Here is a 57,671-nt window from a genome sequence, read left to right as displayed (position 1 = left end):
TGTAATATGTCCAACCTTCACACCTTGAACATCCGTTATACAGTTCTTTTTCCCAACAGGGAATCTTCCTATTGTCATACCCCGTTGTCTAATTTTTTTAGGCTCCACGTTTTCTATCCCCTTATTTTAGAAACTTCTTTCCATTTATGAATAAAAGATTCCTCGCAAAAGTCTTGTTTTTCCCCATATAATCGCAGAACATCTTTTATTTCTTCAGCTAAATATTTTTCATTTCTATTGTTCGCAAGTGAGGGATATCCAGACCCCCTTTGTAAATAGTCGGAGCTGCCGACTAGGTACCATCTTTCCTCTTCTAATAATTCCCCATTTACATAGATTGCATGAATATTCTTCCCATCATGTTCTATTTGAAGTCCCGAAACATGCAACCTACCTACAAATCTCCCTCTAAATCCTGGACCTCTTCCATCTGCCAAGCATATTTGCGCATCTAATGACTGCTCCAGTGCTTCCTTTAAATGCTTACCTTGAATCTCAAAGGAAGTTGGATTTAATGGAGAAGGACATATCTCAATTAGCTTTTTTTGTGTCATTTCATGAAATATTCCCGCATTACAAATACCGCTATTGATAAGACCAATTTCTGATCCCAACATATCCTTCAAACCTTCAGCTATTAAATTGGAAATTGGGTTTTCCTCCACAACGTCATGCCATAAAGGATTTTCTACTGTATACAAAGGTTTACTTAATGCTTCTATAGCTCTTTCTTTATTTAACCTTAGAATAGATTCTATTTGTTCATTCCCTTTTATATCCGCTGTAGAAATAGTCTCTGAATGGACAAGATGTACTTTACCACCCTGTATTTCAAACTCCATAATACCTACATGCTCCCCATAATTACCTGCGCTATTCATAATTGTTTTATCAATAATCTTTGCTTGCTCAAATAATTTGTGATCATGTGCAGAAATAATAATATCAATCTCTTTAATCTCTTCGGCAAGAGGTTCATCAGCAAAGGTGCCGACATGGCTAAGTAATATACAAATGTCATACTTCCCTTTATTATTCCGGATTTCGTCTTTTATAGCTTTAGAATAATCGGTCATATGAATGCCTAATCCATCATTAAATACTCCCATATCAGGGGAAGATCCTGTAATGAAAATTCGGAGTCCATTTTTTTCTAAAATAACACTAGATTTAACTCCATTTATATTGGATCGATCTTTTTTAAACAAATTATTGCTTATAAAAGGAATAGGGCTGTTACTCGCCATATGCTCTAATGTGTCTATCCCATTGAACATCTCGTTGTTACCAATCGTTATTGCATCGTATCCTGCAGCTTCCAATAACTCTATTGCAGCTATACCTCTAGTACCTTGGAGCTCAATACTTTTAAAATCAGCAAAATCTCCTCCGTCTAAAATAATCGTATTTTCGTCTTTATGTTGATTGATTAAAGTAACTACTTTTTTATAGTTTTCAAAATTACTATGTACGTCATTTGTATGAATTATTTTAATTTTCATTTATACGCTCCTAGTCTATATATTAACTTGATAATTATACCATATTCTCATTTTTCAAATTATTTTATTTTAAACAAAATAGAGTATTTCGAGAAGTATAGGGAATGTAATAATAAATAGTGTTGGGAGGTTGTTAAATGGAAACACTACAAGTAAATGGTCGTATAAACAAAAAAAAATTAGCACTTAGTATTCTTATACCAGTAATCGGTGGCTCTGTTACTGGTTGGATTGCCAATAAAAATGCGCAAGAGAAATACAAAAAACTAAAACAGCCCTCATTCTCGCCACCTGGTGCTGTTTTTCCAGTCGTTTGGACCGCTCTTTACGCAACAATGGGAATCGCTAAATACCGTGTAGACCTAAAGACGAAAAATAAGAGGAAAGATTCTTCACCTGCTGTTCCCTTATATGACTTACAATTAGGATTGAATTTTTTATGGTCTTTTCTATTTTTCCGTTGGGGATTACGTGGAACTGCGCTTGTAGAAATTAGCCTTATGCTAGCATGTATTGCGTTAACGGCATACGAGTTTCAACAAGTCGATAAAACTGCAGGAGCACTAATGATTCCATATGTAGGATGGGTTGCTTTTGCATTGGGTCTTAATTATGCTGTTTGGAAATTGAATAAATAAATTCTTAAGAAACGTAATACTTGTATTTTCTCTTTCTTTTTGACTCGACTAATTTGTCAGAACACCATATAAGATTCTGGAGTAGTGGTCCCGACTAACATCAAGCCAAGATCTCTACTCTTTTTTTCGTCTATAAATATTCGAAGAAATTCCTTTTAATAAACTGATTTACTTGCTCTCAAATTTTATTTCCTTACTTTTTAGTAGTAATCGTAAAGTAAATGAATAATTTACAACTACACAGCCATCCAGTGAAAATGTACCTGTGAGAGAATTACAAATGAGAGAAATTAATGTATTATATGATTATTAAAGGCAAGTAAACTAATTAGGAGGAGAGCCCAATTTATCTTCAACATAGTATCGGAAAAAAAGTTAAGGAAGCTAGGCTAAACAAGAATCTAACTCAACAAGAACTAGCTGAAAGATGCAATCTTACTAAAAGTCATATTTCAAAAATAGAAAATGGTCAAGCCGCCCCAGCTGTAGCGACTCTATCTAAAATAGCACATGAGTTGGATACTCCTTTGTCTTGGTTTTTGGAATCCAATCTTCAAAATAAATTATCAATCGTTAAAAGCAATGAAAAAAAATTAAAAATCGGAAACAAAGAAATTGGCTATACTTATGAAGCTCTTGCAAATCGTCCTCGATTTAGTAAAGTAGAACCAGTTATAGTTACCGTCTTACCTGAAGCTGAATATGTAGAACCATTTACTCATAGTGAAGACGAGTTTATTTTTATTCTTAACGGGTCTATCAACCTGTATTATGATGGTGAGCTTCACTATTTAGAACAAGGTGATAGCGCTTATTTCGAAGGAAATACACCCCATATTTTTCTTTCTGCAGATAAGAGCAAAGAAGCTAAAGTCCTGACATTTTTTATACAAAATACTCCCCTTTAATTTGTATCTCAATAGAGGAACCAACCGTATTTTTGCCTTTCCCACCATTACTAATCCTCATTAATAATTATTTTTGCTAACATTTAAATTGATTTCATTTTCTGAATAAATTTTAAATTCGGTATTTACAAGTAATAATTATTAATGTATTTTTGTGTAATAGCATTCAACTAAGTTGAATGCTATTACACAAAAATAAGGGGTGTATGTTATGTCAAACACAAGAGTTCCAGGGTTTTATCGTTTATCACCTAAAGAAAGATTTGATATTGTTACGGAAGGACGCAATTTAACGGATGAACAATTAAAGTATTTATCTGGGGAGCATCCACTTTCGATGGATTTAGCAGATTCAATGATAGAAAACGTTATTGGACAAATGGGAATTCCACTAGGGATTGCAACCAATTTTAAAATTAATGGAAAAGATATGTTTATCCCTATGGCAACAGAAGAACCTTCTGTTGTAGCAGCCGCTAGTAATGCAGCAAAAGCAAGTTATGAACACGGTGGTTTTTTCACGTCAATGAGCGGAACAATCATGCGTGGACAAATTCAAGTACTAAATGTAGCAGATCCTTATGCTGCTAAAGCCAAGATTTTTGAGCATAAAGAAGAAATTTTGGCTGATTGTAATGTAAAAGATCCAACATTAGTTTCACTAGGTGGAGGGGCTAAGGATTTAGAGGTTCATATTATTCCAACAAACTCTCAAATAATGTTAGTAATTCATCTAATTGTTGATACAAAAGATGCAATGGGTGCAAATGCTGTTAACACAATGGCAGAAGCAGTTTCTCCGACTATCGAGACAATTACTGGTGGTAAAGTTGTATTAAGAATAATTTCAAATTTAGCAGATCGCAGATTAGTTCGTGCTAGAGCAATTTTCTCTACAGAGGCACTTGGTGGCAAAGAGATTGTCGATAACATTGTAAGCGCTTTCGAATTTGCGGATTATGATCCTTATCGGGCAACTACCCACAATAAAGGAATTATGAATGGTATTTCTGCTGTAGTTTTAGCAACTGGAAACGATACTCGTGCAGTAGAAGCTGGAGCACATGCCTATGCATCTATATCTGGTCAATATAAGTCTTTAACAAAATGGGAAATAAATGCAGATGGAAATTTATCCGGATCTATTGAGTTGCCAATGGCTGTTGGAATTGTTGGTGGAGCAACGAAAACGCATCCAGTTGCACAAGCTGCCCTTAAAATAATGGGAGCAAATTCTGCTGAGGAACTTGCAGGATGTATAGCTGCAGCAGGATTGGCACAGAATGCGGCTGCATTAAGGGCCTTATCTGCTGAAGGTATTCAAAGAGGTCACATGTCTTTACATGCAAGAAACTTAGCAGTAATGGCGGGTGCAAAAAGGGCTGATATAGATAGAATCGTCGTACAGGCCGTCAAAGAGAAAGACCTTAGATACGACCGTATCTTAGAAATAACTAAAGCAATTCAAAGAGGTGAATAGGATGGCAAATAACCATGAATCATCAGCTGCTGATTTTAAGGAGAATAAAAAAACAAAAACATATTTAGAGATACTTGGAGATACAATTCTACCAAATCAATTACTTTTCGCAGTTATATTAAGCGTAGGAATTAGTTTAGGAGGTTACAATATTGGTCTTTGGTTACTTCCTTCTATCGCAAGTGAAAGTATGGTGGCTTCTTATTCATTACTAATCGGTATTTTAGGAAGTGTTATCTCTTTAGTTCTTTGTTCCATTCTATTTAAACCAAAAAGAATATTAGTTGAAGAGGAAACCTCATCTGAAAGTATGAGACAAGTTTTCGAAGATTTACAATTAGATCCTCTGGAAGAATTAGAACTGATCGAAAACGATCCTATTACTAAAAGGGAATTGGAGGAATTAGGAGTTTTAAATAGTTTTCGGGCACTTGGAGAGGAGGATAAGAAATGAGTTTACTAGTTACAGCTATTTTATTTGCATTAATTGGTGCGATTGTCTTCTCTCTAATAGGATTAATCTCTGGTACCGATGAGACAGCTATTATGGTTCCACTTACTTTGTTAGTAATCCTTCTAGGTGCACCTCCAGCTGCTGTATTTTCATTTTTCATGGCAGCAGTTCTAGCAAAACATCTTACACATGCAGTTCCAACTGCATTAATGGGTATTCCCGGAGATACTACTGCTGTTCCATTAATAGACCATGCAACTACTTTGAGAAGAATGGGTATGCCCCATATTGCTCTTAGAAAGATGATTTCTGGTGGGATTATTGGTGCATTTATTGCGCTACCTACAGCTGTTTTGTTAGGTCAATTTTTAGGACAATTTGCTGACTTTTTTAAGTCATCAACAGGAATAATTTTTACACTTGCAGCTATTTTAATCGCCTTTTTCTCTAAAGGTAAATGGGTAAGTGTTTTAATGATTATTCCATTCGCTTTCTTTATTAAAAGTTTAGATTTGATGAGTTTTAGTATATTGGATAAGCATTTATCAATCAGTTTCTTCTTGGGAATTGCCATAGGTCCGATTTTCTGTGATCTTCTATTTGCCACTTCCTCTAGCGCTAAAAAGACTATTGAAAGAGATAAGCCTAAAGAATATCATCTAGCTCCTGAAACTAAATCATGGAAAGGATACTTCCCAAATCCTTTAAAAATTTTAACTGGAAGACAACAAATATTCACTTCAATTACAACTTTTATTTCTTCTCTTACTTTTGTTTTTAGTCCTGTAGGCATGACTTCCCTAATGGGTGAAATTGTCGGTTCCCGTACAAAAGGCGCATATAAGAAGTCTACAACTAGTTTAGCAGTGATGAATGGAGTAACAGAGTCAACGTATATCGCAGAAGTAATCATTCCATTAATAGCTTTTGGGATTCCACTAAGTCCTGTTGCTCTTGGCCCTGGCTCACCATTATTTAACGCACCACCAGTATTCACCGTCGACCCAATAAATAATCTACACACCTATTTAACTTCATGGGAATTTTTCCTTTATGGAGCAATAGGTCTTATTGTTGCTTCGTTAATCGCCTACCCTTTTTCTATGAACTATGCAAGAAAAGCTTCTGTTCTAGTTATGAAACTTGTAAGCCAAGAAGCTATTGTGGCGATGTTCATAGGACTTGCTTGTCTACTGGCTTTCCATGAAGCACAACTTGTTGGTGTTGTACTTACATTTACAGTAGCAGCTGTTGGTGGTCTTTTAAATCGAATTCTTGGAATTGGTGCCGGTGTACAATTTATGATTTTCTACGCATCTACCTGGATTATGATGACCCTCTTCGGGATATAAGTAAAAGGAGTTTTTTAATATGACAACACAAAGTCTTCCTAAAAGCGTAAGCATTAGAGAAGTTGGCCCACGTGATGGATTACAAAATGAAGCTAAATTTATTCCAACAGACGATAAAATACAATGGATAGACCACTTATCTAATTCGGGGTTAAATTATATAGAAGTAACTTCTTTTGTAAATCCTTCATGGATTCCCGCACTTTCGGATGCAGAGTATGTAACAAAACATATTAAGAAAAACCCAGATGTCACTTATGCCGCCCTTGTTCCAAATATAAAAGGATTATCGCGAGCATTGGAGAGTGGTATTGATGAAGTCGCTGTTTTTCTCTCTGCGAGTGAGACTCATAATAACAAAAATATTAATAAAACTATTTCAGAAACAGAGATTGTCTTATCTGAGGTTGTTAAAGAAAGTATTTCTAATAAGAAAACAGTTCGAGGATATATTTCAACAGTTTTCGGTTGCCCTTATGAAGGAAATATAGAAATTGATCAGGTAATTCGATTAGCGGATTCCCTGTTTGAAATGGGAATAAATGAATTATCATTAGGTGACACTATTGGAGTAGCCAATCCCTCTCAAGTTAAACTAGTATTAGAACAACTTCTAAAACGATATCCCGTTGAAAGCATCGCAATGCATTTTCACAATACCCGTGGAACTGCTTTAGCAAATGTGCTAGCTTCATTGGAGATGGGGATATCTAAATTCGATAGCTCTCTGGGTGGTTTAGGTGGATGTCCATACGCTCCGGGAGCATCTGGTAACTTGGCAACTGATGACTTAAATTATATGCTCACAAATATGGGGATTGAAACAAATATAGATCCCGACAAACTCAATACAGCCGCACTGTATATTCAAAGTAAACTACAAAAACCTTTAGATAGTTTTAGCGTGAAATACTATGAATCTCAACTAAAGTAATTAGGAAATAACTAACAAATTTAAACTACCAAGCATCAGGAGGCTGATGCTTGGTAGTTTTTACTTGGCTTGAAAACCTTTAACTTTATCAACAGCTTCTAAAAGCTTTTCAGTAACCACTTCTGATTCATCAATATGATTCATGAGAACAGCATTTGTATCGTCAAACAATTCGGTTGTCTTTTGAAACTTGTCTATAACATCTTCATTGGATACTTTTTGATGCTTAATGAAATCTAATAGTTCATTTACCTCTCCCTGAACATTCGTAATGATGCTCAACAGGGAATTTATTTGCTCAGTTGTTTCAGAGCTGGTTTTCATCCCTTCACTTACTAAATTCATATTGCTTATATTATCCTCATACGCTTTTGAAATTTGTTCTTGAATTTTTTTTGTAAGATCTGCAATATCTGCAGTACTCTCCTTCGTGCTTTCCGCGAGTTTACGGACCTCATCTGCTACAACCGAAAATCCTTTTCCATGCTCTCCCGCTCTTGCAGCTTCAATGGATGCGTTTAAAGCGAGTAAATTTGTTTGACTAGAAATATCACTAATCACTTTTACAATTTCTTCAATCTGCTTAGAACGTTCACTTAACTGATTCATACTTGCAGATGTTTTTCTAGATTGATCCCCTAAGTTATCGATAAGGTTTTCTACAGCGTGTACCGCTTCCTTACTATCCACTGATAACGTAACCATCTCATTCGATGAGGCAATTAGTGACTCACCTTTCGCCAGTGCTTCATCTGATATCTTATTTGAGTTTATCGTACTCTCTTCAACTCGTTTAAACTCTTTTAAGATTTCACCAACCATTTCCCCTAAAATAGCATGTTGGTTGTTTACTATGTCATGTTGACCAATAGTAGACACTAACTCTTTATGTAAATCATTTAAGAAAATTTGAAACTCATTATCTTTTTTATCCAATTTAGAATTTAATTCATCTATTTTTTGTTTGAATTGTTCTATATCCTCTTTTCGAGATTTGAATGCCGTTATCATTATTATTCACTCCAATTATCATTATTTTCACAAATTAACATGCATTTAATATACTACTTTCCGACGATAAATTATACAGTTTTATAGCACTTTCGATTCGACTTAAAATAGTTATTTTTTAATAGAATATATTTCTCTCTACCTACTTCTCACCTGTTTTTATCAGAATTCTTAAAGTTTTACAACATTCACACAATATTGTTATTTTCTTTTGCTATAATCTATCCGAAATATAAAAATGTTCAAGGAGTGGATAAAATGACAAAAAAGAGTCTTTGGAATCATGCTTATAATAAGGTTATTATTTCCTTTATATTAGTAGTTTCCATGTTTGTACCATTTATAATTGCACCTAGTGTTCTAGCCGCTGAGCCAATTAGTGTCTCAGAAGCAATTACAAATAACACAGGTACCGCAACTGTTCAAGGTTACATCGTTGGAACTGCTAACTCTGGATCTTCCTACGATCAGGAAGCCCCTTTTACAGTAGCTACAAATATTGGTTTAGCAGATTCACCAAATGAGACAAATCCATCCAATATTTTACCGGTTCAATTACCAACTGGTGCTATTCGAACGGCACTCAATCTAAAAGATAATCCACAAAATTTTAAAGTAGAAGTAACCGTGACAGGTTCATTGGAAGCATACTTCTCTGTTCCTGGTCTAAAAAGTCCTACTGCTTATACAATAGTTTCGGATGGTGAAACACCTCCCGAAGCAGAAGTATTGGAAAACATTGCGGCTGCACGAGCAACTACTAACCCAGACAAACTAGTTAAAATTACGGGGACTGTAACAACCGGAATGGGCTTTTGGGGCGGAAAGGCATTCTATCTTCAAGATACTACCGCTGGAATCTATGCATTCACTTCTTCAGCAGATGTTAATCCTGGTGATGTCGTTGAACTTGAGGGTAAAGTTAGTCCATACAGCGGCGAAATACAAATTCAACCTACCAAAATAACGAAAATCTCCACTGGCAATGAAATGCCTTTTGAGCAAATTATTACACCAGCTGGAGTAAATGATGAAACTCAAGGTGAACGAGTAACTGTAAATAATGTAGCAATTACTAATTTAACTAAAACAAACGACTATGGAACATTCGAATTTACTGCAACACATGAAAACGGAGAGTCCGTTGTTATTCGTAACGATAATCGAAATGGTTTAGATTATGATACATTCGTACAGCGATATAAAGAAGGCGATTTTGTCCATATATCTGGTATTGCTTCAATTTTCAACACGACTTACCAATTAAAAACACTTGGTTTAGAAAGCTTTGAATTAGTTAACAAGCCTGCAGTCTACACGGATATCTTTCCAGGTACAGTTTCGGAAGGAACTGAAATTTCCCTAATCTCCCCTATAGAGGGTGCGACAATCTATTACACATTGGATGGCTCAACACCTTCTACAGATAGCACGTTATATAATGCACCAATTACTTTATCAACAGATACTACGATTAAAGCAATCGCTGTTAGTGATACTATATCGGACGTATTTACTTTTACGTACAATATTTTAAAAACAAATAACCTATCTATTCGTGATATTCAGGGACAAACTCACTTCTCAGACTATGAGGGTGCAACAGTTCAGGATATTACCGGTGTTGTAACTCATCTGTACAATTCAGCAAACTTTGTAATTCAAGATGTAAATGCTGATGATGACAATACAACATCTGAAGCAATAATCGTCAACAAAGCGTCTAATGGTTTAGCAATTGGAGATTTGGTTACAGTAGCGGGAACCGTGGAGGAATGGTACTACGAGGGCTACTCAGATATGAAAGCAAATGATCTTCCTATTACTAGAATTCGTGCAACATCCGCTACTAAATCTGGAATAGCAGAATTGCCTGTACCTTTAGTAATTGGAGAAGATATTTTCCCTCCAACTGAAATAATCGATAATGATGGATTAACAACATTCGACCCATTAGACGATGGAATAGACTTTTGGGAATCCGTAGAACTAATGCGTTTGGCTGTACCAAATGCAAAAGTTATTGGACCACAAGAGTATGGAGAAATACCTGTAATAGCAGGGAACTCTACTAATACAAAGTTCAATGTACTAGGCGGAGTTAATATTTCTGCTAATGACTATAATCCAGAAAGAATATTAGTATTAACAGGAAATGAAAAATATGATGCCAAATCAGGCGATTATTATACAGGTGAGATTGTCGGAGTGATGGGCTTCGGCTTTGGTAATTTCAAGCTATGGACAGAGGAGTCTACTCTTCCACCAATCACTCGTATTGAAAAACCAACTGTAGTGACGGATATCGAACCTACAGAGGATAAATTAACTGTAGCATCATACAATGTTGAAAATTTCTCAACAAATACTGAAAACACGCCGGATGAAAAAGTAGAAAAAATAGCTAAATCTTTTGTGGAGAATATGAAATCGCCTGATATTATCACTCTTATAGAAGTACAAGATAATGATGGTCCTACTGCTTCTGGAAATACAGATGCCTCGGCAAGCTATGAAAGGCTGATCGCTGCAATTGAGACTGCTGGTGGACCAACATACGCTTGGACTGACATCGCACCTGAATATAATCAGGATGGGGGGCAGCCGGGCGGGAACATTCGCGTCGGGTACCTCTATAACCCAGATCGTGTAACACTTACAGAAGGAACAAAAGGCAGCTCCACTGATAAAGTTACTTGGGATGAAGCTGGAAATCTCACCTTGAATCCTGGAAGAATTCTTGACTTACCACAAGAGAACACACGTAAGCCATTAGCTGCACAATTTGAGTTCCAAGGAGAAAAAGTAGTCGTAATCGGTGCTCATTTAAATTCCAAAGGTGGGGATCAGCCTTTATTCGGTAAAAACCAACCTCCATTCCTTGGCTCAGAAGCAGAAAGAATTGAACTAGCTACGATGATTAACAATTTCATCCAAGCAGGTCTAGAAAAGGATCCAGATTTAAGTGTAATAGTTGCTGGAGATATGAATGATTTCGAATTCACTCCGACTCTTGCTGCACTTAAAGGTGGAATTTTAACGAATATGGTAGAAAAAGTACCAGTTGGCGAGCGTTTCTCTTATTACTATCAAGGGAATAACCAGGTACTTGACCATGTTCTAGTTACAAATAATATAGCTAATAAAACTACTGTGGATATGATTCATATTAACGCTAACTATATGGATATTCACGGTCGTGCTTCCGACCATGACCCTGTTCTTATTCAAGTGGAATTGAACGAACCCGAAACTAAAACCCTTACAGCAAATAAAACAGCAATCGAGTTAGTAAAAGGGAAAAAGGCAAATATTAAGCTAACAGAAACGACTAAAAAGCAGGACGGTTCCACTACGACTGAGGATGTTACTAAGAAGGCTACTTATAGCGGTTTTAATACTAAAATTATTTCCGTAAACAAAGGCGTAATCACCGCTAAATCGAATGGGACAACAATTATTACTGCAACGTATGGCGATAAATCAGTGACCATTAAAGTAACAGTACATTCGACTATAGATGGCGAAGCTATTATAACAGAGGATGAAGTAGACACTTCGAAGAAGGTAATTACGGTGGATGGCTCTGTAATGCATAATGACGGTGATGTTAATATACGTTTTACAGAAGCGGCAACTAGTAAGATTAATACTGCAAATAAAGATGTAGTAATTAAACTTATCAATGGAACATTCTCGATAACTGCTAAAAACTTCGATGTACTTGCAGCTAGCGGGCAGTTCACCTTATACCTGGATTATCATATTCCACCAGGGTTATTAAAAGAAAAAAATAAACACAAGATCAAAGACGACTTGAAACTTAAGGATATGGCTTTCCTTGATAGCAGTAACAAAAAAATTACAAAAGGATTTTCAGACTACTTTATCATCACTACAGAAGGTAAAAAAGGAACTAAGGTAGCCGCTTACTACGACCAAAAATCGAAGAAGTGGAAGTTCAAAAAGATTAAGTAGGTATTGAAAAAAACGAGAGTCGTGACTAGCGTCACGACTCTCGTTTTCTATTTCCTACTAATAGTCTTACTCCTAATCACTAGTTTTAATAACACCTGAGTCAATTTCATAATTACTTTTTTCCGCATAAAATACGAATATTTATATGATATTATTCATTTATTTAAAGTGGTGTTCGTTGATTGGAGCGCAGGTCCGCCACTCCAGCGGGAACAGCACACTTCTGCACCCATAGCGAAACGACAGGAGCACGATCTGAAAGCCCCGCAGGAACGTTTAAAAGGGACAAAGGCTAAGTGCGCTACGCTAGCTTCGAAACATGAAAGTACGTTGGAGAGGAAATCAACTTTGTTTGGATTTTGCTATTAATTATTTTTTTATGAAATAGATTCATCTACTTATTAATACGCATAAACTCTACAACTTTTTTATCGATAAAACCCCTTTCTTGAACACGTTCATCAAAATTTTGAATGAGATGATAAGACTGGATAGCATCTTGTAAGTCATCCATTTCTGTAAGATTTCGATCTAAAAAACCATTTTCATATAACATATTTTGTATCTCTTCCGCTAGCTCACCTTCAATAGCCACAATATCCTTTGGAGTTGTCCCTATAAAATAGAGCTGATGAAGTTTCAAAAGTCTCGCTAATTCTTTAACTGGGTCAGTATGGTCATCCACTCGAAGATCGATATAACGATCTGTATACCCACCATAGCTACCATTTTCTTTTACTACTAATAAAGCAGCAGATTGTTTTCCCCGTTTGTCTCCCCCTGCAATATCACCAGCTTGTAATGCTGCCAATAATCGTTCAGCAAGAGAAGCCTCCTTTTGTAGAAAAACCGCCTTCATGTCGTTAACAGTATCTTCACTGACCAATAAGTTTCCCTGAATAGCAAAATTCGCTTCTGCCAATCCTCCCGCCCAATCGAAACAGTCTTCCCCAGTAAATATAGCACTACGACCACTTGCATCTACAATACCAGCTTGTCGGGCACCAGATTTTTCATCATTTGCAACTAACTCTTTAAGAACCTCTTCCGGTGACAAGCCTCTTTGTAGCATGTCCAAGCCATCTATACCATAATCTAAATTTGCCCAGGACTGAGTTGCTATTGCCCCTACGCCTGCCTTGGCAAATGGAACAACTGCTCCAACACACAAAAACTTGGAAGCAACGGCCACACCTAATTCCTTTGTTTGTGGATCGAAACCAACGATAGAAAATGTCATCTGCATTCCCCTTTCACTTAATCTATTTATATTTTAACTTTTTATTCTGACAATTAAAAGAAGATCACATTATTTTAGAATGAATGAGATCTTGAATTTTTACTGTAATTTTTTATTTACATATTTCCCATGACTAGGCAAAACAATCAAGTCAAAATCAGTGATTAGTAAATGCAAATTACTTGTGAGTAAGTCTCCTGAATAATACATCCTCTCCCTTAACCACATTAGCATTTCACCTGGACAATTATTTATACAATCCTTCAAAGAAAGACATCCCACAAGTAAACTCTACTCATAGGATGTCTGTTAAATTTATATTTTAAAACGATGTACCAATTCATTCAAGGAATCTGAAACTGATGTCAGAGAAGATGCAGCAATTTGGATTTCTTCCATGGATGCTAATTGTTCTTCAGTAGCAGCTGCTATTTCATGGGTGCTTTCGCTATTTATATTGAATAACTCAGAAATATGTATGTTTTTTTCTGCAACTGACGTGAAATCCCCAGTTAGTTGCTCTGTTTGATTAGCTATTTCCTGTACCTTATCTGAAACATGTGAAATCGATAGCATAATTTCTTTAAATTGAATAGCGGTGCCAGAAGTTAATTGGATTCCATTATTCACGCTTGATTTCACCGTTTCAATCGTGTTTACTGTTTCTTTAGATGTACTTTGTATAAGTGTAATGAGTCCTTTAATCTCATTTGCCGATTTACTAGATTGTTCCGCTAACTTACGGACTTCCTCTGCAACAACAGCAAATCCTTTTCCATGTTCTCCCGCTCGTGCAGCTTCTATTGCTGCATTTAGAGCTAGTAGATTAGTTTGCTCTGCAATTTCATTAATCATCGAGGTTATGTCACCAATCTTCAAGGCATCATTTGCTAATGAATTAATATTCTTATCAGCTTCATCCACTGATTTCTGTATAGTCCCCATATTAGCAACTATTTCTGTTACAGACCTCTCACCGTCTTCCGCTTGACTATTAACCTCAGTTGTTTCTTCTGATACCTCAATCGTATATGCAGACATATTCTTTAGAATCTCTAAGGATTGCTCAACTGCTTTTGTACCTTCTAGTAATATGGTAGATTGATCATTCATAGCAATTGATACATCTTGTACACTCTCTGCAATTTGGTGAGAGGTAAGTTTAGATTGCTCAGCACTAGCAGAAAATTCTTCTGAAGAAGCAGCTGCTTGTTCCGCTGAATAGCTAATTTGAGATATTATCTCTCTCAGGGAAGAAATAAACTGATTGAAAGCTCCACTAACTTCACTTAATTCGTCTTTATTTTTTATGTGAATTGTTTTTGTTAGATCTCCATCCCCATTAGCAATTTCAGTCATTTGTTCTTTTAGTTGACGCAATGGTCTAATAATAGCCTTCAAAAGAATTATACTTAGTATGATTCCCACCAATATTGCTATTATAGAGATTGTTATTAAGATGATCTGACTAACCTTAGATTGTTCTTGTAAATTTGCACTAGCTTGGGTTGTCTTTTCATCCAATTGTTCTATAAAACTATCGAAAGACGGATCCAAAACTTCTTTTCGTATTCTTCGTTCTTCTCCAAAATGGATTTCTTCTGCTGTCGTTTTGTTTATCGTGCTATTTTTTATTACTTGCTGGCTTGCTGACCAAAATTCTTTATAGTCATTTTGGATACCCTCTATTACATTTTTATCACTAGTTGTACTAGCAAGTTCGATTAAACGACTTATTTTGGCTAAAACATCCTCTGACTTTTCTTCCATTTGTTTTGCATAGGTTAAATCCCCTGTTAAAAGAAGTGCTCGTTCATCATTGGATAGCCCTGCGAGACGAAACTGTATATGCTTTGAAATTGTTTGCATCTCTGTTAATTTATCTAATTCGTTATTTTTAGAAACAACATCACTTAATACCCATGTAGAAAATCCCCCTACCCCCATTATGGATATGATTAAGACTGTTGTGACCAAGATTATTCTTGTTTTTATTCTCATACGATACCTCCAAAACTCCAATATAGTTCACTTTACACATTATATCAGAATTTCAATCATGAGAAATTATCTAGACTTTTCTAAACAGATCCCTAGTAATGTATATATAGACCTATTTAAATTACTACATCGGATATCGAACTAACCTTAAAAAGTCTTGCTCTCCAACTATTTCAATTGGAAGCCCTTGTTGAATCATGACTTCCACCTTTTGCATTTTAGTACTTTTTATGCCCTGTAGATATTTGGCTAAGTCATTATCTCCCACGACTAAGTAATTTGTTTGATGGTCCACCGTCCCTTTGCAAATTGCTCCACAATTCACTGCAAGTTGTGCTGCTTTCGACCTTGTCATAGAAAGCATTCTTCCCGTGAAAACAATTTGTGCTCTATAAAATGGATGCTTAGAATTTAGCGCTGTACTTTCAGGTTCCAAAAATTCTATAGTCACGTCTGATTTGCTACTTCGCTTGGATGGGGATTGTTTCTTAGTTTGAATCGATGAGCTTATTTTCACATTATGTAGTTTTGCCAATTGTTGAACTGTATTTGTTTGGGTTTTCTGCATCGCTTCTATTGTAATGATAGCGGCGGCGCGAGCATCCTCTAGGGCATCATGGTGCCTTAAGGCTATACCCAAATAACTTGCTACAGTGGAGAGCTTATGATTGTATAGCTGAGGCCAAACCTTTTTAGCAATTCGATAAGAGCACCCATATTCAAAGCTCGGAGAGGGTTCATGAAATTGACGTAATGATTCCTGTAAAACCCCCATGTCAAAACTTGCATTATGTGCAATGACAACTTGACCTTCAATAAGATTTTTCACATTTGGCCAAAATTCTTCAAAGGTTGGTGCACTATGGACCATATATTCGGTAATCCCATGAATTTTTGTATTATAATAATGAAATTCACTTAAAGGATTTATTAAGGATTGTATTTCTCGATATATTTTCCCGTTCTTAACTTGCACAATTCCTACCGAGCAAACACTCGAACGTAGGTTATTAGCTGTTTCAAAATCGATAGCTACAAAGTCCATTTTTACGTCACCTCGTTTTGTTAGATTGACTCTTATTATCTCATAAGAGAATGCAAAGAAGAACCTCTCAAAAGAGAGGTTCTATTAGTTTAGTGAAGTTTAATATAGTCGATTAGTAGGAGGAATATCATCTAATTTCTTTTGAAATTCCAATTTCTCTTCATACTGATCATGAGAGAATCTTTCCTCTTCTTCATCTACTGTTTCGCTCGCATATGCTGCTGGACCTAGATTCGGATCGGCTCCCGGAGATTGCGTGCCGTATGTTTTTTCTTCCATCGTAACATTTCCCTCAATCTTTGGACGAGTTTCTCTAACCACCCTGTCTTCCTGCATAGAGTGTCCAATATGATCCTCTTCTCGAGCTAAGTATGGATCAGTTGCAAAGGTCTCTCCACGTGCGAAGCGATCCTGAGGTTCATCAAAGCGTCCATCTGTTTCATTTACGAACTTATTATTAGATGGTGTTAATCCTTGCTCCTTAGCATAGTCACTAATCGGTTCTTCGTTTTCCATAAAACGATTTTGTACCATATCTGTACCAACCGTATCTGTATACTCTTGATCAAATTCATTTTCATGAGAACCGTACATCGGTTCATCGTTAAACGTCAGGACATCTGTGTAGAGGACAATACTTCCTCTTGCTACTTCCTCCGCATATCTTGTTCTTTCCTCTTCACTTAAATCTAATTTTCTTAATCCTTCTGCTACTGCATCTTCACCAGTAAACCAGGATTTGAACTTGTCCATAAATGTTCCAGCTTCATGTGTAGAAACTTCTGAATGACGACTAAGTGTATTTAAATGTGCATTTTCAGTTGAAATTACATGTATATCACTTTCTGCATAACCTTGATTTTGTAGGCCCTCCAATTTTTCATACATTTCTTCTTCCGTACGAGCAAATTCAATTCGTCTATTCGATTCAATGTTCATGGTGTTGCCTCCTCAAAATTAGTCTTATTCCATACATCCCCCCTTACGATTGAACCTAAACACTATGTAGCTATTGTTAATCACTTTGTAATAAAAAAGTAATTATTCTAGTACATACGGTTATTTAAGTAAGAAAAGTACAAGCGCCCTTTAATGTCAAAACCTGTTTCTATCGTTTTCGGTAGGCTTTTGACAGACTTGTTGCTATAGATATACTAAGAAAATCTTATCGATGAGTAATACACCCTTTATTGATTGAAGCGGAAGATGGCTACTCCAACGGGGAAAGCGTTAGGCGAAGACCCCGTAACGAAGCGAGGAGGCAGAGGCAACGTCCGCGGAAAGCGTCTACTTGAAACGAAAGTCAGCAGTATCATTGTATAGAATTGATTCTTCAAAGTACCTGGATATCTGAGCACAAGGCACAAAGTTTTATACTTTCTTATTCTTTAAAAAAGCCTCAAGAAACGACTTTCATCGTCTCCCAAGGCTTATATCTTTTATTTTCTGTCAGTAAATTCTTGCGTATCTCCGTCCGAGAATTCTACTTCTAACTCGAATTCAGTATACTCCTCTACTCCAAATGCTTGAGTAACTTTTTCTATCACTTCTTCCTTACTCATATCTTTTGTTAAAGCAAGATCTTTAAAGATAGGCTCCAACTCTGCATAGGCATCATCGCCAGTAAGGTTTATGGATTCTAATTGGTTAACGTACTCGGCCTCTGTTTCTGATATATCAATATCAAAAGAAGCATCAATTGCATCCTTTTGATCTGCCGTATCTATATCCAATTCAAATGACTGAAAACCAAATTCACTTTGAGCTGTATCTTTATCAGGTGTTTTGGTCACTTCTTCCTTATCTCCACAAGCCCCTAATAATAGGGCAGATGAGATAATAGCACTACTAAGTAATGGATATTTTTTTATTCTCATTCTGAAGCACTCCTCCATTTAATGATTACTTTATCATATAAATTATCACCATTGTTTAGCGAAAATAAACAACTCATGGAAAATTATCCTGGATAACGCTCTTCACTCGCAGAGGTAGACTTAGTACCTCGCTTATCTTTTTCATCTTTCACCTTTTCATTTAACTCTTCTACCGGGATAGGATCGACTGTCTTCATATCCTCATCCTTATCAAAAATACTTTCTTTTTCAGTATTTAATAAATCAGGATTATCCATAATACGTCCTGAAATATCTTGTTTTTCTTTATCCACTGGGTGCTTTTTTGTCATTGTAACACTCCCTTTAATATGTTTTAAATTGTTTATCCTTTTATTTCTAATATTAAACATCAGCCAATCGATAGTTTAACATCCAAAAATATGGGAAAACAATTCGTATCAAGATAATATAAGGAGGAAACTATTATGAATAAAAACAAAATGGCACTAACCGCACTAGGTCTCGGAGCAGCATTTTTAATGAGAAATAAAGGATCACGAGATAAACTCGCTAAACAATTTAATAGCTTTACTAATACTCCTATCCGCGGAACGAAAGCAGATAATACATTCAGTAATTCAACAAAAAGCAAGAGTCTCTTAGGCGGATTGTTTAATTAGACCTTTAATTATAGGAGACCTTCCATTCCTTACTTTATACTTATAATTTGCTATTAAAGCCGACCTTCTAAAATAAGGTCGGCTTTAATATATTGAAAAATACATTTCTAGATGGATGTATTCTGAAGACACTCAATAAGATATAAGTGTCAAGAGCACTTAGAATAATGATAGGTGTTGTCCATTCTGAAAACTCATAGAAAAACGTTTATAAAATATGAGTATTTTTCTCTTGAGACTTTTACTTCCGTTGTAATGTCATTTGATCACATTCTTGATAAACTTACTTGCCTTAGATATTAGATAAATATGCTCTTTTTTGTTTACTTTCAGAATGGGAAAATTTCTATGTTATTGTGTGCTATATGACAACTGATACTTTCTACAGTCTATGACAAGAGTGGTTCCCAGTGAAATACGTCATTTTGCAGACTCGTTGAAACGATACAATAAATTGCAGTTGCAAATAAATCTATCTTTAGACAATGTCAGACACTAAAAAGAGTAGAGAATATGACTAAGTCACTTTCTCTACTCCTAATATATATTATGTTTTTATTATAATTTAAATCGATTTACTACCTCTTGTAATTCTTCGGCAATAGTATTCATATGAGTTATAGAGTTTCCTACCCTTTCTAACTCAGTTTGTTGATCATTTGCAGACGCACTAACTTGTTCTGCTGAAGCTGCAGTTTCTTCCGATATAGCTGATATATTTTGTATTGCCATAATGGCATTATTTTTGTTCTCTAACATACTACTTAATTCGTCTACTAATTGATTGATTGCTAACTCAATATCTGCAGTTAATGCTTTATTATTATTAAATGCTACTTCCGTGCTACGCACTGATTGATTTTGTGCTTGCATCATTTCCACATTTTCAGTAATGATCGAAACTGTTTGCTTAGATTCTAGCATGATTCCTTGCACAATCTGTTTAATCACTTCTGTTTCTCGCTTCGATTGTTCTGCAAGTTTTCTAACTTCCTCTGCAACTACCGCAAACCCTTTCCCGTGTTCACCAGCACGAGCCGCTTCTATACTTGCATTTAAAGCTAGCAGATTCGTTTGCTCTGTTATACCTTGAATAGATCCAATCACTTGATTGATATTGCCAATATTCAATGTCAATGTTTCTATTTGCGTTTGCACCTTACTATTAATTTCGTTTGTCTGTGTATTCTGTTCTCGTAGTCTAATTACTTCTTTTATGCCGTCTTCAGTTGATACTTTAGTTTTCAAAGATAACTCATCCATTTGAGCAGAAATCGTTATTAATGATTCAATTTGATCTGATAACTGCATCATAAGATGATTTGTTTCTTCTGTATCTTCTGATTGCTTAGCCGCTCCTTGCGCAATCTCATTAGTTGCTATAGAAACCTCTTCGCTAGATGCTACTACTTCATCAAACACCTCATGTACACTATTAGAAGTTTTATACAAAAGTGTAGAAGAACCTAAAACAGTGTGTATTGCATCGTTCGTTTTAACTAGCATATTATTATAAGCAGATGCAACAGCTCCTATTTCATCTGGTTTAATATATACATCGTCAACTTTTCTTGTTAAATCCCCAGTAGCAGCAAGTTCAATAGATTCTCGTAAAAATTTCAATGGCCTTAATTGTCTAAAGATAAACCAGACGGACACCGCCGCCATCAATATCACCATAATAATGGCACCTATAATATTTACAAATAATATTTGGCTGAATGTATCTAGTATTTTGGACTTTGGTAAAACCAATTGAATGGACCAAGTTTCATCTGTACCTTCTAGAACCATTGGAGCAAATGCATTAAATGCTTGTTCCTTTAATGATTTTGAATCCACGTACAAACTTCCTTCATGTCCACTATCTAGATCCTTCTTTACTCCTGACCAATCTATTGCATCTTCCATATTGGACCCATTCATCTTGTCATTAATACTATTTACTATTAATATACCTTCATTTGTAATAACACTGGCATAGCCACCTGGAGGAGCAATCGTTGTAACTACCTCTCCTAAAAAGTCGATTGTTAAGTCAGCTGTGATAACACCGAAGAAAGTCCCCTCATTTGTTAATAAAGGCACTGCTATAGTAGTCATGGGGACTGACTCTCCTGCTAATTCGTACATATATGGCTCTGTCAAAATAGCTCGTTTTTCATTTTTAGGAACATTGTACCAAGCTACATCTTTGTCGTCATAATTCATAAGTTTCTCCGTCACAATAGATGTTCCACTTTTAAATAGATAGGGAATAAATCGATCGGAACTATCCTTAAGATTACTTGGTAATGTTTCGCCTTCTATCACACCGCTCTCTAATAGTAATGAGACACCAAAAACGTCATCGTTATTCTCTAAATTTGTTTGTAGAATTTGCACTAATTCTTCTCCCAAAAGCCGGTTGTTTCTTTCCGATAGTTCTATTACATTTTTCGTTGTATATAACATTTCACTTACTTTTTGAAAGCGATCACCTATTAAAGAGGCCGCAAGTTTGGCATCCACCATTGTCGAGCTCTCAGCATCTTTCATACTTTGGTTATATAAAATAGTACTTGTCACTGTTGAATATATTAGAAATAACACTAAAAATAGTCCTACTATTATAGCAGACAATTTTTTCGAAATACTCTTAGTTTTTTTCATTTCTTCATCTCTCCTCATTAATTTATCTATAGTGTTGTATAATTTTTTATAAACAGCTAAAAGACCTACTAGAAAATATAGCATAAAAGAACTACATAATTAAAAAATCAGAAATAACATATTTATTTCTGACAAAATATAAAAAGGTCACCGCTTATTAAAACTCAATAAGCGGTGACCTTTTATACTTAAACTATTTTCCTTTGTAATACTCTGTTAAATCATTGTAATACTTATTTAAAGAAGCGGTGGAAACTTCAAAAGTCTCTGCAATTTCTTTTATAGTCATATTAAAAGGTTCAAATAATCCATTTTCTTGACCAAATCGAATGGCTCCGGCTGCAATCGCAACTTCCTTGCGTGCATTTGGCTGTTGCTCCACTAAATAATCTTCCACTATCTCTATAAACTTGCCATATTCACGATTGTTTTTCTCTAAGAAATCTATCGCTACTTGTAATACTCCGACTTCAAAGTGTGTATACTCTCCGCCTTCATAGCCATTTTCTCCAAGCAATTTCCATAAGGTTGCTCCCGTTTCCTTTAAAAAGGCTGAAGCTGATAGGGTCTCTTGTTTTTCAAATTGTTTTTCTATTTTATCAAAAACTTCCTGATGATCAACCGGGAAGAATACTAAACTAGAAATAGCTAAATACTGATTTTCTTTGTTAGAGCCATCTGGCAAGATGAAACAGTATACATGAACTCCAACAGGCACAGGCTTATCACTTTCTCGTCTAAGCAAAATGCTCTCTTTCGTGAGTACGTGGGAAACAGTCATATAGTGATCATCTACTTCTACCACTTTCCCAACAAAAACCGATGGATTTTGCCATTGACTCAAAACATTTAATGTAGAAGGTCGTACCGTTTTTTTCTTTTGCTTTTCAAGATAGCCTAACCATATCTCCTGTTTATAATGGAAAAAGAACTCATCCATTACGATAGCTTCAATCATTTCTATGTCTAAATAGTCACCTATCTTTTTGCTCCAAGCACTCACAAGATCCGCATATTCTTCCATATCTTTACGCTCTGGATAGAGGTCATAAAAAGATTGCAATATTCGTTCCAGTTCCTCTGTTTGTACCTCTTCTATTGAATCAGTCTGCTTTGACTCGCAGCACTTTTTGTATTTTTTTCCACTACCACATGGACAAGGATCATTTCGACCTACCATACTTAACACTTCCTTCTCTTTTGGTAAGTGCTTATTTTAACATGAAAGTAAGAGGAATTTAAGGTTTAATCAAAAATAGATAAGAAAATACACAACAGTTTTATAAATATTTCAAAAAATATCAAGCAATTCTTAGTGTAACTAAGATTTCCTAGGGAAAATAGGGTATACTTAACATAGGAGTCTGTAAATGTTGAGGAGGTATGGAATATGTCAGTCGCTAGCGAAGCGTCTCAAGTGAACTTAGATTTTCTTATTAATGATTTAGGTCTCAAGCAAGTGTCGAATACAGCATTGTTCCGCAAAGGGAATATTTTAGTTCTATCACCATCTGTTCAAAACAAATCGAATACGTTCGAGTTAGGTGAATCCCTAATGAAAAAGTTCAATCCTGAAACAGACGAAGGTTACTTATTGATACGCATAAAAGAAAAATTTTTGATGGCTAAGCTACACCCATTTCAACGTAAAATGATGACAAAAGATACGGAAAAAAGTACAAAAAGTAAACCATCCTTTTGGAAATTCAATGTAATAGAGTCAATCATTCCACGTATTGAAAACAGCGGTGATCGAGAGTTAACCTACAAAATTCAAGCCCCTACTAAGAAACAACTTATCACCTTTTTCAACAAAAACTAATAACGCTCAAGTACTTGGACAGTTTGAACCATGTACTTGAGTTTTTTTTGTTTTTCCAAAACCTTCTAATTATTCTGTTGTATAATTGGTTATACAATAGTACTATTAACCTACAATAATTTACAATGAGGCTGATGGAAGAATCCTATTTTTCTACTATGAGTAATGCACCAAATCAATCCTTTAATATTATGGTTGCTAAAAGTATTATCCATCCAATGTCTGGTAAAATTCATATAAATAGTCCAGCTAAGTTAGGTACAATTATCCAAATATCGTTTCCAATTCCTTCACAAAGGGTAAAGGAGAATCGACAACTATAGTTAGTAATAATTCTTTACCTATACACATTTTATATAAGGAGCGATCGGTCTATGGAAATAACTATGAATTTCATATTCAATCTTTCCTTGTTAGCTGCTCTCCAATTATTAGGATTTGCTTGGATTAATGGAGAAAATAACAAAATACCCGCTAAAATAATATTTGGCGTTTATTTAGTTTGTAGTCTAATCATTTGTTTTGCTTTTAGTTACCCGCTACAAGAAGAACTCCATTTAGACTTGCGATATGTTCCTTTTATAATTGGCATTCTTTATGTAGGACTTAGTCCACTTTTAACTGTAATTACAATAGCTTTACACGCTATTTTCATTGGTATTGACCTAGGATTCTGGACGTCTTGTATATTCAGTTCGTTTTGTGGACTATTATTATGGAAAATATCACCTTGGTTTTTAGGGCAACCATCCAGAAAACGTATTCAACTATTAGTGCAAATTTCTTTATGCATAAGCTTAGTAAAGATAGTTTTTTTTAATATACTACATGTAGACTATCAGCTTCTAGATGTTTGGTTTGCAGAACTATTCATCCAATCTATAGGCATTGGGATACTTGCTTTTTTAATGGAAGAGGTTAATAAAAGTATTCAATTGAAAAATTATCTGTTAGAAACAAAAAAATACAAGGCTATAGAACAAATGGGAGCAACTATTTCACATGAAATCAGGAATCCTTTAACCGCAGCCATTGGATTTGTTCAACTTTTACAGTCACAATCTACTTCTTTAGAAACCCAAACCCAATACTTATCAATCATCCGAAATGAACTTAAATCAGCTGAGAGAGTTGTGGAAAATTATTTAGCCTTAGCAAAACAAGAAAAAGATGCATTACAGCCCATCCATGTAGAGCTTGAACTTTATAATGTCCTAAAACTATTAGTGCCATCAGCCAAGGCGAACAAGGTTTATATAAATCAGTATTTTTCCGAATCACATATTATTCAAGCCAATCAACAAAAGTTTCATCAGTGTTTTATTAATTTGATCAAAAATGCAATTGAATCAATGCCAAATGGGGGAGTGTTACTTTTAGAGGTTAATACCGATTATAAACAAGTCCGTATTCGCATTCAGGATAATGGTATTGGTATGACACCAGAACAAGTTTCACATCTTGGGGAACCTTATTTTTCTACAAAAGGAGACAAAGGTACTGGACTCGGAATGTTGGTAGTATTCAATTTTATCAAAGAGATGAACGGAACTATTCATGTAGAAAGTGAATTAGGTAAGGGAACTACTTTTGAAATTATGTTCGGTGCTTCTAAGGCTAATAATTCTGAGCTAGATATAATAGAAAACAGAAACTTAGTATCAATTTAATAGCACGCGTTTACTACATAGAGATAATATTTCTCTATGTTTATCTCTCTCTCGGAAAGCGTCCACGTGTAACAGAAATCATAGTATTTTTTAACTCCTCTTATTTCAGAATCTTTTTCTATATCAAATCTACTTAATCCACCTCTCCCTGTTTAAATGTATTAAAATAAGCCATATTAAGATGGTACGAACAAAGGAAAGGAGATTTATATGGGAAGAGACAATAAGCAAGGAAAAAGCAACAACAAAGATTCACTACCTCAAACGCCAAAAAATCTAAAGATCAAACCAAATGACATCCAAGAAGAATTTGCCAAAGAATTTGAAGAGCTTGAAAAAAATACTCCGAAAGCAAAAAGAAAATAAGCACCATGAATAAACCCACTCATATCGTCTTGAGTGGGTTTTCACGAAGCTTTTAATCTATTAACCTTCTAAAGTCTCTTTTACATATTGCTTCACTTGCTCCGAAGTTTGCATGGACAGTGCCTTTTCCGCAAGCAGTTTCATCTCTATTTGCGTCAGCTGGTTGATCTGGCTTCTAGCTCGTAGCATAGAAGGAGCACTCATGGAGAACTCGTCTAACCCTAAACCAATCAATAATGGAATTGCAGTTGAATCTCCTGCCATTTCTCCACACATACCCGTCCACTTCCCCCTAGCATGTGCAGCATCGATTACCATTTTAACTAAACGTAAAATAGCTGGATGATAGGGCTGATATAAATAAGCAACCGATTCGTTCATTCTATCTGCAGCCATCGTATATTGGATTAAATCATTTGTTCCAATACTGAAAAAGTCCACTTCTTTGGCAAATTGATCAGCTAGTATTGCCGTCGAAGGAATTTCTACCATAATACCAACCTCTATATGATCGGATACTGATGTACCTTCCTGTTGAAGCTGTTCTTTTTCTTCTAGTAATAGTTGTTTTGCTTCTCTGAATTCCTCTAGAGTTGCAATCATTGGGTACATTATTTTAAGATTACCGAAATTACTTGCACGTAATAAAGCACGAAGTTGAGTTCTGAAAATTGTTTGTTCCTCTAAGCAAAGTCGAATTGCTCGGAAGCCAAGAAATGGATTCATTTCTTCTGGAAGATTTAAGTATGGAAGCTGCTTGTCTCCACCAATATCTAATGTTCGAACAACTACAGGCTTATCACCCATCTGTTCAAGCACTTGCTTGTATGCTTGAAACTGCTCTTCCTCAGTTGGCAATGAATCTCGTTCCATATACAAAAATTCGGTACGATATAGTCCGATTCCTTCTCCACCGTTTTCAAGTACACTTTCTACGTCTTTCGGTGTTCCGATGTTTGCAGCTACTTCCACATGTATACCATCTAATGTAATAGTTTGCTTATTTTTAAGCAATGAAAGTTCTTTCTTCTCGGCTTCTTGTTCATTTCTTTTTTCTACATAGTTCTCGATAACATCGCTTGGAGGATTTATAAGTACTTCACCACTATCTCCGTCCACAACGATCAAATCTCCTTGTTTAATAGCAGATGTAGCATTTTTTGTACCAACAACAGCAGGAATTTCTAAAGAGCGAGCCATGATAGCTGAATGAGACGTACGACCTCCCATATCTGTCGTAAATCCTTTAGCGAATGCTCTATTTAGTTGAGCTGTATCTGAAGGCGCTAAATCTTTGGAGATGATAATAACCTCTTCATCAATCAACCCAACATTTGGTATTTCTACACCTAAAAGCTTTGCAATTACTCGCTTTGTTACATCCCGGATATCTGCTGCCCGTTCGCGCATATACTCGTTATCAAGCTGTTCAAACATGACTATTAAGGTATCGGCAGTATCTTTCAAAGCGGCTTCTGCATTTAACGCTTCGTCATTTATTTTCCCTTCAACGGAGCCTAATAATTCAGGATCACTAAGGACAAGCAAATGTGCATCAAAAATTGCAGCGTTTTCAGCTCCTAAGTCAATTTCTGCACGGTCACGTATCTTTTGTAGCTCTAGTTTAGCAGCATTTACTGCCTCATGAAATCGAGTAACCTCTACTTCCTTATTAGACACTGTATTTTTCGTAACAGTTAAATCTGGTTCTATCATCAAAAAAGCTTTACCAATGGCTATACCACTGGATGCAGCAATCCCTTTTAAATTTTCTGTCATGATTCAATAATCCCTTCAGATTTCAAGAAGCTTTCGATTGCCTCCAATGCTTCCTGTTGGTCAGTTCCTTCAGCGAATATAGAAATGATTCCGCCTTGACCTACACCAAGTGACATAACACCAAGAATAGATTTTAGATTAACTTTTTTCCCTTTATACTCCATGAAAATATCTGAAACATATTTTGAAGCGATTTGTACAAGCCCCGTCGCTGGTCTTGCGTGAATTCCTGATTCTGCTACTACTGTGTACGTATGATTTGTCATAATAATCTACTCCTTTAAATTGGTTTTATATTATTTTTCTTTAGTGCCATTTCATCATATTGCTTATGAATCATTTCAAATAGATCTGTTCCTGGCTTTAAGCTAGTCGTTTTTTCTATCGCAAATTGGATTCCTTTTTGTTCTATCATAGCTTGTATTTCAATTGCTTCTGGATCCTCTAGGAAGTCATAATGTAATGCTGCTGCTATCCCTCTAGCTAAGTATAAAGGATTCTCGTTGAACATTTCTACATATTTGGTCGCAGGGCGGACAAGTCGGTCATTGTTTTTAAGCTTACGCATCGGTGAACGCCCTACTCTAGTTGTATCATCTGAAATATATGGATTAGCAAAACGATTTATGATTTTTTGCACGTATTCAGCGTGCGTTTTTTCATCAAACGAGTAAGTTGCGGTCAGATATCTACTAGTTTCCTTCAAAACCTGCTCAATCATTTTTCTTATTTCTATATTTGCAAGGGCTTCATGCATATTACGTATTCCAGCTAAATAACCAAAGTAAGCAACAACGGCATGCCCAGTATTAACTGTGAACAATTTACGTTCAATGAACGGCTCCAGATCCTGAACAAATGTTACTCCTTTAACCTGCGGATTAGTTCCCTTTATCTCTGACTCATCTACAACCCACTCGTAAAATGGCTCAACTGTTACTGCCAATTTATCGGCATTTGTTTGGTTTGGGACAATTCGGTCTACTGCCGCATTTGGAAAGCTAAAATACGTTTCGAATTCGACCTTTTCGTCATTCGTTAACTCTTCATATACCTTTTCTTTTAAAAAGGTACTACCACCAATCATATTTTCACATGCAATAATCGTTAAGGGCTTTTTCGATTGTGTCAGGCGTTTTTTCAATCCTTTAGCTATCAATCCTGCTATTAACGGAAGTATATTTGGCCCTACTGCAGCGGTTATAATATCTGCATTCGCTACCTCATCAATGACAAGCTCGGGATTCTTTAAACTGTTAATCGCATGAACATTTTCAACGTGTAGCTCTTTGTGAGATGCCTCAGCAAGCTTTACAGTGTACTGTTTCTTCTCATTCAATAAATTAACGACTTCTTCATTCACATCTACAAAACAAGTTTTATACCCGGATTGGTGCAACAACAAACCGATAAATCCTCTGCCTATATTTCCTGCTCCAAAATGAACAGCATTCATATTAGTTCACTCCTTCAAAAAAAGAAAGGACGTCCTTTGGTGAAGTAGCATTAACTATCTTTTCTACATTCTCTACTTCTGATACAGTAATTGCAATATTAGATAGTATATCCAAGTGATCATTACCCTTACCAGCAATACCAAAAATCAGTTTCACTATATTACCATCTCCAAAGTCTACTCCATCCGGAGCCTGAATAATAGAGATACCTGTTTCTTTCACTTCTTTTTTTGCATCATCAGTACCATGTGGAATTGCAACGAAGTTCCCCATAAACGTTGATGTCATTTCTTCTCTTTCTAACATTTTCCCTATATAACCAGCTTCCACATATCCTTTGTCTACTAAAATCTGACCAGCTAAACGAATTGCTTCTTCCTTTGTTGCTAATTGTTGACTAAGTAAAATATTTTCTTCTGCTAAAATTGGTAATGCCATTGTGAAACGCCTCCATTAATTTATATTTTCTCTGATAAATGCTTCAAATGCTTCTGCTAAAAATGAATGGATTTGAGATTCATCTCCTGTTTCAAATAATTGCATACTTTGTTCATTTTGAATTATTAATGTACTGATCAAACTTAGTACTTCTAAACCTGCTTTTAGAAATGATTCAGGTGAAAGTAATACAAGTAGTGTATCCACTTTCATGTCAATTCCATCCATTCCTGTTATCCAGATAGCGTGTTCGAGTTTGTGAATAGTAAACGATGGTTCTTGAACATATTCGTTACGAGTATGATATAGCGCAAGTTTTGTTCCTGGAATACCAATACCACCACTCTTTTCTCTTTCCAACAAAGCTTCTACAACCAGTTCCTTTTCTTCAATGACCTGACTATCCTCCAGCAATGCACAAATCTCTTGTATATATTGCTTAACTGTAGATTGTTGTTTTAGCAACGCAAGTCGAAAATTGCTCAATACCCTTAGAATTACTCCTGAGTACTGGTGTAGCTTTTCTATTTTTTCCGTTAATACATCTACAGTTGGATGACTATCCTTTACTATGGAATGAGCTTTTTGTATAAGCATTTTCCTTCTTGCATACAGTTGAACTTGGTTAATCTCCTCTGTAGTTAAAAAAGGGTTGACCATAATGTACTCCCTTTGAAAATCCTGCAGGTAAATGGTTGAGACAATAAGATCCCTATCAGTAATAGTAGCAGCTAGCTTATTTAGGTCGAAGACAGAAATATTAGCTACCTCTGAAATCTCTTGGATTTCCCGAAGTAATCGTGATGCCAGTAATTTAGAAGTTCCAATTCCACTAGAACAAATAATATATGCCTTTAGATCTCCCTTACCTAATACCCCAATTAAAGCAGATCCAAAATGCATAACTAAATATCCAATTTCTTCATTTGGAACTAGAAGCTTTGGAAAAACTATTCGCGTGGCAGCTTTGACTTGGTCAAACAAATCCTTATAATTCGTTTGAATTTCCTCCAGTAAGGGGTTAACTATGCCCATGTTTTGCTCTATACGATAAATTGCTGGCTTTAAATGAGTTACTAGTCCTTCAAGAAGGGATTCATTGTCTGATAGGTGGAAGCCAGTTTGCTTCTCCATCTCACGAATTAATTCCTTCGCAAGTCTATATAATTCTAAATTGGAAGCCTCAACTAATACCCCTTCTTGTTGACGAAGTTTGGATCCCTGAAGATGCATCGTTATATATCCGACTTCAGCTTCTGGGATATCCACATCGAAACGGTCCATCAGCATATTGATAATTTTTTTCGCAATAGGATATTCTGGTTCAAGCGATATTTGCTTTAAATATGCTTCGTCAATGGTAATGTTTTCGCCCTGTAAAATACGTTCAATAGCCAAAGCAAGATGAACGATTAAACCCACATAAGCACTATCCGTCATCGACAAAGAGAAATCTGGATATAGATCCTTCATCGCTTCTTCGATCATTCCTAACTTTTCTCTATCGACAAGGTGCATTAATCTTTCAGAAATTGGATCTTCATAATTGCTCGATTTTTGATGAATCTTTTCTTTAATTAAGGAAAATAGCCCTTCTTCCTTTAAGGTTTTAGATAATGCGTAACTTATCGCTCTACGTTTTGCATTTTCCGTTCCTGATAGTTCTACTCCATACCCTCTTTTTTTCAAAATAGAAAGCTGGACAGGCTGTAGTTGCTCCTCTAATTTCATCAAATCTGCACTGACGGTTGAAATGGATACTCCTAGATCCTTAGAAAGGGAAAAGAGCTTGACCGGTTCAGCTGATTCATACAAAATACATAGGATTAATGTTAACCTTTCTTCCAATGTGTATTCCCTCTGTGTGGACTTTTTAAGCTGTTGAACTAATTCTTGCTTTCTTTGTTCGTTCCCTATGATTTGAACACCGACTCCTGATTTTCTAATCAGTTCAAGCTGATAGGAATCTAAAATACTTTGGACATTATTTAAATCTCGTTGTATAGTTCGTGAACTCACATCGATTTTTTTAGATAATTCTTTAATCGTTATTTCTTCCTGTTCTACTATTAATGCTTCAATAATCATCTTTTCTCTGCTCGAAATAAATATGGTTAACACCTCATTTCTAACAATCCAAAATCATTGGCAAAACTCAGCCTATAAAATAGGCCGAGTTTCGGATGTGTCATTATTTTTTTAGTTGCTCAATTAGCTCATCATATTTCGGGCTATTTAAGAAATTCTCAACAGAAATATGTTGCGCATTAGGCACCTGTTTCTTCGCACGGCTCGTCAAATCCTTATGCGTAATGATTACTTCAGCATCCGCTGGAAGGTTGCTAATAGCTGTATTTGTTACAGATACATCAAGACCTTCTTTTTTCATTTTATTTCTCAAGATAGAGGCTCCCATTGCACTTGATCCCATACCCGCGTCACAAGCGAATATAATATGTTGTACATTTGCAAGAGAAGTTTCTTGAATAGATTCAACTGTTGTAGTCGGTTGAATAAATTCTGCTGCTCTACTTTCTTTCCCTTTAAGTGAAGAAGTTTTTTCTGTTGCCTTAACTAAATCGTCTTCCTCTATATCTTTAGACGTTTTAAGAATAAGAGAAGCAACCAGGAAGGATACTGCAGTAGCGACTATTACAGCTAATATTACTCCTATATGACTTCCTTTTGGAGTTAACGCTAGTATTGAAAATATACTTCCTGGTGAAGGTGCTGCCACTAGACCTGCATTGAATAATTGCAATGTAAAGATACCAGAAGCTCCACCGGCAATAGCGGCTACAAGTAGGAATGGCTTCATCAAAATATAAGGGAAGTAAATTTCATGAATTCCACCTAGGAAGTGAATAATTACTGCTCCAGGTGCAGTTTGTTTAGCTGCTCCTTTCCCAAAGAACATGAATGCAAGTAAAATACCAAGACCTGGTCCTGGATTTGACTCCAATAAGAATAGAATCGACTTTCCTGCATCTGCAGCCTGCTCAATTCCTAAAGGTCCTAATATCCCATGATTAATAGCATTATTTAAGAATAATACTTTAGCTGGTTCTATGAAAATACTTGCAAGTGGTAAGAGACCTGCATCAAATATGAATTGAACGCCAGCTGCAAGGAAATCTGTTAATGCGTTAACTGCTGGACCTATTAACTTATATGCAAAAAGTGTTAAAATACCACCAATAATACCTGCTGAAAAGTTATTCACAAGCATTTCAAAACCAGCTTTTATTTTACCTTCTACTAGCTTATCAAATTGCTTAATAGCCCATCCACCTAATGGACCAACTATCATGGCCCCAAGGAACATTGGGATATCCGCTCCGACGATTACCCCCATCGTTACAGTAGCACCAACTACACCACCTCGAATACCATGAACGAGACGACCACCAGTAAACCCAATTAGGATTGGCAGTAAATAATTAATCATTGGACCGACTAGCTCTGCAAAGTCTGCATTCGGCCACCATCCAGTTTCTATAAATAATGCTGTTATAAGACCCCATGCGATGAATGCGCCGATGTTTGGCATAATCATCCCACTTAAAAAGCTCCCAAATCGCTGTACTTTAACCTTGAACCCCGAACCTTCTGTCTGTTCTGTATTCATTTGTACCGTATCCTCCCTTACTAGATATTATTAAAGTTTCTTGTTGTCTATCATATTAAAGCGTTTACATTCAATATTCAATAAAATGTAAACGCTATCATGTCGTCTTTGTTCACGCCAAAATTGAACTTGATTGGTTGTCATAATTCTTGAAAATTCACTTTAGGTTTCCTGTACTTATAATAGAAGTTTCTACCTGAACATCTACCTCTAGTTTGCTAATAATGTCATTTGTCTTCTTTTTATCCCAATCACCATGGTAATACCTCCGGAATTCCTCTGCCAAACCGACGGGATCTACTTCGAGTTCCTTTAATTTGTCGAGAAATTCTTCAATTTGTTTGGAGGTCCGCTCGTTTATTTCCTCTTCTAATTTTGTTATTTCCTCCAGTTTATGTAAACTATCTTCTTTTTCCCCTGAATATTCAACAAGTGTTCCTTCGAATTTTATATTTATAACTAACTTTGGTGATTCCATATTTTCATTACTTTTCATATTTACCTTATTTGTAATGAGATCTAACATAAGTTTTTCTTTTCCACCATCTAATTCTAAAGATAAAGGTGCAAGGTTTTTTCTTCCTTGGAGTGCTTGTATGATAAGTGCTTCATCAGCTGTTAAACTTTGTAGCATTTCATGTCCTTTAAATATCGCAATTCCTTCCATTTTGATAGTCCCATCTTTTTTTTCAAGTAAAGGAACGATAGAATCGTGCACTGTGCTGGTTTGCGTATAAATAAAATCATGAATATTCGTGTTCGGGTTAAATGCAGTATTAATACTAGGTTGTAATAAGTCGTTAATATACATATTAATATTTGGCTTATCCGGGTAATCGGCCTTTAGTATTTGTTCTCCAGTGTCATTTACAATGGCAATAAGTACCTTATTTCCGACTGAAGATTCTCTATAAAAATGTCGCACAATTTTTTCCATCTCACCGTGCTGTGCAAACTCTTCGTTAAAAAGTACCACCCTTAATTGGTTCAACACGATCTTTTTGTCCGAGTGCATTTCTATTTCTACAATCCCTTTAGAAACCATATCAGTCGAAACAGAGAAAGTTTGTGTATTCTCTTTTGCTTCTGGAGAGAATTGTGGAATAGCAACTGTCATTTTCATCGTATCTTCATCTATATAATCGAAAGCCATGGTACTTACCATACCTACATCCTCCAAGGGAACTTTCAATTCTTTATCCGAGCAGCCAATTAATAAAATTGTACTTAACAAAATAAACAATATAATATTTTTTTTCATCATGATTGCACCTGCTTTTTTCTAACTAGATGTATCAGACATAAAACAATCGGCCATGCAACTACTATATATTCAATATAAAAGCTTGCTTCAAAAAGCTTCTCCTGGAATTCCCGAGAAGCGGGGAGCATGACAATTCCAAATACCGCTACTACGATATAGTACACATGGTAGTTATTTTTTTTCGAGCGAAGTGAATCTAATCCTTTTTTAGCACTCCACAAGTATCCAGCCACTGTCGTTAGTATTAGAAATACCCATAAAGTGATACCCATGATATCAATTCTCTCCACAAAAGAAAGTTCTCCAGCTTTAAACAAATGCAAAACTGAGAATTGAATATTCCTTAATTGCCATTCCGAGTAATACATCACACTGACCAATGTTGTTATAAAACAAATACCGATTGTAATCCATATGCCAATCAAAGTATGTTTAAATGCCTTTTTCTGATTGACTATATAGGGAAAATAAAACAAGATTAATTCATAGCCAAGTATTGATAAATAGCCTTCCTGTAGAGCTTTCCCAAACTCTTTCATATCAAAATTAAATAATGGAAATATATGACTAAATTCGCCCTTTTCAATTCCCCATTTCAAAAAATAAAGCATCGGTATAGTAATAAAAAAGCTTAATGTGCAAAATCGAGCAATTGTTTTAATACCCCCGTTCACAATATAAGTTAGGAGTACAAGTAACAAAATAATAGGGAGTGTCATGGTCTGTTCAGGTAGTGCATTGCTTTGGATTAAATTCATATAATTACTAACGATGCCCGCTACAAATAAAGTAAATTGAAGTACCAGCAAGACATTAATACTTTTACCAATCCATTTTCCCAATAGTATTTCATTAATCCGAAACAAATTATCCCCTTTATACTGTGAGCAAAGCCAAACCATTGGCCATAAAGTTATAGTTGCAATGATTCCAAAATAGATCGGCATTAGTATTTGACTATAGCCTAGTATGCTCAGTCTTTGGGGGAGGGAGAGAATCCCAGTACCAATCATTATATTTTGCACTAAAAATATAACCTGGTACACATTTAAAACCTTTAAGTTCTTTTGACTCAAATTCTCCTCCTCCCCTTAGAGTATTATTTTTTCTTAGATCTAGAAATCCCCATTTTATTAATCAAAAATGCTGTTGGAAACCTAATGATGCCATCCAATAAATCCGTTGCCTTTCTTGGAATAACAGGATTCATAAAAGGCTTCCCTAAGGAATCGATTCTTAACAAATGCACGAATAACCAGGTCAATGCTAGCATTTGTCCAAACATTCCATATAACCCCGCAGAAATAATGAAAATGTATCGTACAAATCTACTTGTATTACTTACTAGGAAAATTGGTGGTAAAAAGGAAAGTAATGCAGAGGTGGCTACTAAAACAACCAAAATATTACTGAGGAGTCCTGCCTCCACCGCGGCTGTTCCTATTACAATACCTCCTACGATACCTATTGTTTGCCCTACTTTAGCTGGCATTCGAGAACCAGCTTCTCTTAAAACTTCAATAATAAGTTCGATAAATAACACTTCAAGCAGGGGTGGAAAAGGCACTTTCGCCCTTGATTCCTGTAGATTTAAGAGTAGCTCATACGGTAGTATTTCCGGATGAAATGTTAAAGCTGAGACGTACAACGGGGTGATAGTGATCGTTAAGAAAAAACCAAAAAAACGTAGCATTCTCAGTAAAGAGGCAGTTGTCCAACGATTATAATAATCTTCGACAGAGATGAACATTTCCAAAAAAGTTACCGGACATACCATTACATCTTGACTATTTTCCATGAGTACCACAATTCTTCCATCCAACAAAAAATGACTTGCTGTATCCGGACGTACAGTTAGATAATACTGTGGGAAAGGAGATAGTGGATTATCCTCCACCAATTGTTTTAAAATTGTGATATCTATATATGCAGGGTGCTTTAACTTATCTATTCGACCTTTCAAAACTCCTAGATTATCTTTGTTTACAATGTCATCTATATACATAATGGATATTCTTGTATTCGATTCATCACCTATTGTAAGCGCTTCATTTTTCAGCATTGGACTTTTAATACGTCTTTTTACTAATGATATATTCGTTTCCAATGATTCTGTAAAAGCATCCTGAGGACCAATTACAGTAGATTCTGTCTCGGTGTTTGTAATAGAACGGGTCGGTGCACTATATGTATCTATACTAAGTAATTGAAAAGAATCGTGAAAAAATAAAACGGTTTTCCCAGAAATCACATTAGTTGTTACCTCTTGTTTATCCTTATAGTCAATAACCTCAGAAACCTGATGAATCTGATGTATATAATTTGTTAGTGGGATAAAAACCATTGTTTGCATCGTCATCTTTTCAACTAATGAATTTGAATAAATAACCGTGACAACGCCTTCCTCTGTAGCAATCTTTTTATACACAATATCGTCTATTTCAGACGTTTTCTTCTTAATATTTTCTAGTCGTTCTATTACTTTATCTTTCTGTTCCTGCGTTGGTTCTTTTGGTTTTTCTTTTTTCGATTTCCCTTCGGCTGACCTACCTAAAGTGGCCCGTACTAACTTCCCTATTTTCACAAGAACCACTCTCCTACCTAAAGATTTTTTTAGTTTGCCACGCCTTTCAATAAATATGTATTTTTCACATGAGAATATCTTGAAATGAAACTATTTTAATGGAAGGACGTATTATAAACGAGGTGATAGTTATGGTTGATTCACAAGAGTGGTTACAGACTGAATTATTAAAAGTAGAGGCTTGGGAGAAGGATCAAGGTGACCTATGGTTTTGGGAAAAGCTAGGTCGATTACCTTTTAAAATAATGGATAAATGGACTCCAAAATTTATTCAAACAAAAATGGGCTCGTTAATCGATGAGCTTGGCCAATATGTCCAAACAGGTAGCAGCTATCTAAGTTCAACATCCAAGATCAAAACCTATTATCCAAACATGGGAATTGAAAATATGGAAGACGTGAACGGATTGTCTATTTCAACAATGGACAAGGCCGTGGAAGGAATAGCGAAAAACAGAAAAAATTTGGCTACCGTTCAAGGTGCTGGAACAGGGATTGGTGGCATCTTTACATTATCTATTGATATTCCTTTCCTGTTAGGCCTACAGCTGAAAACGCTGCAGGACATTGCCATTTGTTATGGTTATGATCCAAATGATAAGAAAGAGCGATTATTTATCATTAAATCACTTCAATTTATTTCATCGGATATTGTCGGAAAACAGGCGATACTGTCTCAACTATCTAAGTTTGATAAACAAGATGAGGAGACGAAACGTGAGGTTTTGTCGGAGATTCAAGGTTGGCGTGAAGTGGTATTATCTTACAGAGATCAATTTGGGTGGAAAAAGCTATTTCAAATGATTCCAATTGCAGGTCTAGTTTTTGGTGCTTTTATTAATCGATCAGCGATTAACGATATAGCAGAAGCTGGAATGATGCTTTATCGAAAGAGAAGAATCGTGGAGAGATTAAGCAAAGATAGTACTAATAATTTAATAGGCTAAACAAATTTTGGTGGTCGTGACTTCTATTACGACCTCTTTTTAAAATCAGCATCAAAAGAGACCTAACTTAAAATCAGAAAGGTCTCCGTAAAATAGATAGAGGAGCTTTAAAGTTCTATAACTTGAGGTTCTTCTCCTTTTGTATTCATTAATCGTATCTTTGTGGGGGTAACTTTTAAGATTAAGAGGTCAGGATCCTCTGGGCCTTCGAACCAGCCTTTTAGAGCCTTGTTCCAAACCTTCTCTTTCATGGCTTCATCATCTGATTCGATGACTGTTCCTTCGATTTCCAAAAAACTGTCACCTAATCCATGTCCGTCGTATCCTAAGAGAATATGTGTATTTGGATTGAGTTTTAACTCTTCTGCCTTGTGCGTTTTCTTACTAGTCACGGTATATAGTGTGAAATTATCATTAAAGAAAGTCATATATCTAGAATGTGGTTTATTGTGTTGAACTGTTGCCATTGTCCCAACCATATTTTTGTCTAAGATTTTTAATGCTTCTTCTTTTGCAGTCTTTGCCATGAATAAACCTCTCCTTTTAGTATATCCTCTTTCTTATTATTCCTTTGTCTGTTCAAATTAAACATCCTATTACCATGTTTTCAAAAATTGAATAGCACGACTTCGCCCTTTTTCTAGCAGATCTTGCTTCATTTCATCGCTCAAATCAAACTGAGTTGCCCCATAATCCTCCACAGGTATAAAAATTATATTCTTTTCAATTTTCCTTGAAATATATCTTTCATCATGGGCATTTTTCATGGTGGAAAATAAAGCTTCAAATAAGCTTAAGCCGTTTTTTATTTTGCGAGGTTCCATTTCTTCCGATTTGCTACTTAGCTTTAAACCTACAATGGGTCTCTCTTTGTTTCCATTGTCAAAAATCCACATAGGAAAATTACTTAGCACACCACCGTCCACAATAATCGTATCAGAGGAGGTAACCTTTAATTTGACGGGTTCAAAGAAAAATGGAATTCCACAGCTCATTCGTAGAGCACGAGCAATTGGAAAACTAGCAGCGGAAATTCCGTACCGTTCTAAGTCATCTGGAAGTACCATCATTTTACCGTTTGTAAGGTCAGATGCAACTAGCTTTAGTGTTCCAGCTTCAAGATCTGAAAAAGTATATACACCTTTTAAGGCAAGCTTTTCTAAAAACCAGTCTTCGAGAGCCTTTCCTTGATATAATCCTAGCCGCCAATATAGATTTATCCACTTCATTATAGGTAGTGGTAAAATTGTTTTTCGAGCATCTAAAAGGGTTAATGTATCAAGTTCGTTCAATAACTCTTCTATTTCTTTACTAGTAAAACCAGCCGCAATAAAACTAGCAAGGATAGCTCCGGCACTAGTGCCCGCTACACGCTTGAATCGATAACCTTTTTCCTCTAACACTTGATAGGCACCTACTAGTGCAAAACCCTTGAGTCCACCTCCTGAAAAAACACCATCTATTAACAAATGAACATCCCCTTTTTTCTAGCTGTTGTTACACTGTAAGAAATAAAAGGGAAAAATAGAACCACAAATTATTTTTAGTTTAGTATAGAATTTTGAGCACACTAAAAAACCCACTCCAAAACGATAATTGTCTTGCGAATGGGTATATGTGTCAGTATTATTTTTCTTCATTATTAGAATTAGATTTTTCTTTGATTTCATTATTTTTCTTTTTCTGACTGGTATTATTTTGTACGTATACATCTAAGTCATCCGGACTAACATCATATCCGAACCCAAACTCTTCACGGTCTAATGAGTTACTCTTGTTGTTATTGTTTTTCTTCGACATGAAATTTCACCTCCATGAAGAATAACTTGTGTAAGTTATTAGGTTTTATTCATCGATTACTTAAGCTTAACTTGAAGTAATTGAAATACCTCCTGTAATTTATCTTTTGGTATGGAATTGTATTGATCTCCGACACTCACCTCGAAACTAGCACTAGATTTGTTTGTCTCTTTAAGATAGCTTGTCAAACCTATACCTGTTTTGTAGTAAATTTCTTCTAGTACTGCTTCTAACTGTGCTTTTGGTCGGGTTATATGCACATGAAACATGTTAGATACAGGAACAGCTGGTTTAGTATGGATGAAAGGGCATGAATTAAATAGTGCTGCTAATTCTATCGCATTTTCGTAATATTGCTCCATTTTTGAAATTCTCTTATCAAAATAATAATTGGCGCTTATGATGTACGGATACAGACTTATTAAATCTCCACCATGGCGACGTTTCCAGACTTTCGATTGTTGTGTAAACTCTTTGTCCCCTGCAAGAATAGCTCCGGCTAATCCTCCAATTCCTTTATAAAATGAAATATACACACTATCAAAAAGACTACAAACCTCTGCAGCAGATTTCTGATAGTACGGAAGAATTTCAAAAAGTCTTGCTCCGTCTAAATGCAATCGGATCCCGTTTGCTTTACAATATTCGGAGATTTCTACAATAGTTTTGTAATCAGGGAGCTGTCCACCAATTTCTCGCTGAGGCAGTTCTAATAATAGACAGGCTATTTCTTGATCTAAATTTAAGACATCCTCTAATCCTATCAAGCCTGCCTCATCACCCAATAAAAGTGTATCGATATGGTGCAATTCCTTTAAACCATCTTCTTCATGAATTTCTAAATGGCTGAGTGGATGGTAAGCGACTTTCTTAACTCCTTTTTCGTCGCACCAAATTCGTACGGCTATTTGTTGAGCCATTGTACCACTTGGAAAGAATACAGCAGATTCCTTTCCTAAATAGGTAGCCATCTTTTCTTGAAATGCCTCAATGACCTTCCCATTTCCGTATATATCACTATCTTGCTCGCCATCTATCTGTTCGAATGCTTCTTTTAGAATTTGTATATTTCTTTTTCCATTTCCAGCTATTTGGTACTTCGTTTGTTTAAATGCCTCCACTAAAGAAATACTTTCCGTCATCTTCTTTGCCTCCTGTTTTTTAGGAATTATCTATTTATTTTAGCATTTCAGGAGGCAAAGTATTGTTATTATTTATTCTTACGTTCTAAAGCTGCATCTATATATGCTTTAAAAATACGCTTTGAAGGCTCATCTCCATCTATAGCAAACTCTTCGGGATGCCATTGAAAGCCAAATACGAAACTATGGTCCTTACTTTCTATACATTCAATAATTCCATCCGTTGCTTTTGCAATTGTTTCCAACCCTTTACCAACTTTATTGACCGCTTGATGATGAAATGAATTTACTTTAAATTCTTCTTCCTGTAGTATGTCATAAATTCGATTACCCTTTTCTAGTTTTACTGGATGCGATCTATGCGTCCGAATTGCCTTTTGTAAATGTTGCATTACCGGTTCATCTCGCTGTGAGTGAATCGATTGATAAAGTGATCCACCCTGTACAATATTTAACATATGTAAACCACGACATACCCCAATATAAGGTTTATCTAATTCCAACATTTTTTGAATAAGTTTAAATTCCATTTCGTCTAATTGGGGTGTAATCTGTTTTAAATGCACATGAGGAACTTCATTGTAATAACTTGGATCAATATCCTCCCCACCTGTAACAAAAAGGCCATCTAGCCGTTTACTTAGTTCATCTATGTCTTCCTCTGGTACTAAAGGGATTAAGATAGGAATCCCACCTGCTTGTATAATGGCATTTGCATAAACTGGTGGCATAAAATAGCAGCCATCTTCTAGAACTTCTGTTGTGATTCCTATTATTGGTTTCATTTTGTATTCTCCGCTCTTCTCTCTAGAGAGTATATTCTCCCTATATATACCCGCTTCCAAATTTTTAAAAACGTAATGAACTATTCGGACAAATCATTAGTTTTACGTTTGTTTTTTTGTTTGAAGGGAATAAATGTAACAACCAAGTTAAGGGAGGAATTCATAATGGCAGATAAATACGAAAAAATAGACAAAAAAGTTCCAGGTCAGACACAGCAGCAACAACCTGGTATTGAAGAGGAAATGACCCCAGAACCTATCTTTGATGACCAAAATTATAAAGGATCGGATAAACTAACAGATAAGGTTGCTTTAGTTACAGGTGGTGATAGTGGGATTGGACGTGCGGTTTCTATTGCATTTGCTAAAGAAGGTGCAAATGTAGCGATTGTTTACTTAGACGAAAATGAAAAACAAGATGCGGATAAAACAGCAGCATTAATAGAAAAATATGGCGGAAAAGCATTAACAATCAAGACTGATTTAAGTGATGATGAAAATTGTCAACAAGCAGTGGAGCAAGTGATTCAGGAATTTGGACAACTAAATGTGTTAGTCAATAATGCTGGAAAACAATTTCCAACAGATGATTTTCTTGCAATCACGCCAGATCAATTGCAGGAAACCTTCTCTACAAATATTTTTTCTATGTTTTATTTATCTCAAGCCGCACTTCCTCATATGAAGAAAGGCGATACAATCATTAATACTTCCTCCATCACAGCGTATAACGGTTCACCTGGTCTAATCGATTACTCTGCAACTAAAGGGGCTATAACATCCTTTACTCGTTCATTGGCATTGAACTTAATCGAGAAAGGAATCAGGGTAAACGCAGTGGCACCTGGACCTATCTGGACTCCACTTATCCCTGCTACATTTGATAAAGAAAAAGTGAGACAGCATGGAGCTGATACACCAATTGGTCGTCGTGGACAGCCAGCAGAAAATGCTCCGGCTTATGTATTTTTAGCCTCCACTGATTCTAGTTATATGACTGGTCAAACGATTCATGTAGACGGTGGGGATTTTGTAGGTTCTTAATTGGGAATTTAATTACTTAATCATTGGCTGTTATTATAATTGTAATAAAAAATGCTCAGAGTTTTTCTCTGAGCATTTTTTGTATTCTGAACTTATATAATCTGAGGTTCATTTATTAAAAAAATATAATTTTTTACCTTGATGCCCTGTTCATATTTAAACTTACTAATACTCTAACAATATCACAGGAAAGAAGGGATGATTAGTATGTCTGGAAATGATGGCGTTGGAGGAGCTAGTGGATACGGTTCTGGTTTTACACTGATTGTTGTTTTGTTTATTTTGCTTATTATTGTTGGTGCTGCTTTTGTTGATGGTTATGGTGGCAATGGTGGCAAATGTTATTAATGTGTAAATGTTAATAGCAAGTGAAGTACTCTAAATCGCAAGGTGACTCAGATTACTTGCTAGTGAAGGGCCGTATTGTTGCAAATCACAAATTAGATGCCCTAAATCGCAATTTCCACCTACAGAACCGCAAGTAAAAGGCTGCAAATCGCAAGTTCAAGTTGGAAAATCACAAGATATTTAACTGAACAACTATATTCGTATATGTAAAAAACGAGATTCTATAACGCTAGAATCTCGTTTTTATTATATGCTCTTAGAATTTAAAATTAAAAATCAAAGTTATCTGGATCTGGTCCAACTCGTTGATTTTTATTCATATTATTAATTCGACTCATATCATCTTTGGTTAATTCAAAATCAAACACGTCTGCATTTTCTACAATGCGATGTTCTTTCGTAGATTTGGGTATTGTAATAACGTCATTTTGAAGGTCCCAGCGTATGATAATTTGTGCCACAGATTTACCATACTTAGCAGCTATTTCTTGAAGCTCTTCATTGTCGAGTAACTGTCCTGCCATTAGTGGAGACCATGCCTCTAACTGAATATCATGTTCCTTACAGAATGTTTGTAACTCTTTTTGACTTAAACGGGGATGATATTCCACTTGGTTTATCATTGGAATAATCTCAGCATCCTTCAATAACTCTTCTAGATGATTAATATGGAAATTACTTACACCAATAGCTTTCACCCTGCCCTCTTTGTATAGAGTTTCTAGAGCTTTCCATGCTTCCTTATACTTTCCTTCTACAGGCCAATGAATTAAGTATAAATCTAGGTATTCTAATCCTAGTTTAGCCAAACTTTCTTCATAGGCTGCAATAGTTGCTTCATATCCTAGCTCTGAATTCCAAACTTTTGAAGTAACAAAAAGATCCTCTCTAGCAACATGTCCCTCTTCAATACCCTTTCTGATTCCTTGTCCGACTCCTACTTCATTTCCATAAATGGCTGCTGTATCGATGCTACGGTACCCATGTTTAATAGCAATTTTTACTGCATCTATTAACTCTTGTCCATCCTCTACTCTAAATACCCCTAGCCCTAATATAGGCATTTCTACACCATTGAATAATGTTTTTCTAGATTGTAAATTTTTCATTTTGAATTCCTCCATTATATTAAAATTAATTGTTGTGCTGGTCTCTTCTCTCGAACATTCGACTAATACCGCTTAATACAGCTGCAAGCATAACCATTATTGCTCCAATCCAAGCAGTGTGAATGAGGCCGATAGTATCCGCGACAAATCCTCCTAAATAAGATCCAATCGCAATACCCGCGTTAAAAGCGGCTATATTCATAGCAGAAGCAACGTCAACCGCACTTGGAACATAACGTTCTGCTAACATTACGACATATACTTGCAGACCAGGAACATTCATGAATGCAAATAACCCCATTAAAATGATTGTTATTAATCCCGCAACTTTAAAAGGAGCTGTAAATGTTAATAGGAGCAATACAATTGCTTGAATAATAAACATATAAAAGAGTGAACCGATCGGGTTTTTATTGGAAAGCTTTCCTCCAATCATATTTCCAATTGCAATTGCAATACCGTAAACAAGTAATATTATAGCTATTGTCCCCTGTTTAAATCCTGTCACTGACTGAAGCAATGGCGATAAATACGTGAACACGACAAATGTTCCCCCATAACCAAGCGCTGTAATTATGAAGACCAATAGCAATCTACTATTTGTTACAAGCTTTAGTTGATCTTGTAGTGAGGTTCGAGTGCCTTTCCGTAAATCGGATGGAATAAGTATGCTATTAGCTATAAATCCGATGATTCCTATCACGACAATTGCTCCAAAAGCGAAACGCCATCCAAACTGTTGTCCAAGAAATGTACCAAAAGGCACACCTGTAATAGTCGCGACGGTTAATCCCGTAAACATAATAGAAATTGCACTCGCTCGCTTGTTTTCTGGTACTAAATCAGCAGCTATCGTTGAACCGATGGACATAAAAATACCATGTGCAAATGCTGAAATGACGCGTGCAATTAAAAGCATTGTCACACTTGTTGCATAAGCAGCTATTCCATTACCAATAATGAACACAATCATTATCCAAAGCAGTAAGGATTTTCGTGGCATCCTTGAAGTAATTGATGTTAAAACCGGTGCTCCTATTGTTACACCAAGCGCATACAACGAAACCGTCAGTCCTGCTGTTGTCAAAGATATATCCAAGTCTTTAGATATTAATGGCAATAGCCCAACACTAACAAATTCTGTCGTTCCTATCGCAAACGCACTTACCGCTAATGCTAGTAACGCAAACATGCTTCTTTTACTATCTAAAGTCATTATTTCTCAACCTTTCTTCCATATATATAAAGTCCGTGAGACCAAAACATATTGTAATTCTACCGGCAAATGTTATTATGGTTCATAGTTATCCAAAAGAAAAGTACGCACTTTTAAGTAATATAGGCACTATTAAGTTATATAGGTACTTTTTAGTTCCTATTAAAAGGAGAATTACGATGAAACGAAAGAAGTATAATATATCTGTGGAAGCAACATTAGAGGTCATTGGTGGCAAGTGGAAATGCGTTATTTTATGTCATTTAACACATGGAAAAAAACGCACGAGTGAGTTGAAGCGACTTATGCCTGACATCACTCAAAAGATGTTAACGCAACAACTAAGAGAGTTAGAGGCGGATGGCGTCATTAACAGGATTGTCTATAACCAAGTCCCACCCAAAGTAGAGTATGAACTAAGCGAATATGGTTCAAGCCTTGAAAGTATATTAAGTGCTCTTTGTACATGGGGAGAAGTGCATATCACAAAAGTATACGGAGATAAATTTTCTGTATTAGAGAATAGCATTTTGAACGAAGGCTTAAAATAAACTAAGAAAAGCGCAAGTGCCCTTTAAGGTCAAAACTTGCTTCTATCGTTTTCGAAGGGCTTTAAACAGACATTTTACTATATGATTACCGAGTGAATTTTTAGAGATGCTGGTTGGTTGTGACGTCCGTCACAACCAACCAGCATCCTTTTTTCGGTAATCTTATGGCATTTATCTGTCCGTCGCCCTCCTACAACTCTTAGAAACAGGTAAGTACGTTTTTGGATAACTAGAGAAAAGCTACTGTCCCATTTATAGAGTAAGCTCTCGAAGATGCAATTTCGTTCGCTATTTCGCTTCTTTATTGGAAAAACACTTACTACTTCTCTTTATTTCCTAGTAAAAAATAAAACCTGCTTTCTTCATCTATTATTGGATAATAGCATTTCTAATTCAAAAGCATTACAAATAATTTTATTAATCTCTAAAATTTGAGCAATCTTATCATCTATCGATAAGCTATGCTACATTTTATAGTGAAGTACTACACACAAATGGATTGTAGTGGAAGGTGGCGACTACAGCAGGATGAGTGAGACAGATGAACCATCACAGGCGAACGCGCAAGCGTCGGTGATGGTTCATCGCTCACCCTGCGGAACGCGTCCACCTGAAACGGAAATCAGTCGTATTATTCATTTATAAAAGTCTCGCAACCCAGTGTTCACAGGACATTTTTATATACTTTCCTATCTCTTAAGAAAAACCGTCCAAAAAAGAAGCCCAGTCCTTTAAGTTCAAAAACTGTTTCTACCGTTTTCAGCAGACCTTGGATATACTCGTTGCTGTATTATTATCGGTTGATTTTTTAAAGAGGCCGGTCGTGGTTGATGGCACGACCGACCTCTCTTTTCTCGCTAATCTTCTGGGTTTGTATATCTCTCGACTTCCTGCAACTTTTGGAAACAGATTCGAAATGCTTTTGGGAAGAAGTGAAGTAAGTACTTTCTCTCATATAAAAACGAGATTCTATATAGAACCCCGTTTTTATCCTACATATTCATTTTAGAAACTTTTTTGCCGTCAAATGTATATAAAACCTGTTTTCCGTCTACTACAGTTTCCATATGGATTGTTCTCCCCCATAATTGATGGATATATGGTAGAACATTTTCCAAATAATGAGGATCTAGTTCCGTTCCTTCATAACCATGGTGTAAATATAACTCTCCTAGCCTCATATAGTCTCCATTTTCTACTACAATATAAGGAAAGCTTCCATTCACTCGCATCGACACTAGCTGATCGCGGACATTTTCATAATCCTTATCTGTTATTTCATAGTTACCATTCTTTTTCTCAAACAAATATAAATCTTCCTGTTTCACTAATTCCTTTGTTAAGTAATTTCGAATAAAAGATATGTCTGATTCTATCTCTCTTACTTCAAACATTTTCTGCCTACCCGAATTAGTTTCAATTCCTAAATCTTTCATTTCATTTGTTGGGTTATTATATCTCTTTTCTATATCTTCGAAAATTTTCAAACCCAAATAATATGGATTGATGCCAGTTTTAGAAGGCTGCACTACATTGGCATTCAACTTGGCAAATTCAATTGTTTCAACACTTGTTAAATCCATTTCTCTTAATATACGTTGGTGCCAAAAGGATGCCCAACCCTCATTCATAATTTTCGTTTCTAATTGTGGCCAGAAGTAGAGCATTTCCTCTCGCATCATTGTTAAAATATCCCGTTGCCACTCCTCTAACTCACTGCTGTATTCCTCTATAAAAAGGAGCAGGTCTTTTTCGGGTTTCGGAGGGAATTTTTTTCGATAAGGAAGCACCAATCTTGTTTTATCTTCTCGATGATCCAAATTCCATAAATCATCATAAGCTGTTTTTCGTACGACTTCTACTTCTTCCTCATCCTCATAAACCGGCAATTTAGGTCTCATAATGGACGGATCGATGTGCTCTTGGATAGCTAAAACCGCATCTAAAAAGCTCTCAACCTCTTCTTTTCCATATAGCATCTCATAGGCTGCAACTCGTTCCGCGGTTGCGGTCATACTTTCCACCATATCTCTTCGTGTATTAGAGAAACGTACATTATGTTTGAAAAAGTCACAATGAGCGAGTACATGCGCAATAATAAGCTTATTTTGTATGAGGCTATTTGTGTCCAATAAAAACGCATAGCAAGGATCAGAATTAATCACTAATTCATAAATTTGACTGAGGCCAAAATCATATTGCATTTTCATCTTATGAAATTGTTTTCCAAAACTCCAATGGGCAAAACGTGTGGGCATACCATACGCACCGAATGTATAAATGATATCTGCAGGGCAAATCTCATACCTCATTGGATAAGTGTCGAGGCCGAATCCTGTGGCGATTTCGGTAATTTCCGCAATGGCATGTTGTAATTTTCTCTCCATTACTTGACTCCCTTTTGAAAAATACTCTTCAGTGCTTCATATACGTCTTTATTTTCTTTCAATACATAGTATCTAAACTTTGGATTTTCAATTTTTTTATAAGTGTTCATTAAAGTGGAATATCTGCTATGAGCATTTACTTCGCCGTACCCAAAAATACTGGAAACATCCATTAATTCGTTTACAAGTTGAATACATCTGATGTTATCACTAGTCATATTCTCTCCATCAGAAAAATGTACAGGATAAATGTTATAACGAGTTGGACTATATTTCTCTTTAATAAGCTCTAGCGCTTTCATGTATGCCGAAGAACAAATCGTACCTCCACTTTCTCCTTTTGAAAAAAACGCTTCCTCTGTTACAACTTTTGCTTCTGTGTGATGGGCAATAAATTCAATTTCTACCGTTTCATATTGAGAGCGCAAAAACCTTGCCATCCAGAAAAAAAAGCTTCTAGCACAATACTTTTCAAAGTTCCCCATCGATCCACTTGTATCCATCATTGCCAACACAACTGCCTTCGATTCTGGTTTTACTACTTCATCCCATGTCTTAAAGCGCAAGTCATCTTGGTGGATAGGCATTATTTCTGCCTTCCCCTTCATTGCATTTCGTTTAATAGCAGTCATGATAGTTCGCTTTTTATCAATATTGCCCATTAGACCTTTTTTTCGTATATCGTTGAATGTAATATGTTCCGTTGTAATTTCTGCCTGTTCCTTTTCTTCTAAGTTAGGCAACTCCATTTGGTTGAAAAGCTCCTGCTCTATTTCTGCAATAGATATCTCAGCTTCATAATAGTCTTGACCTGCCTGATCACCGGCCTGTTTCCCTTGCCCTGCTTTTCCTTTTTCATCTCCTGAACCCTTTGCAATAACATCTCCTACTTGACTATCCCCATCACCTTGCCCAACGTGCTTTGATGAATCATAGTTATACCTGATTTTATATTCATCTAGTGAGCGAATCGGGATTTTAATGACTTCTCGTCCATTAGACATAATGATATTTTCTTCACTGATCAAATCGGGCAAGTTGTTTTGAATCGCTTCCTTCACTTTCTCCATATGTCGCTGTTGGTCTTGGTGTCCCTTTCGATGTAAAGACCAGTTTTCCTGCGAAACGACAAATTGTTTTGCTTCTTCTTTATTCTCCATTTTTCTCAACACCTACCTATTTTTTATCATATGCCCGTTTGTCATTCTTATTGCAGATGTAATCCAAAAATGTAGAGATTAATGGTTGTATAAAAGTGGGGTTGGCTGGATTTTGTTACTGATAAGAAAAACGAAAGCGCCCCTTAAGATCAAAATCTGTATCTATCGTTTTCGAAGTGCTTTGGACAGATTTTTCACTATATTATTACCGAATAATTTTTAGGAAGGCTGGTCGTGACGTTAGTCACGACCAGCCTTCCTTTTTCGGTAATCTTACGGCGTTTATCTGTCCGTCGCCCTTCTTCAACTTTAGGAACAGGTCTAGTACATTCTTGTATAATGAAAGAAAAGATTACTCACTTAATTGATTGATTGAAGTGGAAGGTGGCGACTCCAGCGGGATGAGTGAGATAGGTGAGACATCGCAACGTACGCGAAAGCGGTGGTGATGGCCTCATCGCTCACCCCGCGGAACACGTCCACCTGAAACGGAAATCAGTAATACAGTAGTATTATTAGATAAATTGTATTTTTCAAAATACCGGGAACATTGAGTTCATGGCACACAACATCTTATACTTTCATAATCTTTTAAAAAAAAGGCATCCAAATACCGAATAACCGGTTATGGAATTGCCTTTTTCTTTATTAATCATTCGACTATGTTATTCGTCCCTTCTTACAACTGTCGCATTTACATCTATCGATTAAGTAAACTACCAACATATTTCAATAGCTCATTGGCTGATGTGGAGTTGTATCCATGTTCGTCTATTAATCTTGCCACTACTTCATTTACTTTCTTCAGATGAGCTTCATCTGGTGTCTTAGATGATGTTGTAATTTTCACGACATCCTTTAAATCAGCAAATAATTTCTTTTGGATGGCTTCACGTAGACGCTCATGTGAATTATATTCAAAACGTTTTCCTTTTCTTGCATATGCCGATAATCGAATGAGTATTTCTTCTCGAAATGCTTTTTTCGCATTTTCAGAAATTCCGATTTGTTCCTCAATGGAGCGCATTAGCTTCTCATCTGGGTTCAACTCTTCCCCAGTCAGTGGGTCTCTCATTTTGTTTTTATTGCAGAAAGCCTCAACGTTATCTAAATAGTTGTTCATTAGCGTAATTGCTGACTCTTCATATGAGTAAACAAATGCTTTTTGTACTTCTTTCTTCGCTATTTCATCGTATTCTTTGCGGGCAATAGCTATATAATTCATGTATTTTTCTTTGTCTTCATCAGAGATGGATGCGTGCTGATCAAGGCCCTCTTTTAAAGAACGCAACACATCTAGGGCATTAATCGACGGAACTTCTTTACGAATAATCGCAGAAGAAATGCGGTTGATTACGTAACGCGGATCAATTCCATTCATTCCTTCGGTTTGGGACTCTTTCTTCAATTCCTCCACATCGATGTCGTTATAGCCTTCCACATTTTCACCATCGTAAAGGCGCATTTTTTTGACGAGATCTATTCCTGTTTTTTTCGGAATCTCAAGTCTCGTAAGTACGGAAAAAATTGCAGCAGCCCTTAGTGCATGCGGGGCAATATGAACATGCGTCATATCACTTTCTCTAATCATCTTTTCATATATCCGTTCTTCCTGGCTGACCTTTAGATTATAAGGTATCGGCATGACAATAATACGAGAATGTAACGCTTCATTCTTTTTATTGGCTATAAAAGATCGGTATTCAGTTTCATTGGTATGGGCTACGATCAATTCATCTGCACTGATTAATGCAAAGCGTCCTGCCTTAAAATTACCTTCCTGTGTTAATGATAATAAATGCCAAAGAAATTTTTCATCTAGTTTCAGCATTTCTTGGAACTCCATCATTCCTCTATTCGCTTTATTGAGCTCCCCATCAAAGCGATATGCACGAGGATCTGATTCTGAACCATATTCTGCTATTGTTGAAAAGTCTATAGAGCCCGTTAAATCAGCGATATCTTGAGATTTAGGGTCGGATGGTGTAAAGGTACCAATTCCCACTCTTTTGTCCTCTGAAAAGAAAATGCGCTCCACCATGACATCTTCTACGCGACCATCATATTCCTTTTCAAGCCTCATCGAGTTTAAAGGTGACAAACTACCTTCAATGCGAATTCCATATTCATCAAAGAAGTCTTCTCGCAAATGCTGAGGGATTAAATGCAGAGGATCCTCATGCATTGGACAGCCTTTTATAGCGTATACCGCACCCTCATCTGTACGAGAATATTGTTCAAACCCTCGTTTAAGTAGTGTTACAATAGTCGACTTTCCTCCACTCACTGGCCCCATTAATAATAAAATTCGTTTTCGTACATCCAATCTTCTGGCTGCAGGATGAAAGTATTCTTCCACTAATCGCTCTAGTGATTCCTCTAATCCAAAAATCTCATTTTGAAAAAAAGTAAATTGTTTTTTGTTTTCTTGTTCAGTAAGTCCTGCATTTTTTATCATGCTATAAACCCGTGCATGTGCCGTTTGGGCAACCTCTGGACGTTCCTTCACAATCGCTAAAAATTCTTCAAACGTACCTTCCCACTTGAGCTGGTTCTCTTCTTCTCGATAATTTCTTACTTTGTTTAAAATGTCCATGTTTCCCTCCATTCATGGGAGTAGTTTATACATAGTATGAAGTTTTAGAAATTATGATACCAAATTCTCCACAACAATAAAGCATCTCTTGTGAGATCAAGAGATGCTTTATTCGTTGTTTATAGGATATTCACAATTATAATACCCGACTTTAGATTACTATTCTTTTACTTTCCTTCTCTTAATTACCCAAACTACCACAACTGCAATAATTGCCAAAAGCGCTAGCACTGGTATATTACCAATTATAAACACAATAATTCCTGAGCCTATTGATAAAAGTGAGTTTGTACTTGTTATAAATTGCTTTTTCGTTTTCTCCCATGTATTCAAGTCTTTGTTTTCTATTTCTGGAATAATGACACGGTTTTCATACATAGTTAATTCGATCGTGGAAAAGGACGTTTGATTTTCTAAATAATTTATTTTCCCCACTAGTACCTCTATTTCTTCTTGGATCTTTGCCAGATCATTGGAAATTTTCAGTAGGTCATCTGTTTTTTCAGCATCTTTCATAAATGCTAGTAACCGTTCCTCCACTGCACGTTTTGATTTTACTCGAGAACTTAGGTCTACATACTGCTCAGTTACATCCTGTCCAGTTACATTTTTTTCTAAAACTTTGGATGCTTCCACCTCTGCTTCGGACAAAAATGTTTCAAAATGCTTCTCTGGAATTCGCACAACCATTTTCCCAGTACTTGTTTCTTCAGATTCCAAATACACATTGGACTCCACAATATAGCCTTCATACTTCTTCACCTTTTGTTCCATATTATGCTGTGCCTTTTCTAAATCCTTTACATTCGTGCTAATCTTAGCCTGATGAATGATCATTCGAGTGTTAGGTGCCTCTATATCCTCTGTTGCACTCTCCTGTTCCACTTCTGCTTCTACACTTTTTTGTTCCTCAGTTGCAAATTCTGCCGAATCAGATACTCTATCTGCTGAACTCATCTTAGCAGACTCTTCGTCCCCACTACAGGCTGCTAGTAGTGCGAATAGGCTTACGGTAACTAAGGATAACCACACTTTTTTCATAATAACTGCCCCCTTATATATATCTGAATAATCAGACGGTTAATAATGGAAATAGTTTCAATTCACTAACAAAGCACTCTATTATGCTAATAAAGTATTGAATTAGCAGATGAGAAATTTTTACTTTTTTCATAAAAACCCTTAAATAGTTTAAAAATTTAGATAGAATAAAGATAGAAATCGAGGAGGTATTTAAATGGGAAAAGCAAACGATAAGGTTATTCGATATAGAGGAACCAAGTTGAATACGAAAGGTTGGCTACAGGAAGCAGCACTTCGCATGCTTATGAACAATTTAGATGCGGAGGTAGCAGAGCATCCTGATGACTTAGTTGTTTACGGTGGTATCGGTAAGGCAGCTCGTAACTGGGATGCATTTGATGCAATAGTTCGCTCTTTAAAGGAACTCGAAAATGATGAAACATTGCTTGTCCAATCCGGAAAACCAGTAGCGGTATTTAAATCCCACATCGATGCACCACGTGTTTTGATAGCAAACTCAAACTTAGTGCCGGCGTACGCTACATGGGAGCATTTTCATGAGCTCGATAAAAAGGGATTAATGATGTATGGACAAATGACTGCAGGCAGTTGGATTTACATTGGCTCTCAAGGAATTGTCCAAGGAACTTATGAAACATTTGCTGAACTTGCAAAACAGCATTTCAATGGAACGCTAAAAAATACGATAACACTTACAGCTGGGTTAGGTGGTATGGGGGCAGCTCAGCCATTAGCAGTTACGATGAATGGTGGAGTATGTATTGCTATAGAAGTAGATGAAACTAGAATAGATAGACGCATTGAAACACGCTACACAGACTTGAAAGCGCATACATTAGATGAGGCAATTCAACTAGCAGAAGAAGCAAAATTAGCTGGAAAACCTCTCTCTATAGGACTTGTTGGAAATGCAGCGGATATTTTACCTGAAATGATCGCTCGTGGTTTTACACCAGATGTATTGACCGATCAAACTTCAGCGCATGATCCATTAAACGGCTACATCCCTTCCCAAACGTCCCTAGAGGAAGCAATACTCTTACGTCAAGAAAATCCTAGCGAATATATAAAGCGCTCTAAGACCTCTATGACCGTGCATGTGCGTGCTATGGTGGAGTTAATGGATAAAGGTTCCATAACATTCGATTATGGCAATAATATACGCCAGGTGGCCAAGGATGAAGGGTTCAATCGTGCTTTTGACTTCCCTGGATTTGTCCCTGCTTATATCCGACCACAGTTTTGTGAAGGCAAAGGTCCCTTCAGATGGGTCGCATTGTCTGGAGACCCTGAAGACATATATAAAACTGATGAAGTAATCTTACGCGAATTTAGCTATAACACTCATCTATGTAATTGGATTAAAATGGCTCGTGAAAAAATCCAATTCCAAGGACTTCCTTCCAGAATATGCTGGTTAGGTTATGGTGAACGAGCACGCTTTGGGAAAATTATCAATGATATGGTTGCCTCTGGTGAATTAAGTGCTCCCATCGTCATTGGACGAGATCATCTAGATTCAGGATCGGTTGCCTCCCCGAATCGTGAAACAGAGGCGATGAAAGATGGCTCAGATGCAGTGGCAGATTGGCCTATTTTAAATGCCATGATAAATGCTGTCGGCGGTGCAACATGGGTTTCCGTACACCACGGAGGCGGGGTCGGAATGGGATATTCTATTCATGCTGGTATGGTCATAGTTGCTGATGGAACAAAAGAAGCCGAAGTAAGATTAGAACGAGTCCTCACTTCAGATCCAGGTATGGGAATTGTTCGTCATTTCGACGCTGGTTACGAGCTGGCAGAAAAGACAGCTCGTGCTAAAGGCGTCCATATTCCAATGATGGAAAAGGAGTGCTAAAGCATATGAGTAGTCCGGTATGGATTAAACACGCATCTCAATTAGTTACCTTGGCTAACGAGCATAAAGGTCCACGAACGAAAGAAGCCATGAGTGAGCTTTCTATTATTGAAGATGGAAGTATATGGATTGAAAATGGACTGATTCAAGCTATAGGTACAACAGAGGAGCTGCAAAGAAAGTATGCAACTCGTATAGATGAAGCGGAAATCATTGATGCGTTTGGAAAACTCGTCACACCTGGACTTATAGATCCACATACGCATGTTGCATACGGTGGAAGTCGTGAGCGTGAATTTGAAATGCGTCTAGAAGGTGCCACTTATATGGATATTATGAACGCAGGCGGAGGTATCCATGCGACTAGCCGCATGACACGAGAAGCATCTGAAGAAGAAATTTTTGTCCAGACTGAAAAAAGGCTAGACTCATTTTTAGCTCATGGTGTTACTACTATAGAAGGAAAAAGTGGATATGGTTTAAATGTTGAAACGGAGATAAAACAACTTCGCGTTATGCAGCGATTGCAGGCAGAACATCCAATAGATATTGTTCCAACTTTTATGGGGGCACATGCTGTTCCCGCTGAATTTAAAGGAAAAGAAGATGAATACGTTGGTTTGATAGTGAATGATATGCTGCCCAAAGTAGCCGGTGAAAAGCTCGCTAAGTTTAATGACGTCTTCTGTGAAGTGGGCGTCTTTACCCCTCAGCAATCGCAGCGAATTTTAGAGGCTGGGAAAGCTCTTGGGTTGACCCCTAAAATTCATGCTGATGAAATTGAACCTTATGGAGGAGCCGAACTTGCGGCGGAAGTGGGAGCTATTTCTGCAGAGCATTTATTGAAAGCATCAGATAGCGGTATTGCTGCAATGGCCAAACAAGGAGTTATCGCATGCCTATTGCCTGCAACAGCTTTGTATTTACGAGAGACTGCTGCAAGGGGTCGAGCAATGATTGATGCTGGTGTGCCAGTTGCGATTTCAACTGATTGTAATCCTGGTTCCTCTCCCACAACATCCATGCCGCTTGTGATGAATTTAGCTTGTATTTCGATGAGACTTACTCCTGCTGAGAGCTTATGTGCGGCAACATACAATGCAGCCTGTGCTATTCAAATGGAGGATAAAGTCGGCTCTTTAGAAATAGGTAAACAAGCAGATATTGTGCTCTGGAACGTTCCAAATTACCAGCAATTACAGTATTTGTTTGGAGTAAATCATGTGAATAGTGTGTGGAAAAAAGGAGTAAAGGTGGTCGGTTAACATTGAAATAGTCCAACCAAAATGGCAATAGAAAAGCATTAGGGATTTGAAGTACATCAATGGATTGAACAAAACCCTACTTCTGCATACCCTAATTCATACTTTATGCTACTCTTATCTCCAGCTCTGGCATTCAATTAATTCAACTTGGAAAGAATGTGATTAATCTTGATTAACTTAAAAGGAAATGCTCTTACTCTGGAACATATGAGAGCAATTTTATATCAGAATGAACAGATCATAATAGATGATGGTGCAAAAGAAAATGTTGTGAAAAGTCGAAAGGTCGTTGAACGTATCGTGGAGGAAGGGCATACTGTTTATGGCATAAACACTGGTTTTGGGAAATTCAGTGATGTGAGTATAAACGAGTCTGATGTCCATGCCCTTCAACTACATCTTATTCGTTCCCATGCATGTGGTATTGGAGAACCATTCGAGGAAGTTGTATCACGCGCAATGGTCGTTCTTCGTTTAAATGCATTACTTAAAGGATTCTCTGGCATTCGTTTAGAGGTATTAGAACGACTGACATACATGGTGAACCAGCGTATTCATCCTGTGATTCCTCAGCAGGGATCTCTTGGAGCCTCTGGTGATTTAGCTCCCCTTTCCCATCTTGCTTTAGTTTTAATAGGAGAAGGGTTTGTATGGGACGGTGATAACCAAGTTCCATCCCATCTAGTTTGGGAGAAACATAATATCTCGCCCATTGTATTAGAGGCTAAAGAGGGTCTCGCATTGATAAATGGAACGCAAGCGATGACCGCTCAAGGAGTAGTCAATTGGCTTGAATCCGAAACACTCGCCTATCAAAGTGAATGGATTGCTGCCATGACAATGGAAGCTTTGTACAGCATTACAGATGCTTTTCATCCAGCTATTCATGAAGCTCGAGGTTATCCCGAGCAAGTGGGAGTTGCGAAAAGGATGCTTCAATGGCTTGAAGGTAGTCAACTTGTAACTAAGCAAGGTGAAAAACGTGTACAGGATGCCTACTCTATAAGATGTATACCTCAAATTCATGGAGCTAGCTGGCAGGTCCTTGCTTATGTGAAGGAAAAACTGGAAATTGAGATGAATGCAGCTACGGATAACCCGTTAATCATAGATGATGGCGAAGTAATCATTTCGGGAGGAAACTTTCACGGTCAGCCAATTGCATTTGCCATGGACTTCTTAAAGGTTGCAATGGCTGAACTTGCAAATGTCTCTGAGCGACGAATTGAGCGTTTAGTAAATCCACATCTAAATGAAGGATTACCACCTTTTTTAAGCCCAGAGCCTGGATTACAATCTGGAGCTATGATTTTACAATATGCAGCAGCAAGCCTAGTTTCTGAAAATAAAACCTTGGCTCATCCTGCCTCCGTTGACTCTATTCCCTCTTCCGCAAATCAGGAAGATCATGTGAGCATGGGAACAATCGGAGCAAGACATGCCAATCAAATCATTCAAAATAGCCGTAGAGTCATCGCAATCGAAGCAATTTGTGCAGTGCAAGGAGTGGAGTATAGAGGAAATACCCTCATATCTCCTGCATTACAGTACAAGTGGCAAGAAATAAGAGATATTGTTCCTTCTATTACTGAAGACCGTATTTTTAGTGTTGATGTAGAAAGAACGTATGCGCATTTAAAAAAAGAAACTACACATAAGCCTAAAGATATACCTACCTCTTCTTAATTCGAAGAG

At 36.5% G+C, this 57,671-nt stretch carries 50 protein-coding genes (1 of these 50 running past the window's edge); 19 read left to right on the top strand and 31 right to left on the bottom strand.

Annotation, left to right across the window (positions count from 1 at the left end):
• Together KD050_RS13600 and KD050_RS13595 are read right to left on the bottom strand one after the other, a co-directional pair.
• Positions 1 to 78, bottom strand: partial view of a DmpA family aminopeptidase gene (locus KD050_RS13600; RefSeq protein ID WP_211896306.1) — the start only. It extends 942 nt beyond the left edge of the window; the window shows 78 of its 1,020 coding nt (coding positions 1-78); its start codon is at positions 76 to 78; its stop codon lies off the left edge, out of view.
• A gap of 35 nt (positions 79 to 113) precedes the next feature.
• Positions 114 to 1,502 (bottom strand): bifunctional metallophosphatase/5'-nucleotidase, encoded by a 1,389-nt coding sequence (locus KD050_RS13595; protein ID WP_211892880.1) that lies wholly within the window; start codon positions 1,500 to 1,502, stop codon positions 114 to 116.
• Between the two features lie 137 nt (positions 1,503 to 1,639).
• Between KD050_RS13595 and KD050_RS13590 the strand changes: the two genes are divergently transcribed.
• From KD050_RS13590 to KD050_RS13565, 6 genes are all read left to right on the top strand, one after another.
• The gene (locus tag KD050_RS13590; RefSeq protein WP_211892879.1) at positions 1,640 to 2,140 is read left to right on the top strand and encodes a TspO/MBR family protein; all 501 of its coding nucleotides are present in this window, start codon (positions 1,640 to 1,642) and stop codon (positions 2,138 to 2,140) included.
• Positions 2,141 to 2,484: 344 nt separating this feature from the next.
• Positions 2,485 to 3,048, top strand: a complete 564-nt coding sequence (locus tag KD050_RS13585; RefSeq protein WP_211896305.1) for a helix-turn-helix domain-containing protein — start codon at positions 2,485 to 2,487, stop codon at positions 3,046 to 3,048.
• 211 nt (positions 3,049 to 3,259) lie between these two features.
• The gene (locus KD050_RS13580) at positions 3,260 to 4,528 is read left to right on the top strand and encodes a hydroxymethylglutaryl-CoA reductase, degradative (RefSeq protein WP_211892878.1); all 1,269 of its coding nucleotides are present in this window, start codon (positions 3,260 to 3,262) and stop codon (positions 4,526 to 4,528) included.
• Between the two features lies 1 nt (position 4,529).
• Entirely contained in the window at positions 4,530 to 4,982 is a 453-nt protein-coding gene (locus KD050_RS13575) for a hypothetical protein (RefSeq protein ID WP_211892877.1), read from the top strand.
• The gene (locus KD050_RS13570; protein ID WP_211892876.1) at positions 4,979 to 6,334 is read left to right on the top strand and encodes a tripartite tricarboxylate transporter permease; all 1,356 of its coding nucleotides are present in this window, start codon (positions 4,979 to 4,981) and stop codon (positions 6,332 to 6,334) included. Before KD050_RS13575 ends, KD050_RS13570 begins: the two co-directional genes overlap by 4 nt.
• A 19-nt stretch (positions 6,335 to 6,353) precedes the next feature.
• Positions 6,354 to 7,268 (top strand): hydroxymethylglutaryl-CoA lyase, encoded by a 915-nt coding sequence (locus tag KD050_RS13565; protein ID WP_211892875.1) that lies wholly within the window; start codon positions 6,354 to 6,356, stop codon positions 7,266 to 7,268.
• A gap of 60 nt (positions 7,269 to 7,328) precedes the next feature.
• On the opposite strand, the gene KD050_RS13560 is transcribed toward KD050_RS13565, so the two are convergent.
• Positions 7,329 to 8,279, bottom strand: a complete 951-nt coding sequence (locus KD050_RS13560; RefSeq protein WP_211892874.1) for a methyl-accepting chemotaxis protein — start codon at positions 8,277 to 8,279, stop codon at positions 7,329 to 7,331.
• 258 nt (positions 8,280 to 8,537) lie between these two features.
• Between KD050_RS13560 and KD050_RS13555 the strand changes: the two genes are divergently transcribed.
• Positions 8,538 to 12,257, top strand: coding sequence for a DUF6359 domain-containing protein (locus KD050_RS13555; RefSeq protein ID WP_211892873.1), 3,720 nt, complete (start codon positions 8,538 to 8,540; stop codon positions 12,255 to 12,257).
• 394 nt (positions 12,258 to 12,651) lie between these two features.
• Here KD050_RS13555 and KD050_RS13550 read toward each other — a convergent pair whose 3' ends face one another.
• The 6 genes from KD050_RS13550 to KD050_RS13525 all read right to left on the bottom strand — a co-directional run bounded on the left by KD050_RS13550 (position 12,652) and on the right by KD050_RS13525 (position 18,731).
• Complete coding sequence (locus KD050_RS13550; protein WP_211892872.1) at positions 12,652 to 13,497, bottom strand: DUF1028 domain-containing protein; 846 nt, start codon at positions 13,495 to 13,497, stop codon at positions 12,652 to 12,654.
• A 315-nt stretch (positions 13,498 to 13,812) separates the two neighbouring features.
• On the bottom strand, positions 13,813 to 15,498 hold the full coding sequence (locus tag KD050_RS13545; protein ID WP_211892871.1) for a methyl-accepting chemotaxis protein: 1,686 nt from the start codon (positions 15,496 to 15,498) through the stop codon (positions 13,813 to 13,815).
• A 124-nt stretch (positions 15,499 to 15,622) separates the two neighbouring features.
• Positions 15,623 to 16,543, bottom strand: a complete 921-nt coding sequence (locus tag KD050_RS13540) for an exonuclease domain-containing protein (RefSeq protein ID WP_211892870.1) — start codon at positions 16,541 to 16,543, stop codon at positions 15,623 to 15,625.
• Positions 16,544 to 16,642: 99 nt separating this feature from the next.
• Positions 16,643 to 17,482, bottom strand: a complete 840-nt coding sequence (locus KD050_RS13535) for a YflT domain-containing protein (protein WP_211892869.1) — start codon at positions 17,480 to 17,482, stop codon at positions 16,643 to 16,645.
• 500 nt (positions 17,483 to 17,982) lie between these two features.
• Positions 17,983 to 18,420, bottom strand: coding sequence for a YusW family protein (locus KD050_RS13530; protein ID WP_211892868.1), 438 nt, complete (start codon positions 18,418 to 18,420; stop codon positions 17,983 to 17,985).
• A gap of 83 nt (positions 18,421 to 18,503) precedes the next feature.
• Positions 18,504 to 18,731 carry a hypothetical protein gene (locus tag KD050_RS13525; protein WP_211892867.1) on the bottom strand — a complete coding sequence of 76 codons (228 nt, stop codon included), beginning with the start codon at positions 18,729 to 18,731 and terminating at the stop codon, positions 18,504 to 18,506.
• A gap of 135 nt (positions 18,732 to 18,866) precedes the next feature.
• Here KD050_RS13525 and KD050_RS13520 point away from each other — a divergent pair, with 135 nt between their 5' ends.
• Positions 18,867 to 19,061, top strand: coding sequence for a hypothetical protein (locus KD050_RS13520; protein ID WP_211896397.1), 195 nt, complete (start codon positions 18,867 to 18,869; stop codon positions 19,059 to 19,061).
• A 558-nt stretch (positions 19,062 to 19,619) separates the two neighbouring features.
• Here KD050_RS13520 and KD050_RS13515 read toward each other — a convergent pair.
• Together KD050_RS13515 and KD050_RS13510 are read right to left on the bottom strand one after the other, a co-directional pair.
• Complete coding sequence (locus tag KD050_RS13515; protein ID WP_211892866.1) at positions 19,620 to 21,713, bottom strand: methyl-accepting chemotaxis protein; 2,094 nt, start codon at positions 21,711 to 21,713, stop codon at positions 19,620 to 19,622.
• Positions 21,714 to 21,906: 193 nt separating this feature from the next.
• Positions 21,907 to 22,893, bottom strand: a complete 987-nt coding sequence (locus KD050_RS13510) for a YecA family protein (RefSeq protein WP_211892865.1) — start codon at positions 22,891 to 22,893, stop codon at positions 21,907 to 21,909.
• Between the two features lie 210 nt (positions 22,894 to 23,103).
• Here KD050_RS13510 and KD050_RS13505 point away from each other — a divergent pair, with 210 nt between their 5' ends.
• From KD050_RS13505 to KD050_RS13490, 4 genes are all read left to right on the top strand, one after another.
• A complete protein-coding gene (locus KD050_RS13505; protein WP_211892864.1) occupies positions 23,104 to 23,535 on the top strand; it encodes a hypothetical protein in 432 nt (143 codons plus the stop codon).
• 134 nt (positions 23,536 to 23,669) lie between these two features.
• Positions 23,670 to 23,858 (top strand): hypothetical protein, encoded by a 189-nt coding sequence (locus tag KD050_RS13500; RefSeq protein ID WP_211892863.1) that lies wholly within the window; start codon positions 23,670 to 23,672, stop codon positions 23,856 to 23,858.
• Positions 23,859 to 23,909: 51 nt separating this feature from the next.
• The gene (locus KD050_RS13495; protein WP_211892862.1) at positions 23,910 to 25,205 is read left to right on the top strand and encodes a sensor histidine kinase; all 1,296 of its coding nucleotides are present in this window, start codon (positions 23,910 to 23,912) and stop codon (positions 25,203 to 25,205) included.
• Positions 25,206 to 25,415: 210 nt separating this feature from the next.
• On the top strand, positions 25,416 to 25,571 hold the full coding sequence (locus tag KD050_RS13490; protein WP_211892861.1) for a YfhD family protein: 156 nt from the start codon (positions 25,416 to 25,418) through the stop codon (positions 25,569 to 25,571).
• A 60-nt stretch (positions 25,572 to 25,631) separates the two neighbouring features.
• Here the strand turns inward: KD050_RS13490 and ptsP are convergent, their stop codons facing one another.
• The 9 genes from ptsP to KD050_RS13445 all read right to left on the bottom strand — a co-directional run bounded on the left by ptsP (position 25,632) and on the right by KD050_RS13445 (position 36,721).
• The gene (ptsP, locus tag KD050_RS13485) at positions 25,632 to 27,350 is read right to left on the bottom strand and encodes a phosphoenolpyruvate--protein phosphotransferase (RefSeq protein WP_211892860.1); all 1,719 of its coding nucleotides are present in this window, start codon (positions 27,348 to 27,350) and stop codon (positions 25,632 to 25,634) included.
• Positions 27,347 to 27,616 (bottom strand): phosphocarrier protein HPr, encoded by a 270-nt coding sequence (locus KD050_RS13480; protein WP_211892859.1) that lies wholly within the window; start codon positions 27,614 to 27,616, stop codon positions 27,347 to 27,349. Before KD050_RS13480 ends, ptsP begins: the two co-directional genes overlap by 4 nt.
• A 14-nt stretch (positions 27,617 to 27,630) precedes the next feature.
• Positions 27,631 to 28,806 carry a mannitol-1-phosphate 5-dehydrogenase gene (locus KD050_RS13475; RefSeq protein ID WP_211892858.1) on the bottom strand — a complete coding sequence of 392 codons (1,176 nt, stop codon included), beginning with the start codon at positions 28,804 to 28,806 and terminating at the stop codon, positions 27,631 to 27,633.
• 1 nt (position 28,807) lies between these two features.
• Entirely contained in the window at positions 28,808 to 29,245 is a 438-nt protein-coding gene (locus tag KD050_RS13470; protein ID WP_211892857.1) for a PTS mannitol transporter subunit IIA, read from the bottom strand.
• A 15-nt stretch (positions 29,246 to 29,260) separates the two neighbouring features.
• Entirely contained in the window at positions 29,261 to 31,366 is a 2,106-nt protein-coding gene (locus KD050_RS13465) for a BglG family transcription antiterminator (protein ID WP_370627079.1), read from the bottom strand.
• Between the two features lie 70 nt (positions 31,367 to 31,436).
• A complete protein-coding gene (locus tag KD050_RS13460; protein ID WP_211892856.1) occupies positions 31,437 to 32,873 on the bottom strand; it encodes a PTS mannitol transporter subunit IIBC in 1,437 nt (478 codons plus the stop codon).
• Positions 32,874 to 33,030: 157 nt separating this feature from the next.
• Positions 33,031 to 34,134, bottom strand: coding sequence for a Ger(x)C family spore germination protein (locus tag KD050_RS13455; protein ID WP_211892855.1), 1,104 nt, complete (start codon positions 34,132 to 34,134; stop codon positions 33,031 to 33,033).
• Positions 34,134 to 35,213, bottom strand: a complete 1,080-nt coding sequence (locus KD050_RS13450) for a GerAB/ArcD/ProY family transporter (protein ID WP_370627078.1) — start codon at positions 35,211 to 35,213, stop codon at positions 34,134 to 34,136. Before KD050_RS13450 ends, KD050_RS13455 begins: the two co-directional genes overlap by 1 nt.
• A gap of 23 nt (positions 35,214 to 35,236) precedes the next feature.
• Positions 35,237 to 36,721: a spore germination protein gene (locus KD050_RS13445; RefSeq protein WP_235753813.1), complete on the bottom strand. Its 1,485-nt coding sequence runs from the start codon at positions 36,719 to 36,721 to the stop codon at positions 35,237 to 35,239.
• A 131-nt stretch (positions 36,722 to 36,852) separates the two neighbouring features.
• On the opposite strand from KD050_RS13445, the gene KD050_RS13440 reads away from it, so the two are divergent.
• Positions 36,853 to 37,668, top strand: a complete 816-nt coding sequence (locus KD050_RS13440; protein WP_211892854.1) for an EcsC family protein — start codon at positions 36,853 to 36,855, stop codon at positions 37,666 to 37,668.
• A gap of 107 nt (positions 37,669 to 37,775) precedes the next feature.
• On the opposite strand, the gene KD050_RS13435 is transcribed toward KD050_RS13440, so the two are convergent.
• The 5 genes from KD050_RS13435 to KD050_RS13415 form a co-directional block, all read right to left on the bottom strand.
• Positions 37,776 to 38,195, bottom strand: coding sequence for a pyridoxamine 5'-phosphate oxidase family protein (locus tag KD050_RS13435; protein ID WP_211892853.1), 420 nt, complete (start codon positions 38,193 to 38,195; stop codon positions 37,776 to 37,778).
• 69 nt (positions 38,196 to 38,264) lie between these two features.
• On the bottom strand, positions 38,265 to 39,137 hold the full coding sequence (locus KD050_RS13430) for a patatin-like phospholipase family protein (RefSeq protein WP_211892852.1): 873 nt from the start codon (positions 39,135 to 39,137) through the stop codon (positions 38,265 to 38,267).
• Between the two features lie 157 nt (positions 39,138 to 39,294).
• Positions 39,295 to 39,468, bottom strand: a complete 174-nt coding sequence (locus tag KD050_RS13425) for a hypothetical protein (protein ID WP_211892851.1) — start codon at positions 39,466 to 39,468, stop codon at positions 39,295 to 39,297.
• Between the two features lie 56 nt (positions 39,469 to 39,524).
• Entirely contained in the window at positions 39,525 to 40,610 is a 1,086-nt protein-coding gene (locus KD050_RS13420; protein ID WP_211892850.1) for a threonine aldolase family protein, read from the bottom strand.
• Positions 40,611 to 40,678: 68 nt separating this feature from the next.
• Positions 40,679 to 41,395, bottom strand: a complete 717-nt coding sequence (locus KD050_RS13415) for a gamma-glutamyl-gamma-aminobutyrate hydrolase family protein (protein ID WP_211892849.1) — start codon at positions 41,393 to 41,395, stop codon at positions 40,679 to 40,681.
• A 165-nt stretch (positions 41,396 to 41,560) separates the two neighbouring features.
• On the opposite strand from KD050_RS13415, the gene KD050_RS13410 reads away from it, so the two are divergent.
• On the top strand, positions 41,561 to 42,439 hold the full coding sequence (locus KD050_RS13410; protein ID WP_211892848.1) for an SDR family oxidoreductase: 879 nt from the start codon (positions 41,561 to 41,563) through the stop codon (positions 42,437 to 42,439).
• 207 nt (positions 42,440 to 42,646) lie between these two features.
• Positions 42,647 to 42,787: a YjcZ family sporulation protein gene (locus KD050_RS13405; RefSeq protein ID WP_211892847.1), complete on the top strand. Its 141-nt coding sequence runs from the start codon at positions 42,647 to 42,649 to the stop codon at positions 42,785 to 42,787.
• A gap of 269 nt (positions 42,788 to 43,056) precedes the next feature.
• On the opposite strand, the gene KD050_RS13400 is transcribed toward KD050_RS13405, so the two are convergent.
• Positions 43,057 to 43,896, bottom strand: coding sequence for an aldo/keto reductase (locus KD050_RS13400; RefSeq protein WP_211892846.1), 840 nt, complete (start codon positions 43,894 to 43,896; stop codon positions 43,057 to 43,059).
• A 25-nt stretch (positions 43,897 to 43,921) separates the two neighbouring features.
• A complete protein-coding gene (locus KD050_RS13395; RefSeq protein ID WP_211892845.1) occupies positions 43,922 to 45,112 on the bottom strand; it encodes an MFS transporter in 1,191 nt (396 codons plus the stop codon).
• A 179-nt stretch (positions 45,113 to 45,291) separates the two neighbouring features.
• On the opposite strand from KD050_RS13395, the gene KD050_RS13390 reads away from it, so the two are divergent.
• Entirely contained in the window at positions 45,292 to 45,663 is a 372-nt protein-coding gene (locus KD050_RS13390; protein ID WP_211892844.1) for a winged helix-turn-helix transcriptional regulator, read from the top strand.
• A gap of 992 nt (positions 45,664 to 46,655) precedes the next feature.
• Here the strand turns inward: KD050_RS13390 and KD050_RS13385 are convergent.
• The 4 genes from KD050_RS13385 to KD050_RS13370 form a co-directional block, all read right to left on the bottom strand.
• Positions 46,656 to 48,050, bottom strand: coding sequence for a SpoVR family protein (locus tag KD050_RS13385; protein WP_211892843.1), 1,395 nt, complete (start codon positions 48,048 to 48,050; stop codon positions 46,656 to 46,658).
• Complete coding sequence (gene yhbH, locus KD050_RS13380) at positions 48,050 to 49,210, bottom strand: sporulation protein YhbH (RefSeq protein WP_211892842.1); 1,161 nt, start codon at positions 49,208 to 49,210, stop codon at positions 48,050 to 48,052. Before yhbH ends, KD050_RS13385 begins: the two co-directional genes overlap by 1 nt.
• Positions 49,211 to 49,910: 700 nt before the next feature.
• The gene (locus tag KD050_RS13375; RefSeq protein ID WP_211892841.1) at positions 49,911 to 51,806 is read right to left on the bottom strand and encodes a PrkA family serine protein kinase; all 1,896 of its coding nucleotides are present in this window, start codon (positions 51,804 to 51,806) and stop codon (positions 49,911 to 49,913) included.
• A gap of 159 nt (positions 51,807 to 51,965) precedes the next feature.
• Positions 51,966 to 52,847 carry a DUF4349 domain-containing protein gene (locus tag KD050_RS13370; RefSeq protein ID WP_211892840.1) on the bottom strand — a complete coding sequence of 294 codons (882 nt, stop codon included), beginning with the start codon at positions 52,845 to 52,847 and terminating at the stop codon, positions 51,966 to 51,968.
• 196 nt (positions 52,848 to 53,043) lie between these two features.
• Here KD050_RS13370 and hutU point away from each other — a divergent pair, with 196 nt between their 5' ends.
• The 3 genes from hutU to hutH all read left to right on the top strand — a co-directional run bounded on the left by hutU (position 53,044) and on the right by hutH (position 57,662).
• Entirely contained in the window at positions 53,044 to 54,711 is a 1,668-nt protein-coding gene (gene hutU, locus KD050_RS13365) for a urocanate hydratase (RefSeq protein WP_211892839.1), read from the top strand.
• Positions 54,712 to 54,716: 5 nt separating this feature from the next.
• Positions 54,717 to 55,976, top strand: coding sequence for an imidazolonepropionase (gene hutI / locus KD050_RS13360; protein WP_211892838.1), 1,260 nt, complete (start codon positions 54,717 to 54,719; stop codon positions 55,974 to 55,976).
• A 168-nt stretch (positions 55,977 to 56,144) separates the two neighbouring features.
• The gene (gene hutH / locus KD050_RS13355; protein WP_211892837.1) at positions 56,145 to 57,662 is read left to right on the top strand and encodes a histidine ammonia-lyase; all 1,518 of its coding nucleotides are present in this window, start codon (positions 56,145 to 56,147) and stop codon (positions 57,660 to 57,662) included.
• Positions 57,663 to 57,671: the final 9 nt, after the last annotated feature.

Origin of the sequence: Psychrobacillus sp. INOP01, from assembly GCF_018140925.1 — a bacterium.
In the GTDB taxonomy this organism is placed as follows: Bacteria; Bacillota; Bacilli; order Bacillales_A; family Planococcaceae; genus Psychrobacillus.
The sequence above is the reverse complement of the archived record's forward strand: the minus strand, read 5'-3'. Positions and strand labels throughout refer to the sequence as shown.

What these genes read in the sequence shown, in the direction of transcription:
- KD050_RS13595 (WP_211892880.1), bottom strand. Translation starts at nt 1,502, where the DNA reads ATGAAAATTAAAATAATTCATACAAATGACGTACATAGTAATTTTGAA.
- KD050_RS13590 (WP_211892879.1), top strand. Translation starts at nt 1,640, where the DNA reads ATGGAAACACTACAAGTAAATGGTCGTATAAACAAAAAAAAATTAGCA.
- KD050_RS13580 (WP_211892878.1), top strand. Translation starts at nt 3,260, where the DNA reads ATGTCAAACACAAGAGTTCCAGGGTTTTATCGTTTATCACCTAAAGAA.
- KD050_RS13575 (WP_211892877.1), top strand. Translation starts at nt 4,530, where the DNA reads ATGGCAAATAACCATGAATCATCAGCTGCTGATTTTAAGGAGAATAAA.
- KD050_RS13570 (WP_211892876.1), top strand. Translation starts at nt 4,979, where the DNA reads ATGAGTTTACTAGTTACAGCTATTTTATTTGCATTAATTGGTGCGATT.
- KD050_RS13565 (WP_211892875.1), top strand. Translation starts at nt 6,354, where the DNA reads ATGACAACACAAAGTCTTCCTAAAAGCGTAAGCATTAGAGAAGTTGGC.
- KD050_RS13560 (WP_211892874.1), bottom strand. Translation starts at nt 8,279, where the DNA reads ATGATAACGGCATTCAAATCTCGAAAAGAGGATATAGAACAATTCAAA.
- KD050_RS13555 (WP_211892873.1), top strand. Translation starts at nt 8,538, where the DNA reads ATGACAAAAAAGAGTCTTTGGAATCATGCTTATAATAAGGTTATTATT.
- KD050_RS13550 (WP_211892872.1), bottom strand. Translation starts at nt 13,497, where the DNA reads ATGACATTTTCTATCGTTGGTTTCGATCCACAAACAAAGGAATTAGGT.
- KD050_RS13545 (WP_211892871.1), bottom strand. Translation starts at nt 15,498, where the DNA reads ATGAGAATAAAAACAAGAATAATCTTGGTCACAACAGTCTTAATCATA.
- KD050_RS13540 (WP_211892870.1), bottom strand. Translation starts at nt 16,543, where the DNA reads ATGGACTTTGTAGCTATCGATTTTGAAACAGCTAATAACCTACGTTCG.
- KD050_RS13535 (WP_211892869.1), bottom strand. Translation starts at nt 17,482, where the DNA reads ATGAACATTGAATCGAATAGACGAATTGAATTTGCTCGTACGGAAGAA.
- KD050_RS13530 (WP_211892868.1), bottom strand. Translation starts at nt 18,420, where the DNA reads ATGAGAATAAAAAAATATCCATTACTTAGTAGTGCTATTATCTCATCT.
- KD050_RS13525 (WP_211892867.1), bottom strand. Translation starts at nt 18,731, where the DNA reads ATGACAAAAAAGCACCCAGTGGATAAAGAAAAACAAGATATTTCAGGA.
- KD050_RS13520 (WP_211896397.1), top strand. Translation starts at nt 18,867, where the DNA reads ATGAATAAAAACAAAATGGCACTAACCGCACTAGGTCTCGGAGCAGCA.
- KD050_RS13515 (WP_211892866.1), bottom strand. Translation starts at nt 21,713, where the DNA reads ATGAAAAAAACTAAGAGTATTTCGAAAAAATTGTCTGCTATAATAGTA.
- KD050_RS13510 (WP_211892865.1), bottom strand. Translation starts at nt 22,893, where the DNA reads ATGGTAGGTCGAAATGATCCTTGTCCATGTGGTAGTGGAAAAAAATAC.
- KD050_RS13505 (WP_211892864.1), top strand. Translation starts at nt 23,104, where the DNA reads ATGTCAGTCGCTAGCGAAGCGTCTCAAGTGAACTTAGATTTTCTTATT.
- KD050_RS13500 (WP_211892863.1), top strand. Translation starts at nt 23,670, where the DNA reads ATGGAAGAATCCTATTTTTCTACTATGAGTAATGCACCAAATCAATCC.
- KD050_RS13495 (WP_211892862.1), top strand. Translation starts at nt 23,910, where the DNA reads ATGGAAATAACTATGAATTTCATATTCAATCTTTCCTTGTTAGCTGCT.
- KD050_RS13490 (WP_211892861.1), top strand. Translation starts at nt 25,416, where the DNA reads ATGGGAAGAGACAATAAGCAAGGAAAAAGCAACAACAAAGATTCACTA.
- ptsP (WP_211892860.1), bottom strand. Translation starts at nt 27,350, where the DNA reads ATGACAGAAAATTTAAAAGGGATTGCTGCATCCAGTGGTATAGCCATT.
- KD050_RS13480 (WP_211892859.1), bottom strand. Translation starts at nt 27,616, where the DNA reads ATGACAAATCATACGTACACAGTAGTAGCAGAATCAGGAATTCACGCA.
- KD050_RS13475 (WP_211892858.1), bottom strand. Translation starts at nt 28,806, where the DNA reads ATGAATGCTGTTCATTTTGGAGCAGGAAATATAGGCAGAGGATTTATC.
- KD050_RS13470 (WP_211892857.1), bottom strand. Translation starts at nt 29,245, where the DNA reads ATGGCATTACCAATTTTAGCAGAAGAAAATATTTTACTTAGTCAACAA.
- KD050_RS13460 (WP_211892856.1), bottom strand. Translation starts at nt 32,873, where the DNA reads ATGAATACAGAACAGACAGAAGGTTCGGGGTTCAAGGTTAAAGTACAG.
- KD050_RS13455 (WP_211892855.1), bottom strand. Translation starts at nt 34,134, where the DNA reads ATGAAAAAAAATATTATATTGTTTATTTTGTTAAGTACAATTTTATTA.
- KD050_RS13440 (WP_211892854.1), top strand. Translation starts at nt 36,853, where the DNA reads ATGGTTGATTCACAAGAGTGGTTACAGACTGAATTATTAAAAGTAGAG.
- KD050_RS13435 (WP_211892853.1), bottom strand. Translation starts at nt 38,195, where the DNA reads ATGGCAAAGACTGCAAAAGAAGAAGCATTAAAAATCTTAGACAAAAAT.
- KD050_RS13425 (WP_211892851.1), bottom strand. Translation starts at nt 39,468, where the DNA reads ATGTCGAAGAAAAACAATAACAACAAGAGTAACTCATTAGACCGTGAA.
- KD050_RS13420 (WP_211892850.1), bottom strand. Translation starts at nt 40,610, where the DNA reads ATGACGGAAAGTATTTCTTTAGTGGAGGCATTTAAACAAACGAAGTAC.
- KD050_RS13415 (WP_211892849.1), bottom strand. Translation starts at nt 41,395, where the DNA reads ATGAAACCAATAATAGGAATCACAACAGAAGTTCTAGAAGATGGCTGC.
- KD050_RS13410 (WP_211892848.1), top strand. Translation starts at nt 41,561, where the DNA reads ATGGCAGATAAATACGAAAAAATAGACAAAAAAGTTCCAGGTCAGACA.
- KD050_RS13405 (WP_211892847.1), top strand. Translation starts at nt 42,647, where the DNA reads ATGTCTGGAAATGATGGCGTTGGAGGAGCTAGTGGATACGGTTCTGGT.
- KD050_RS13400 (WP_211892846.1), bottom strand. Translation starts at nt 43,896, where the DNA reads ATGAAAAATTTACAATCTAGAAAAACATTATTCAATGGTGTAGAAATG.
- KD050_RS13395 (WP_211892845.1), bottom strand. Translation starts at nt 45,112, where the DNA reads ATGACTTTAGATAGTAAAAGAAGCATGTTTGCGTTACTAGCATTAGCG.
- KD050_RS13390 (WP_211892844.1), top strand. Translation starts at nt 45,292, where the DNA reads ATGAAACGAAAGAAGTATAATATATCTGTGGAAGCAACATTAGAGGTC.
- KD050_RS13385 (WP_211892843.1), bottom strand. Translation starts at nt 48,050, where the DNA reads ATGGAGAGAAAATTACAACATGCCATTGCGGAAATTACCGAAATCGCC.
- yhbH (WP_211892842.1), bottom strand. Translation starts at nt 49,210, where the DNA reads ATGGAGAATAAAGAAGAAGCAAAACAATTTGTCGTTTCGCAGGAAAAC.
- KD050_RS13375 (WP_211892841.1), bottom strand. Translation starts at nt 51,806, where the DNA reads ATGGACATTTTAAACAAAGTAAGAAATTATCGAGAAGAAGAGAACCAG.
- KD050_RS13370 (WP_211892840.1), bottom strand. Translation starts at nt 52,847, where the DNA reads ATGAAAAAAGTGTGGTTATCCTTAGTTACCGTAAGCCTATTCGCACTA.
- hutU (WP_211892839.1), top strand. Translation starts at nt 53,044, where the DNA reads ATGGGAAAAGCAAACGATAAGGTTATTCGATATAGAGGAACCAAGTTG.
- hutI (WP_211892838.1), top strand. Translation starts at nt 54,717, where the DNA reads ATGAGTAGTCCGGTATGGATTAAACACGCATCTCAATTAGTTACCTTG.